55 protein-coding genes and 2 pseudogenes are annotated in these 54,915 nt (G+C 61.7%); 33 read left to right on the forward strand and 24 right to left on the reverse strand.

Annotated features, from left to right (window positions below):
* The 7 genes from BM300_RS03635 to BM300_RS03665 all read left to right on the forward strand — a co-directional run.
* The coding region (locus tag BM300_RS03635) for an OprD family outer membrane porin (protein ID WP_139232331.1) at positions 1-570 on the forward strand (570 nt) is incomplete at its 5' end.
* Between the two features lie 312 nt (positions 571-882).
* Positions 883-1,704 (forward strand): NAD-dependent epimerase/dehydratase family protein, encoded by an 822-nt coding sequence (locus BM300_RS03640; RefSeq protein WP_092462042.1) that lies wholly within the window; start codon positions 883-885, stop codon positions 1,702-1,704.
* Between the two features lie 42 nt (positions 1,705-1,746).
* Entirely contained in the window at positions 1,747-2,652 is a 906-nt protein-coding gene (locus tag BM300_RS03645) for an SMP-30/gluconolactonase/LRE family protein (RefSeq protein ID WP_092144715.1), read from the forward strand.
* Between the two features lie 58 nt (positions 2,653-2,710).
* On the forward strand, positions 2,711-3,679 hold the full coding sequence (locus tag BM300_RS03650) for a TRAP transporter substrate-binding protein (RefSeq protein WP_092144714.1): 969 nt from the start codon (positions 2,711-2,713) through the stop codon (positions 3,677-3,679).
* Between the two features lie 75 nt (positions 3,680-3,754).
* Complete coding sequence (locus BM300_RS03655) at positions 3,755-4,282, forward strand: TRAP transporter small permease (RefSeq protein ID WP_092144712.1); 528 nt, start codon at positions 3,755-3,757, stop codon at positions 4,280-4,282.
* Positions 4,282-5,562: a TRAP transporter large permease gene (locus tag BM300_RS03660; RefSeq protein WP_092144710.1), complete on the forward strand. Its 1,281-nt coding sequence runs from the start codon at positions 4,282-4,284 to the stop codon at positions 5,560-5,562. The genes BM300_RS03655 and BM300_RS03660 overlap by 1 nt, the downstream gene beginning before the upstream one ends.
* A gap of 243 nt (positions 5,563-5,805) precedes the next feature.
* Complete coding sequence (locus tag BM300_RS03665; RefSeq protein ID WP_092346315.1) at positions 5,806-6,675, forward strand: aldose 1-epimerase; 870 nt, start codon at positions 5,806-5,808, stop codon at positions 6,673-6,675.
* Between the two features lie 13 nt (positions 6,676-6,688).
* Here BM300_RS03665 and BM300_RS03670 read toward each other — a convergent pair whose 3' ends face one another.
* Together BM300_RS03670 and BM300_RS03675 are read right to left on the reverse strand one after the other, a co-directional pair.
* Complete coding sequence (locus BM300_RS03670) at positions 6,689-7,981, reverse strand: delta-60 repeat domain-containing protein (protein WP_158265805.1); 1,293 nt, start codon at positions 7,979-7,981, stop codon at positions 6,689-6,691.
* Positions 7,982-8,139: 158 nt separating this feature from the next.
* A pseudogene (locus BM300_RS03675) lies at positions 8,140-8,650 on the reverse strand (TSUP family transporter).
* 137 nt (positions 8,651-8,787) lie between these two features.
* On the opposite strand from BM300_RS03675, the gene BM300_RS03680 reads away from it, so the two are divergent.
* Entirely contained in the window at positions 8,788-9,651 is an 864-nt protein-coding gene (locus tag BM300_RS03680; RefSeq protein ID WP_092462044.1) for an MBL fold metallo-hydrolase, read from the forward strand.
* Between the two features lie 132 nt (positions 9,652-9,783).
* On the opposite strand, the gene bkdR is transcribed toward BM300_RS03680, so the two are convergent.
* Positions 9,784-10,272 (reverse strand): Bkd operon transcriptional regulator BkdR, encoded by a 489-nt coding sequence (gene bkdR / locus BM300_RS03685; protein ID WP_003202929.1) that lies wholly within the window; start codon positions 10,270-10,272, stop codon positions 9,784-9,786.
* 192 nt (positions 10,273-10,464) lie between these two features.
* Here bkdR and BM300_RS03690 point away from each other — a divergent pair, with 192 nt between their 5' ends.
* From BM300_RS03690 to BM300_RS03710, 5 genes are all read left to right on the forward strand, one after another.
* A complete protein-coding gene (locus BM300_RS03690) occupies positions 10,465-11,700 on the forward strand; it encodes a 3-methyl-2-oxobutanoate dehydrogenase (2-methylpropanoyl-transferring) subunit alpha (protein WP_063320650.1) in 1,236 nt (411 codons plus the stop codon).
* 1 nt (position 11,701) lies between these two features.
* Positions 11,702-12,760 carry an alpha-ketoacid dehydrogenase subunit beta gene (locus BM300_RS03695; protein ID WP_014337843.1) on the forward strand — a complete coding sequence of 353 codons (1,059 nt, stop codon included), beginning with the start codon at positions 11,702-11,704 and terminating at the stop codon, positions 12,758-12,760.
* On the forward strand, positions 12,761-14,038 hold the full coding sequence (locus tag BM300_RS03700) for a dihydrolipoamide acetyltransferase family protein (protein ID WP_092462046.1): 1,278 nt from the start codon (positions 12,761-12,763) through the stop codon (positions 14,036-14,038).
* A gap of 3 nt (positions 14,039-14,041) precedes the next feature.
* Positions 14,042-15,427: a dihydrolipoyl dehydrogenase gene (lpdA, locus tag BM300_RS03705; RefSeq protein WP_092346309.1), complete on the forward strand. Its 1,386-nt coding sequence runs from the start codon at positions 14,042-14,044 to the stop codon at positions 15,425-15,427.
* A gap of 310 nt (positions 15,428-15,737) precedes the next feature.
* A complete protein-coding gene (locus BM300_RS03710) occupies positions 15,738-16,757 on the forward strand; it encodes a branched-chain amino acid aminotransferase (protein WP_063320646.1) in 1,020 nt (339 codons plus the stop codon).
* A gap of 176 nt (positions 16,758-16,933) precedes the next feature.
* On the opposite strand, the gene BM300_RS03715 is transcribed toward BM300_RS03710, so the two are convergent.
* Positions 16,934-17,863, reverse strand: a complete 930-nt coding sequence (locus BM300_RS03715; RefSeq protein WP_092144698.1) for a DMT family transporter — start codon at positions 17,861-17,863, stop codon at positions 16,934-16,936.
* A 110-nt stretch (positions 17,864-17,973) separates the two neighbouring features.
* On the opposite strand from BM300_RS03715, the gene BM300_RS03720 reads away from it, so the two are divergent.
* Complete coding sequence (locus BM300_RS03720) at positions 17,974-18,768, forward strand: AraC family transcriptional regulator (RefSeq protein WP_092346305.1); 795 nt, start codon at positions 17,974-17,976, stop codon at positions 18,766-18,768.
* A gap of 76 nt (positions 18,769-18,844) precedes the next feature.
* Here the strand turns inward: BM300_RS03720 and BM300_RS03725 are convergent, their stop codons facing one another.
* Entirely contained in the window at positions 18,845-19,600 is a 756-nt protein-coding gene (locus BM300_RS03725; RefSeq protein WP_092346303.1) for an ArsR/SmtB family transcription factor, read from the reverse strand.
* An 82-nt stretch (positions 19,601-19,682) separates the two neighbouring features.
* Here BM300_RS03725 and BM300_RS03730 point away from each other — a divergent pair, with 82 nt between their 5' ends.
* Positions 19,683-20,819: a cytochrome P450 gene (locus BM300_RS03730; RefSeq protein ID WP_092462048.1), complete on the forward strand. Its 1,137-nt coding sequence runs from the start codon at positions 19,683-19,685 to the stop codon at positions 20,817-20,819.
* 13 nt (positions 20,820-20,832) lie between these two features.
* On the opposite strand, the gene BM300_RS03735 is transcribed toward BM300_RS03730, so the two are convergent.
* Positions 20,833-21,174 carry an FKBP-type peptidyl-prolyl cis-trans isomerase gene (locus BM300_RS03735; protein ID WP_003202944.1) on the reverse strand — a complete coding sequence of 114 codons (342 nt, stop codon included), beginning with the start codon at positions 21,172-21,174 and terminating at the stop codon, positions 20,833-20,835.
* Between the two features lie 288 nt (positions 21,175-21,462).
* On the opposite strand from BM300_RS03735, the gene BM300_RS03740 reads away from it, so the two are divergent.
* Positions 21,463-22,524 (forward strand): M4 family metallopeptidase, encoded by a 1,062-nt coding sequence (locus tag BM300_RS03740; protein WP_063320641.1) that lies wholly within the window; start codon positions 21,463-21,465, stop codon positions 22,522-22,524.
* Complete coding sequence (locus tag BM300_RS03745; protein WP_063320640.1) at positions 22,524-22,847, forward strand: protealysin inhibitor emfourin; 324 nt, start codon at positions 22,524-22,526, stop codon at positions 22,845-22,847. Before BM300_RS03740 ends, BM300_RS03745 begins: the two co-directional genes overlap by 1 nt.
* Here BM300_RS03745 and BM300_RS03750 read toward each other — a convergent pair.
* Complete coding sequence (locus BM300_RS03750; RefSeq protein WP_057451645.1) at positions 22,844-23,152, reverse strand: RcnB family protein; 309 nt, start codon at positions 23,150-23,152, stop codon at positions 22,844-22,846. The genes BM300_RS03745 and BM300_RS03750 overlap by 4 nt on opposite strands.
* A 251-nt stretch (positions 23,153-23,403) precedes the next feature.
* On the opposite strand from BM300_RS03750, the gene BM300_RS03755 reads away from it, so the two are divergent.
* Positions 23,404-24,507 carry a DNA alkylation repair protein gene (locus tag BM300_RS03755; RefSeq protein WP_092144687.1) on the forward strand — a complete coding sequence of 368 codons (1,104 nt, stop codon included), beginning with the start codon at positions 23,404-23,406 and terminating at the stop codon, positions 24,505-24,507.
* A gap of 6 nt (positions 24,508-24,513) precedes the next feature.
* Here the strand turns inward: BM300_RS03755 and BM300_RS03760 are convergent, their stop codons facing one another.
* Entirely contained in the window at positions 24,514-26,592 is a 2,079-nt protein-coding gene (locus BM300_RS03760) for a putative bifunctional diguanylate cyclase/phosphodiesterase (protein WP_063320637.1), read from the reverse strand.
* A gap of 295 nt (positions 26,593-26,887) precedes the next feature.
* Here BM300_RS03760 and pncA point away from each other — a divergent pair, with 295 nt between their 5' ends.
* Positions 26,888-27,541: a bifunctional nicotinamidase/pyrazinamidase gene (gene pncA / locus BM300_RS03765; RefSeq protein WP_063320636.1), complete on the forward strand. Its 654-nt coding sequence runs from the start codon at positions 26,888-26,890 to the stop codon at positions 27,539-27,541.
* A gap of 41 nt (positions 27,542-27,582) precedes the next feature.
* Entirely contained in the window at positions 27,583-28,224 is a 642-nt protein-coding gene (locus BM300_RS03770) for a DUF1345 domain-containing protein (RefSeq protein ID WP_092222795.1), read from the forward strand.
* 68 nt (positions 28,225-28,292) lie between these two features.
* Here the strand turns inward: BM300_RS03770 and BM300_RS03775 are convergent, their stop codons facing one another.
* From BM300_RS03775 to BM300_RS03795, 6 genes and pseudogenes are all read right to left on the reverse strand, one after another.
* Positions 28,293-29,594, reverse strand: a complete 1,302-nt coding sequence (locus tag BM300_RS03775; protein ID WP_092222792.1) for an ATP-binding protein — start codon at positions 29,592-29,594, stop codon at positions 28,293-28,295.
* Positions 29,595-29,598: 4 nt separating this feature from the next.
* Positions 29,599-30,300, reverse strand: coding sequence for a response regulator (locus BM300_RS03780; RefSeq protein ID WP_063320633.1), 702 nt, complete (start codon positions 30,298-30,300; stop codon positions 29,599-29,601).
* 218 nt (positions 30,301-30,518) lie between these two features.
* Positions 30,519-31,703, reverse strand: a complete 1,185-nt coding sequence (locus BM300_RS03785) for a pyridoxal phosphate-dependent aminotransferase (RefSeq protein ID WP_092222790.1) — start codon at positions 31,701-31,703, stop codon at positions 30,519-30,521.
* 41 nt (positions 31,704-31,744) lie between these two features.
* A complete protein-coding gene (locus BM300_RS31625) occupies positions 31,745-32,608 on the reverse strand; it encodes a methyl-accepting chemotaxis protein (RefSeq protein WP_371914650.1) in 864 nt (287 codons plus the stop codon).
* A pseudogene (locus BM300_RS31630) lies at positions 32,600-33,370 on the reverse strand (MCP four helix bundle domain-containing protein); the annotation flags it as partial. The gene BM300_RS31625 and the pseudogene BM300_RS31630, both read right to left, overlap by 9 nt.
* 289 nt (positions 33,371-33,659) lie before the next feature.
* Positions 33,660-34,796 (reverse strand): glycerate kinase, encoded by a 1,137-nt coding sequence (locus BM300_RS03795; protein ID WP_092222788.1) that lies wholly within the window; start codon positions 34,794-34,796, stop codon positions 33,660-33,662.
* Between the two features lie 285 nt (positions 34,797-35,081).
* Here BM300_RS03795 and BM300_RS03800 point away from each other — a divergent pair, with 285 nt between their 5' ends.
* Together BM300_RS03800 and rarD are read left to right on the forward strand one after the other, a co-directional pair.
* Complete coding sequence (locus BM300_RS03800; protein ID WP_092222786.1) at positions 35,082-36,095, forward strand: aldo/keto reductase; 1,014 nt, start codon at positions 35,082-35,084, stop codon at positions 36,093-36,095.
* A gap of 175 nt (positions 36,096-36,270) precedes the next feature.
* Positions 36,271-37,155 (forward strand): EamA family transporter RarD, encoded by an 885-nt coding sequence (gene rarD, locus BM300_RS03805; protein WP_092462053.1) that lies wholly within the window; start codon positions 36,271-36,273, stop codon positions 37,153-37,155.
* 85 nt (positions 37,156-37,240) lie between these two features.
* On the opposite strand, the gene hppD is transcribed toward rarD, so the two are convergent.
* Both hppD and BM300_RS03815 read right to left on the reverse strand, forming a co-directional pair.
* Positions 37,241-38,317: a 4-hydroxyphenylpyruvate dioxygenase gene (gene hppD / locus BM300_RS03810; protein WP_003202983.1), complete on the reverse strand. Its 1,077-nt coding sequence runs from the start codon at positions 38,315-38,317 to the stop codon at positions 37,241-37,243.
* A 250-nt stretch (positions 38,318-38,567) separates the two neighbouring features.
* Positions 38,568-39,512 (reverse strand): DMT family transporter, encoded by a 945-nt coding sequence (locus tag BM300_RS03815; RefSeq protein WP_092144677.1) that lies wholly within the window; start codon positions 39,510-39,512, stop codon positions 38,568-38,570.
* A gap of 241 nt (positions 39,513-39,753) precedes the next feature.
* On the opposite strand from BM300_RS03815, the gene BM300_RS03820 reads away from it, so the two are divergent.
* The 3 genes from BM300_RS03820 (at position 39,754) to BM300_RS03830 (ending at position 42,845) form a co-directional block, all read left to right on the forward strand.
* Complete coding sequence (locus tag BM300_RS03820; RefSeq protein ID WP_092462055.1) at positions 39,754-40,617, forward strand: LysR family transcriptional regulator; 864 nt, start codon at positions 39,754-39,756, stop codon at positions 40,615-40,617.
* A 106-nt stretch (positions 40,618-40,723) separates the two neighbouring features.
* Positions 40,724-42,268, forward strand: a complete 1,545-nt coding sequence (locus BM300_RS03825) for an EAL domain-containing protein (protein WP_092462057.1) — start codon at positions 40,724-40,726, stop codon at positions 42,266-42,268.
* A gap of 211 nt (positions 42,269-42,479) precedes the next feature.
* Positions 42,480-42,845, forward strand: a complete 366-nt coding sequence (locus BM300_RS03830; protein WP_003202992.1) for a histone-like nucleoid-structuring protein, MvaT/MvaU family — start codon at positions 42,480-42,482, stop codon at positions 42,843-42,845.
* Positions 42,846-42,955: 110 nt separating this feature from the next.
* On the opposite strand, the gene BM300_RS03835 is transcribed toward BM300_RS03830, so the two are convergent.
* On the reverse strand, positions 42,956-43,483 hold the full coding sequence (locus tag BM300_RS03835; protein ID WP_063320624.1) for a DUF4946 domain-containing protein: 528 nt from the start codon (positions 43,481-43,483) through the stop codon (positions 42,956-42,958).
* 194 nt (positions 43,484-43,677) lie between these two features.
* On the opposite strand from BM300_RS03835, the gene gloA reads away from it, so the two are divergent.
* Entirely contained in the window at positions 43,678-44,199 is a 522-nt protein-coding gene (gloA, locus tag BM300_RS03840; RefSeq protein WP_063320623.1) for a lactoylglutathione lyase, read from the forward strand.
* 87 nt (positions 44,200-44,286) lie between these two features.
* On the opposite strand, the gene ahpF is transcribed toward gloA, so the two are convergent.
* The 4 genes from ahpF to galU all read right to left on the reverse strand — a co-directional run bounded on the left by ahpF (position 44,287) and on the right by galU (position 49,292).
* Positions 44,287-45,849, reverse strand: a complete 1,563-nt coding sequence (gene ahpF / locus BM300_RS03845) for an alkyl hydroperoxide reductase subunit F (RefSeq protein WP_092462059.1) — start codon at positions 45,847-45,849, stop codon at positions 44,287-44,289.
* Between the two features lie 124 nt (positions 45,850-45,973).
* Positions 45,974-46,537, reverse strand: coding sequence for an alkyl hydroperoxide reductase subunit C (gene ahpC / locus BM300_RS03850; RefSeq protein WP_024617781.1), 564 nt, complete (start codon positions 46,535-46,537; stop codon positions 45,974-45,976).
* 175 nt (positions 46,538-46,712) lie between these two features.
* Complete coding sequence (gorA, locus tag BM300_RS03855; RefSeq protein WP_092462061.1) at positions 46,713-48,071, reverse strand: glutathione-disulfide reductase; 1,359 nt, start codon at positions 48,069-48,071, stop codon at positions 46,713-46,715.
* A gap of 381 nt (positions 48,072-48,452) precedes the next feature.
* Positions 48,453-49,292: a UTP--glucose-1-phosphate uridylyltransferase GalU gene (gene galU, locus BM300_RS03860; RefSeq protein WP_003182953.1), complete on the reverse strand. Its 840-nt coding sequence runs from the start codon at positions 49,290-49,292 to the stop codon at positions 48,453-48,455.
* Between the two features lie 234 nt (positions 49,293-49,526).
* Here galU and BM300_RS03865 point away from each other — a divergent pair, with 234 nt between their 5' ends.
* A complete protein-coding gene (locus BM300_RS03865) occupies positions 49,527-49,742 on the forward strand; it encodes a hypothetical protein (RefSeq protein WP_063320619.1) in 216 nt (71 codons plus the stop codon).
* Positions 49,743-49,868: 126 nt separating this feature from the next.
* Positions 49,869-50,150 carry a hypothetical protein gene (locus BM300_RS03870; RefSeq protein WP_063320618.1) on the forward strand — a complete coding sequence of 94 codons (282 nt, stop codon included), beginning with the start codon at positions 49,869-49,871 and terminating at the stop codon, positions 50,148-50,150.
* Here the strand turns inward: BM300_RS03870 and BM300_RS03875 are convergent, their stop codons facing one another.
* The gene (locus BM300_RS03875) at positions 50,151-50,381 is read right to left on the reverse strand and encodes a hypothetical protein (RefSeq protein ID WP_072348699.1); all 231 of its coding nucleotides are present in this window, start codon (positions 50,379-50,381) and stop codon (positions 50,151-50,153) included.
* 109 nt (positions 50,382-50,490) lie between these two features.
* Positions 50,491-50,841: a hypothetical protein gene (locus BM300_RS03880; protein WP_003203007.1), complete on the reverse strand. Its 351-nt coding sequence runs from the start codon at positions 50,839-50,841 to the stop codon at positions 50,491-50,493.
* 203 nt (positions 50,842-51,044) lie between these two features.
* Here BM300_RS03880 and BM300_RS03885 point away from each other — a divergent pair, with 203 nt between their 5' ends.
* From BM300_RS03885 to ada, 5 genes are all read left to right on the forward strand, one after another.
* A complete protein-coding gene (locus BM300_RS03885) occupies positions 51,045-51,347 on the forward strand; it encodes a DUF1883 domain-containing protein (protein WP_003182962.1) in 303 nt (100 codons plus the stop codon).
* Positions 51,348-51,377: 30 nt separating this feature from the next.
* Positions 51,378-51,548 (forward strand): hypothetical protein, encoded by a 171-nt coding sequence (locus tag BM300_RS30965; protein ID WP_086936548.1) that lies wholly within the window; start codon positions 51,378-51,380, stop codon positions 51,546-51,548.
* 301 nt (positions 51,549-51,849) lie between these two features.
* On the forward strand, positions 51,850-52,578 hold the full coding sequence (locus BM300_RS03895) for a 2OG-Fe(II) oxygenase (protein WP_092462063.1): 729 nt from the start codon (positions 51,850-51,852) through the stop codon (positions 52,576-52,578).
* A complete protein-coding gene (gene alkB, locus BM300_RS03900) occupies positions 52,565-53,245 on the forward strand; it encodes a DNA oxidative demethylase AlkB (protein ID WP_371856945.1) in 681 nt (226 codons plus the stop codon). The genes BM300_RS03895 and alkB overlap by 14 nt, the downstream gene beginning before the upstream one ends.
* 88 nt (positions 53,246-53,333) lie before the next feature.
* Positions 53,334-54,407, forward strand: a complete 1,074-nt coding sequence (gene ada, locus BM300_RS03905) for a bifunctional DNA-binding transcriptional regulator/O6-methylguanine-DNA methyltransferase Ada (RefSeq protein ID WP_092462065.1) — start codon at positions 53,334-53,336, stop codon at positions 54,405-54,407.
* Here the strand turns inward: ada and BM300_RS03910 are convergent.
* Positions 54,371-54,859 carry a GyrI-like domain-containing protein gene (locus BM300_RS03910; protein WP_063320614.1) on the reverse strand — a complete coding sequence of 163 codons (489 nt, stop codon included), beginning with the start codon at positions 54,857-54,859 and terminating at the stop codon, positions 54,371-54,373. The genes ada and BM300_RS03910 overlap by 37 nt on opposite strands.
* Between the last annotated feature and the right edge of the window lie 56 nt (positions 54,860-54,915).

The raw sequence follows: 54,915 nt of genomic DNA on the forward strand, positions 1-54,915 counted from the left end.
GACATCTACCAGCAACAATATTTCAACCTGACCCACAGCCAGCCCATCGGCGACTGGACCCTGGGCGCCAACCTCGGCTACTTCACCGGCAAGGAAAACGGCAGTGCCCTGGCCGGCGACCTGGACAACAAAACCGCGTTCGCCATGCTCTCGGCCAAATACGGCGGCAACACCTTTTATGTCGGCCTGCAGAAAGTCGGCGGCGATGATGCCTGGATGCGCGTCAACGGCACCAGCGGCGGCACCCTGGCCAACGACAGCTACAACTCCAGCTACGACAACGCCAAGGAAAAATCCTGGCAACTGCGCCACGACTTCAACTTCGCCGCCGTCGGCGTGCCGGGCCTGACCCTGATGAACCGCTACATCAGCGGTGACAACGTGCACACCGCCACCGTTGACGACGGCAAGGAATGGGGTCGCGAAACCGAACTGGCCTACACCGTACAGAGCGGTGCGCTGAAGAGCCTCAACGTGAAATGGCGTAACGCATCGATTCGTCGGGACTACAGCACCAACGAATTCGACGAGAACCGTATCTTCATCAGCTACCCGCTGTCGCTGTTGTAAGCAGCAAGCGCGCGCCGTGGGGCGAAGCGCTTTGTTGAGGCTAACCGAATCACCTGTGGCGAGGGAGCTTGCTCCCGCTCGGCTGCGCAGCAGACGCCGTGTTTCGCAATCTTATAGGCCTGCTTCGCAGTCCAGCGGGAGCAAGCTCCCTCGCCACAGGGGCGGTGGAATCCTCGTAGCGCGGCAAGGACGTCGGTTTAGAGCGGTTCGTCGATCAAACGTTGACAAGGTAACGGAAGGATAAGGATATTCCTCTCGGTCGTACGACAACTTATAACAACTGTACCTCTCATAGTTTGCTCAGGTAATGCCATGACCACGACACAGATTCGTCATCCCTTCAATCGCCTCCTATTGACCGGCGCCGCTGGCGGCCTTGGCAAAGTCTTGCGCGAACGCCTCAAGCCTTTCGCCCGTCACATTCGCCTGTCGGACATCGCCAACATGGCCCCGGCCATCGACGAAAGCGAAGAAGTGATGCCGTGCGACCTGTCGGACAAGCAGGCCGTGCACCAACTGGTCGAAGGCGTCGATGCCATCCTGCATTTCGGTGGTGTTTCGGTGGAGCGTCCGTTCGAAGAAATCCTCGGCGCCAACATCAGCGGCGTCTTTCACATTTATGAAGCCGCCCGCAAACACGGCGTCAAGCGAGTGATCTTCGCCAGCTCCAACCACGTCATCGGTTTCTACAAACAGGATGAGACCATCGACGCTCTCTCCCCTCGCCGCCCGGATGGCTACTACGGCCTGTCCAAGTCCTACGGTGAAGACGTTGCCAGTTTCTACTTCGATCGCTACGGCATCGAGACCGTCAGCATCCGCATCGGCTCGTCGTTCCCCGAACCGCAGAACCGCCGGATGATGAGCACCTGGCTGAGTTTCGACGACCTCACCCAACTGATCGAATGTTCGCTCTATACGCCGAAGGTTGGCCACACCGTGGTCTACGGCATGTCCGCCAACCGCGACGTCTGGTGGGACAACAGCCAGGCCGCGCACCTGGGCTACCAGCCCAAGGACACCTCGGAAATCTTCCGCGCCAAGGTCGAAGCGCAGCCGATGCCGGCCGCCGATGACCCGGCCATGGTTTATCAGGGTGGCGCCTTTGTGGCAGCCGGCCCATTCGACGACTGATTCGCTGTTTTTCATGGGATACGCACGCACAAAGGAATCACCATGCAAGCCGAATTGATTGTCGATGCACGCAACGCCGTCGGGGAAAGCCCGGTATGGGTTCCCGACGAAAACGCCCTGTATTGGGTGAACATTCCCAACGGTGGCCTGCAATGCTGGAACGCTAGCAGCGGAAAGCTCCAGGGCTGGGAAGCGCCCGAAATGCTCGCCTGCATTGCCCGTCACCAGGACGGTGGCTGGGTAGCCGGTATGGAAAGCGGTTTCTTTCGCCTGCACCCCAATGATGACGGCAGCCTGGACAGCGAACTGTGCGCAAGCGTCGAACACAGCCGCACCGACATGCGCCTCAACGATGGCCGCTGCGACCGCCAGGGCCGTTTCTGGGCCGGCAGCATGGTGCTGAACATGGGTGCCAACGCAGACGTAGGCCGGATGTATCGTTACGAGGCAGGCCAGCGCAGCCCGGTCGAGGCGCAACTGAGCGGCTTCATTGTGCCCAATGGCCTGGGCTTCAGCCCGGACGGACGCACGATGTACCTCTCCGATTCACACCCGCTGGTGCAGCAGATCTGGGCCTTCGACTACGACATCGACAGCGGCACACCGTCCAACCGGCGGCTGTTCGTCGACATGATGCCGTTGGCCGGTCGCCCGGATGGCGCCGCGGTGGATGCCGACGGTTGCTATTGGATCTGCGCCAACGATGCCGGGCTGATTCACCGTTTCACCCCGGACGGACGTCTGGACCGGTCACTGCAAGTGCCGGTGAAGAAACCGACCATGTGCGCCTTTGGCGGCAGTCGCCTGGACACCCTCTTCGTCACCTCGATCCGTCCCGGTGACGACAACGACCCGCAGTCCCTGGCCGGTGGCGTGTTCGCCCTCAACCCCGGCGTCAAGGGCCTGGCTGAACCTGCTTTCGGAGGACGGGAGCACTCCGCGAACTGATCTGCTTCACCGCTTCACTGGATGAGCCATAAAAAAACAACAAGACTGGAGATTGACCATGAATTTCAAACGTACACTTCTGATCGCAGCCCTTCCCTTGGCCTTTCTGGCCCAGGCGGCGCACGCCCTCGATATCAAGATCGCCGACATCCACCCCAAGGGCTACCCAACCGTGGTCGCCGAGGAATCCATGGGTAAGACCCTGGAAAAAGAGAGCAACGGCGAACTGAAGTTCAAGTATTTCCCGGGCGGCGTACTGGGCTCCGAAAAAGAAGTGATCGAGCAGATGCAAGCCGGCGCGATCCAGATGTCCCGGGTCAGCCTGGGTATCGTCGGCCCCGTCGTGCCGGACGTGAACGTCTTCAACATGCCATTCATCTTCCGCGACCAGGCCCACATGCGCGCCGTCATCGACGGTGAAGTCGGCGATGCGATCCTCGACCGGATCACCAATTCCGAATTCGGCCTGGTGGCCCTGGCCTGGATGGACGGCGGCACCCGCAACCTCTACACCAAGAAGCCGGTGCGCAAGCTCGAAGACATGAAGGGCATGAAGATTCGCGTACAGGGCAACCCGATGTTCATCGAGACCATCAACGCCATGGGCGGCAATGGTATCGCCATGGATACCGGCGAGATCTTCAGCGCGCTGCAGACCGGTGTGATTGACGGCGCGGAAAACAACCCGCCGACCATGCTCGAACACAACCACTACCAGAACGCCAAGTACTACAGCCTGACCGGCCACCTGATCCTGCCTGAGCCGATCGTGATGTCGAAAATCACTTGGAACAAACTCACCCCAGAGCAGCAAGACATGGTGAAAAAAGCCGCCAAGGCCGCCCAGGCTGAAGAGCGCGTGCTGTGGGACAAGAAGTCCGCCGCCAGTGAAGAAAAACTCAAGGCCGCTGGCGTCGAGTTCATCACCGTCGACAAGAAACCTTTCTACGACGCCACAGCGCCGATCCGGGCCAAATACGGCGCGCCGTATGCCGACCTGATCAAGCGTATCGAAGCCGTCCAGTAAAGCCTCTCAATCTGTACTCATGAAAAGGCTGGGCGCGCCTGCGGTTGAAGGTGCGCCCGGTTACGGTGGAACCCGATGAAGAATTTGCTGCTGCGTATCAACGACACGATTTACATGACTTGCATCTGGGTGGCCGGCCTTTCTGTCCTTGCCGTTGCGCTGATGATTCCGTGGGGGGTGTTTGCCCGCTACGTACTCGGTACCGGCTCAAGCTGGCCGGAACCCACCGCCATCTTGCTGATGATCGTATTTACCTTCATCGGTGCCGCCGCCAGCTACCGCTCCGGCTCGCACATGGCCGTGGACATGGTCACCAGCCGCCTGCCCCCGCATTGGCAAACCCTGGCTTCGGTTTTCACCCAGCTCTTGATGGCGGCGGTGTGCATTTTCATGACCATCTGGGGCACCAAGTTGTGCATGACCACCTGGAATCAATTCATGAGCGCCATCCCCACCCTGCGCGTCGGCATCACCTACATGCCGATACCGATCGGTGGCTTCCTGACGTTGATTTTTGTCCTGGAAAAACTCTTGCTGGGCGATCAAAGCCAGCGTCGGGTCGTGCAGTTCGACCTGGTTGAAGAAAACGAAGGTGCCGCTTAATGGACGCGCTGATTCTGCTGGGCAGTTTTTTGTTGTTGATCCTGATCGGCATGCCGGTCGCCTACGCGTTGGGCGCTGCCGCCCTGATCGGGGCATGGTGGATCGATATTCCGTTCCAGGCCATGATGATCCAGGTAACGGGCGGGGTGAATAAGTTCTCGTTGTTGGCCATTCCGTTCTTCGTTCTGGCCGGTGCGATCATGGCCGAAGGCGGCATGTCCCGCCGACTGGTGGCATTCGCCAGTGTGTTGGTAGGCTTCGTGCGCGGAGGCCTGTCATTGGTCAACCTCGTGGCCTCGAGCTTTTTTGGCGCGATCTCCGGTTCCTCGGTAGCCGATACCGCCTCGGTCGGTTCAGTGTTGATCCCGGAAATGACACGCCGGGGCTATCCGCGTGATTACGCCACCGCCGTCACCGTCAGTGGTTCGGTACAAGCGCTGCTGACACCGCCCAGCCACAACGCGGTGCTGTATTCGCTCGCCGCGGGCGGCACCGTCTCCATCGGTTCGCTGTTCATGGCCGGCATCGTCCCCGGCATCATGATGAACCTCTGCCTGATGGCGCTGTGCCTGGTCTTCGCGAAAAAGCGCAACTACCCCAAAGGTGAAGTGATTCCGCTCAAGCAAGCGCTGAAGATCTGCAGGGAAGCCATGTGGGGCATGATGACCCTGTTCATCATCCTTGGCGGCATTCTCTCGGGTGTTTTCACCGCCACCGAATCGGCCGCCATCGCCGTGGTGTGGGCGTTCTTCGTGACCATGTGCATCTATCGCGACTACAAGTGGAGCGAGTTGCCGAAACTGATGCACCGTACGGTACGCACCATCTCCATCGTGATGATCCTGATCGGCTTCGCCGCCAGCTTCGGCTACATCATGACGCTGATGGAGATTCCGGCAAAGATCACCACCGCGTTCCTGACGCTGTCGGACAACCGCTACGTGATCCTGATGTGCATCAACGTGATGTTGCTGCTGCTGGGCACCGTGATGGACATGGCGCCATTGATCCTGATCCTGACGCCGATCCTGATGCCGGTGATCGTGGGCATCGGCGTGGACCCGGTGCAGTTCGGCATGATCATGCTGGTGAACCTGGGTATCGGGTTGATCACGCCACCGGTGGGCGCGGTGCTGTTCGTGGGCTCGGCCATTGGCAAGGTCAGTATCGAAAGCACCGTCAAGGCGCTGCTGCCGTTCTACGCCATGCTGTTCCTGGTGCTGATGCTCGTGACTTATGTGCCCGCCATTTCCCTGTGGTTGCCGCATCTGGTGTTGTAACCATGACAAGTCCCCTGTGATCAGGGGATTTATCTGTGGCAGAGATTATCTGTGGCGAGGGGATTTATCCCCGCTGGGCTGCGTAGCAGCCCCAGAACTGGCAACTGGGATCTGTCTGATGCACCGAGATCCGCGTCTCTGGGGGCTGCTTCGCAGCCCAGCGGGGATAAATCCCCTCGCCACAACAGCGTTCGCACAAAAACCTCTGTAACACCATTTCCAATTCAGCAGACCAACACCACCATGACGCCACCCCTTCTCCACCTCGAAGACGAACTGACTCGTCTCACCCTGGCCCCGCATCTGGGCGCCAGCCTGGTCGACTGGACGTTGCGCAGTAACGGCGCCCCGCTACTGCGCCCGCCAGCGCCCCACGCGTTGGAAAACGGCCTGCCTGGCAAGCTCGGCGGCTTCCCGTTGATTCCCTGGTCGAACCGGATCACCCACGGCGGCTTCGACTGTCCCGGCGGCTGGCTGGCCCTGGACGCCAACAGCCCCAACGATCCGTTTCCGATCCATGGCAGTGCGTGGCAACAACCGTGGCAGGTGATCGAGCACAGTGCCCAGGAAGCGTTGCTGCAACTCGACAGCCAACAGCCGTTCACCTACCGCGCTAGCCTGCGGATCGGTCTGAGCGGCGGCCAGTTGCAGCTCGCAATGCACGTCACCCACATGGCCGAACAGGCCGCGTGGCACGGGCTGGGCTTGCATCCATACTTTCCACGCACCCCCGCCACGCGCCTGCAAACCCGCGCCAGCGAGGTCTGGATGTGCGATGCGACGAAACTGCCCACGGAACTGACCAACACTCCTGAACACTGGGATTTCCAGGCGCTCCGTTTACTGCCGGACACGCTTGTCGACAACGGCTTCGGTGGCTGGGACGGGCAATGCCTGATCCAGCAGCCGGACCTAGGTTATGAGCTGGAGTGCCGGGCCAGCGGCTGCGATTACTTCCTGCTCTACTGCCCCGTGGGCCTGGACTTCTTTTGCATCGAACCGGTCAGCCACCCGGTCAACGCCCATCACCTGCCGGGGCGACCGGGGTTGCGCTTGCTGGAGCAAGGGCAATCGGTGGCGCTGGGATTCTTGATGCAGTGCCGGTTGATATAAAAACCAGGGCGACTCAGCCCTTCAACCGAAATACGAAAGGTATCGCGCTCAGGTCGTCGAAATATCGACCGGCTACGACAACATCATCATTGGAATCCAATGCCAATACGGGGTTGTCTACCTCATCCTTCAACCTGAATTGTGTCCAGCCTTCGTGATCACCGAAGCCAGTATCCAGGCGTCCACTGGGTAGATAGCGCCCAACCAACATCTCTTCAATCTCCGGGCCGGTTTTGCCACAGGTTACGATGCGCCCGTCCGACTGAATTGCACAATCGAACCAGATGGACCCCAGACCTATAGTGGTCACAACGAGTTCGCCATCGTTGAAGTCAGGGTCTTTGCCGCCATCCTTGTCGATACTTTCCAGCGTTGCATGAGCGACAAACCGTTGGTTGGGCGATGAGCCGGCACCCAGGAGTTTCAGGTTGCCATGTAACGCGACCGCATGGAAGTTTCCCGCGCCAACGTGGAAGCCAGGGCCCATATCCGTGATAAATCCTCTCTTGCCAAAATGGGTGTCGAGACGGCCATCCAGTCGCACACGCACCCAAACCTTGTAATTACGAGGGTTACGCTGGATGTACCCCACTAAATATATGTAGTCGTTTGTCACCAGCATGCTTTGCGCATTCAAATGATGCTCGGGATGCTCAATGACCGCGCCGCCTTTGTTTCCGAACGCCTGAACGAGATTGCCGTCCCCGTCCAAGCACATGAGTAACGTAACTGCCTTGCGCGCCCCCACGGTCAGTGCGAGACCCGAGATGTATGTGCGTCCTCCGTAAAGGGACAGATAAGTTTTCCCCGTATAGAGATAGGTTGGCTCGTTGCCGTCGGCATTGAGGTCATTCCTCGAAATGACGACATCGCAGAAATCGAAGACCGGTATCGCGTGGCCATTGACGCCATACGAAAGATCCAGCGTGCCGTTGGGAAGGTAGCGCGCCAGCGCGAATCCAAAATTCGAGCCGCCCAGATCGACGACTCCCAGGATCAGTATTTTACCGTCCGGCAGGACGGCCACCTGCTCCGCCAGGCTATACGCACCCGGCATGAACGTATTTCTGACTGGCTCGCCGCCATTGAAGTCCTCACGGTTCGTCCCGTCATGATTGAGCGCCGAAATAATATATTCGCCATTTACCCATAGCGCCGTTCCACCCACGACGTAGATCCTGTCCTCTGAATCTATCGCAACATCGACGGCATCCGTCCCCGGAAGAAGCAGAATCTGGCCTCCGTTGAATTCCGGATCAAATTCGCCGGCCCGCTTTGGTGTGTCGGTCTTCGAGTCGCTAGCCATTTTCAGATCCTCCATTGTGGGTTGTACTGCCCATCTCAATGGAGGATTTATTGCCTGGATCCTGTTCACCGTCCACTGTCAGAGTTGACAGGTTTAAGCAGGCCCGGACGTACGGTCAGGACTGGGATGAACACAGGGCCCCGATGAACGACAAGGAATCAGGCATGAGGCGGATCGTGATCCTGGCTACGCCCGCACCCACATGAACACCGCCCCCCCAGGCAAACCCCGGCGAACCCCACCTGCAGCACCCGGGCCGGGACCCTGGCCGCCAGGCGCCGCCCCAGCACCATCCCGGCGATGCTTGCCGCGATGAACACCGCGCCGACCCGGTCGATGCTCACCCCGGCATGAAACGCACCCACCACGCCAATCAGTGAAATCAGGCTGATGACCATCAAGGACGTCGCGACGATGCCGCGCATCTGCACGTCGGTCAGTTGCTTGAACGCCGGTACGATCAGGAAACCACCGCCCACGCCCAGCGAGCCCGATACCAGGCCCGTCACCGCCCCCAGTGCCGACAGCGTGGCGGTGCAGCGAGGCGGCCTGGATCATGCTCCAGCCCAACCCGAGCACCAGTGCCGGCACCGCCAGGATGCCACCACCGGCCCCCGTCAGCCCGAGGATCACCCCCATGATCACGCCAAAAAAACCTGCCGGAACCATAAAACTCTCTCAAGCCGCGCACACCTGTTGTCAGGTGCGATCGCATTTGCAGGACACCTCGGCCCTCACTAAGCTGCGGACCCTATGTTGTAAACCTCAAGCGTTGCAACCGCTTCTTCCCGTACAGGTTCGCTGTCATGCCCGCGCAGATCCAAAGCTTTCTCGACCCCGCCTCGAAGACCTATACCTACGTCGTCTATGAAGACGATGGAGGGCAGTGCGCGGTGGTGGACCCGGTGCTGGACTATGACCCGGCCTCGGGCCGCAGCGGCACCGCTCAGGCCGAGCGGGTGATCGCCTTCGTGCGCGAACACCGGTTGACGGTGCAATGGCTGCTGGAAACCCACGCCCACGCCGATCATTTGTCCGCCGCGCCTTACCTGCGCCAAGCGCTGGGCGGCAAGATCGCCATCGGCCAGTCCATTCACCAGGTCCAGAGCGTCTTCAAGGCGTTGTTCAACCTCGAACCGCAATTCGCGGTGGATGGCTCGCAATTCGATCACCTGTTCGCCGACGACGAGTCCTTTTTCATTGGCAACCTCAAGGCCACCGCATTGCATGTGCCCGGCCACACTCCGGCGGACATGGCCTACCTGATCGATGGCGACGTGATCCTGGTAGGCGATACGCTGTTCATGCCGGATGTGGGCACCGCCCGCTGCGACTTTCCCGGCGGCAACGCCCATCAACTCTACGCCTCGATTTGCAAACTGCTGGCCTTCCCCGCCAGCGTGCGGCTCTACGTGTGCCACGACTATCCATCGGATGAGCGCGAGCCCCAGTGCGTGAGCACCGTGGGTGAACAACGCCAGCACAACATTCATGTACGCGATGGGATCGATGAAGCCACGTTCGTGGCCATGCGTACCCAGCGCGACAAGACGCTGGGCATGCCGACGCTGCTGTTGCCGGCGATCCAGGTCAATGTGCGGGCCGGCCACCTGCCGCCGGCCGAGGACAATGGCGTGACCTATCTGAAAATTCCGATCAATCAGCTTTAGAAGCTTGGGGCTGCTGCGCAGCCCAGCGGGAGCAAGCTCCCTCGCCACAGGACGGTGCTTGATGGCTACCGGCTCGCCAGCCCCGCTTGCTCCCGCTGGGCCGCGAAGCGGCCCTCAAAAACCATTTGATCTTCAGGTCCCCAAGGTCAACCCATTGGCCGGCAACGGTAGCGCAGTCTTGTAGCGCACTTGCTTGAGGGCAAAGCTGGAGCGGATGTTCGCCACGCCCGGGACCTTGGTCAGGAAGTCCATCATGAAGCGCTCCAGCGACTGGATGGTCGGCACCAGCACACGGATCAGGTAATCCGGATCGCCTGCCATCAGGTAGCACTCCATCACTTCCGGGCGGTCGGAGATCGCCTCTTCGAAATGCTGTAGCGCCTCTTCCACCTGCTTCTCCAAACTCACATGGATGAACACGTTGACGTGCAGGCCCAGCAGGTCGGCGTCGAGCAAGGTGACCTGCTCGCGGATCACGCCCAACTCCTCCATCGCCCGGACACGGTTGAAGCACGGGGTCGGCGACAGATTGACCGAACGGGCGAGATCGGCGTTGGTGATGCGGGCGTTTTCCTGAAGGCTGTTCAGAATGCCGATATCGGTGCGATCCAATTTACGCATGAGACAAATAATCCTGTTTTTTATCGTTGTGCAGATTTTTTATCTGCAAATGATCTGAACAGCAAGCCAACAGAGAAAAATATTCTTCTGCGTCGAGCCTATGATTGTTGTAGGACAATTTCCCGTACCCGGGGAAATTCGTCAGCTAGCGCGCCCACTACAAGAAATTCACAAGATCGAGCGTAGAAAGCCATGAACCCAGCGTACGAACCGCTACGCCTGCACGTTCCCGAACCCTCGGGCCGTCCCGGCTGCAAGACCGACTTTTCCTACCTGCATCTGTCCGATGCCGGCACGGTGCGTAAACCTTCCATCGACGTCGAACCCGCCGACACCGCCGACCTGGCCCGCAGCCTGATCCGCGTGCTCGATGACCAAGGCAATGCCCACGGCCCATGGGCCGAAGACGTGCCACTCGACATCCTGCGCAAAGGCATGCGCGCCATGCTCAAGACGCGCATCTACGACAACCGCATGGTGGTCGCCCAACGCCAGAAAAAAATGTCGTTCTACATGCAGAGCCTCGGCGAGGAAGCCATCGGCAGCGGCCAGGCCCTGGCGCTGAACATCGATGACATGTGCTTCCCCACCTATCGCCAGCAAAGCATCCTGATGGCTCGCGAAGTGCCGTTGGTGGGCATGATCTGCCAACTGCTGTCCAACGAGCGCGATCCGCTCAAGGGCCGGCAGTTACCGATCATGTACTCGGTCAAGGACGCCGGTTTCTTCACCATCTCCGGCAACCTCGCCACGCAATTCATCCAAGGCGTGGGCTGGGGCATGGCCTCGGCGATCAAGGGCGATACCAAGATCGCTTCGGCCTGGATCGGTGACGGTGCCACCGCCGAATCGGACTTCCACACGGCCCTCACCTTTGCCCACGTCTATCGGGCGCCGGTGATCCTCAACGTGGTCAACAACCAGTGGGCGATCTCCACCTTCCAGGCCATTGCCGGCGGTGAAGCCACGACCTTCGCCGGACGCGGCGTCGGTTGCGGCATCGCCTCCCTTCGCGTGGACGGCAACGACTTCATGGCGGTCTACGCCGCCTCGCGCTGGGCCGCCGAACGTGCCCGCCGCAACCTCGGCCCGGCGCTGATCGAATGGGTCACCTACCGCGCCGGCCCGCACTCCACCTCGGACGATCCTTCGAAATACCGTCCCGCCGACGACTGGAGCCACTTCCCGCTGGGCGATCCGATTGCCCGTCTCAAGCAGCACATGGTGAAGATCGGCCAGTGGTCCGAAGAGGAACATGCCGCCGTTACCGCCGAACTCGAAGCCGAGGTGATCGCCGCGCAGAAGGAAGCCGAGCAGTACGGCACCCTCGCTGGCGGGCAGATTCCAAGCGCCGCGACCATGTTCGAAGACGTCTACAAAGAGATGCCGGAGCACTTGAAGCGCCAGCGTCAGCAGTTGGGGATCTGAGATGAACGATCACAACAACAATATTGCGCTGGATACCGCCATGACCACTACCACCATGACCATGATCCAGGCCCTGCGCTCGGCCATGGACGTGATGCTCGAACGCGACGACAACGTCGTGGTGTTCGGCCAGGACGTGGGTTACTTCGGCGGCGTGTTCCGCTGCACCGAAGGCCTGCAGAACAAGTACGGCACCTCGCGGGTGTTCGACGCACCGATTTCCGAAAGCGGCATCGTCGGCGTGGCGGTGGGCATGGGCGCCTACGGCCTGCGACCCGTCGCCGAGATCCAATTCGCCGACTACGTCTACCCGGCGTCGGACCAGATCATTTCCGAGGCGGCGCGCCTGCGCTATCGCTCGGCCGGCGAGTTCACCGCGCCGATGACCCTGCGCATGCCTTGCGGCGGCGGCATCTATGGCGGCCAGACCCACAGCCAGAGCATCGAAGCGATGTTCACCCAGGTCTGCGGCCTGCGCACCGTCATGCCTTCGAACCCCTACGACGCCAAGGGTCTGTTGATTGCCTCCATCGAAAACGATGACCCGGTGATCTTCCTCGAACCCAAGCGCCTGTATAACGGCCCGTTCGACGGCCACCACGACCGCCCGGTAACGCCGTGGTCGAAACACCCCTCGGCCCAAGTGCCAGACGGTTACTACACCGTGCCGCTGGACGTCGCCGCCATCACCCGTCCGGGCAAGGACGTGACGGTTCTCACCTACGGCACCACGGTCTATGTCTCCCAAGTGGCTGCCGAAGAGACCGGCATCGACGCCGAAGTCATCGATCTGCGCAGCCTCTGGCCGCTGGACCTGGAGACCATCGTCAAATCCGTGAAGAAGACCGGCCGCTGTGTGGTCGTCCACGAAGCCACCCGCACCTGCGGTTTCGGCGCCGAGCTGGTGGCGTTGGTGCAAGAACACTGCTTCCACCACCTGGAAGCGCCTATCGAGCGTGTCACCGGTTGGGACACCCCCTACCCGCACGCGCAGGAATGGGCGTATTTCCCAGGGCCGTCCCGTGTGGGCGCGGCGTTGAAACGGGTCATGGAGGTCTGAATGGGCACGCACGTTATCAAGATGCCGGACATCGGCGAAGGCATCGCGGAAGTTGAACTGTCGGTGTGGCACGTCAAGGTCGGCGACATGGTGGTCGAAGACCAGGTACTGGCCGATGTCATGACCGACAAGGCCATGGTCGACATCCCCTCACCGGTGCATGGCCGGGTCATCGCTCTTGGTGGCGAGCCAGGTGAAGTCATGGCAGTGGGCAGCGAACTGATCCGCATTGAAGTCGAAGGTGCGGGTAACCTGAAAGAATCGGCCCAACAGGCGCCAACGCCAACGCCAGCGCCGGCTGCGCAGGCACCGAAGCCGGCACCCGTGGCGACACCTGAACCGGTACTGGAAAAAACCGCCGCGCCGCGCTGCGCCCCGCAAGCGCCTGTGGCCCGCGATCCCGACGAGCGTCCACTGGCGTCGCCGGCCGTGCGCAAACACGCGCTGGACCTGGGCATTCAATTGCGCCTGGTCCAGGGCAGCGGCCCGGCCGGGCGGGTCCTGCACGAAGACCTCGAGGCCTATCTGGCCCAAGGTCCGTCGGTCCAGGCCAAGGGCGGTTCGGGCTATGCCGAGCGCCACGATGAGCAACAGATCCCGGTGATCGGCATGCGCCGCAAGATCGCCCAGCGCATGCAGGAGGCGACTCAACGCGCCGCGCATTTCAGCTACGTCGAGGAAATCGACGTCACGGCCCTGGAAGAGCTGCGGGTGCATCTGAATGAAAAACACGGCGCCAGTCGCGGCAAGCTGACCTTGCTGCCGTTCCTGGTTCGTGCGTTGGTCGTGGCCCTGCGCGATTTTCCGCAAATGAACGCCCGCTACGACGACGAAGCCCAGGTCATTCACCGCTCAGGCGCGGTGCACGTGGGCGTCGCGACCCAGAGCGACGTTGGCCTGATGGTGCCGGTGGTGCGCCACGCCGAAGCCCGCAGCCTGTGGGACAACGCGGCGGAAATTTCGCGCCTGGCAACGGTGGCCCGCACGGGCAAGGCCAGTCGCGATGAGCTGTCCGGTTCGACCATCACCCTGACCAGCCTTGGGGCATTGGGCGGCATCGTCAGCACGCCGGTGCTGAACCTGCCGGAAGTAGCCATTGTCGGGGTGAACAAAATCGTCGAACGGCCGGTGGTGATCAAGGGGCAGATCGTGATCCGCAAGATGATGAACCTCTCCAGCTCCTTCGATCACCGGGTGGTCGACGGCATGGACGCGGCGCAATTCATCCAGGCCCTGCGCGGCCTGCTCGAACAACCCGCAACGCTGTTTGTGGAGTAAGGCATGCAACAGACTTTGAACACCACGCTGCTGATCATCGGCGGCGGCCCCGGCGGCTATGTGGCGGCGATCCGCGCCGGCCAGTTGGGCATCCCGACCCTCCTGGTGGAAGGCCAGGCGTTGGGCGGGACCTGCCTGAACATCGGCTGCATTCCGTCCAAGGCCTTGATTCACGTGGCCGAACAGTTCCACCAGACGCGGCACCACAGCCAGGGTTCGGCCTTGGGCATCACGGTGTCGGCGCCGAGCCTGGACATCGGCAAGAGTGTGGAATGGAAGGACGGCATCGTCGATCGCCTGACCACCGGCGTCGCGGCGCTGTTGAAGAAGCACAAGGTCCAGGTCATTCATGGCTGGGCCAAGGTGATCGATGGCAAGACGGTCGAGGTCGGTGATACCCGCATCCTGTGCGAACACCTGCTGCTGGCCACTGGTTCGAAAAGCGTCGACCTGCCGATGCTGCCAGTGGGCGGGCCAATCATTTCCTCCACCGAAGCCCTCGCCCCCACCTCGGTGCCCAAGCACCTGGTGGTGGTCGGCGGTGGCTACATCGGCCTGGAACTGGGCATCGCCTACCGCAAGCTCGGCGCCGAGGTCAGTGTGGTCGAGGCCCAGGAACGGATCCTGCCGGCCTACGACGGCGAACTGACCCAACCGGTGCACGAAGCGCTCAAGCAATTGGGCGTGAAGCTCTACCTCAAGCACAGCGTCGAAGGGTTCGACGCCCAGGCCAGCACTTTGCAAGTGCGTGACCCCGCTGGCGACACGCTGAACCTGGACACTGACCGGGTACTGGTGGCCGTGGGTCGCAAACCCAACACCCAGGGCTGGAATCTCGAAGCGTTGAACCTGGCGATGAACGGTGCGGCGGTGAAAATCGACCAGCGCTGCCAGACCAGCATGCGCAACGTCTGGGCCATCGGCGACCTGAGCGGTGAACCGATGCTCGCCCACCGAGCCATGGCCCAAGGTGAAATGGTCGCCGAGCTGATCGCCGGCCAGCACAGGGAATTCAACCCCACGGCCATCGCCGCGGTGTGCTTCACCGATCCGGAACTGGTGGTGGTCGGCAAGACGCCGGACGAAGCCCAGGCGGCCGGGCTCGATTGCATTGTGTCGAGCTTCCCGTTCGCCGCCAACGGTCGGGCCATGACCCTGGAATCGAAAAGCGGTTTCGTCCGGGTCGTGGCGCGACGTGACAATCACCTGGTCGTTGGCTGGCAAGCGGTCGGCGTCGGCGTGTCGGAGCTGTCCACCGCCTTCGGCCAATCCCTGGAGATGGGCGCGCGCCTGGAGGACATCGCCGGCACCATCCACGCCCATCCGACGCTGGGCGAGGCCGTGCAGGAAGCGGCGCTGCGGGCGTTGGGGCATGCGTTGCATCTGTAACCGATCAGTTGTAGATGAATGACCTTGTGGCGAGGGGATTTATCCCCGCTGGGCTGCGAAGCAGCCCCAAAACCTGGCATCGCGGGGCGTCAGATACATCGAGGACTCAGAGCCAAGGGGGCTGCTTCGCAGCCCAACGGGGATAAATCCCCTCGCCACAGGTTTGCGGAGCACCAACCAGCGGTTTTTCATCCACAGGATCAGTGTTACAGGCTGCGAAACAGCCCCGGAATGAAGTATTGTTGTCCCCATCCAAAAAACGTCAGAAGCCTTGAACCGTTTCGACGGTTGTCAAGAAATAGAGGGTGTCATGGGTAACGAGAGCATCAATTGGGACAAACTGGGCTTTGACTACATCAAGACCGACAAGCGCTACCTGTCGCACTGGCGCGATGGTGCCTGGGACGCGGGCACCCTGACCGAAGACAATGTGCTGCACATCAGCGAGGGCTCCACTGCCCTGCACTACGGCCAGCAGTGCTTCGAAGGCCTGAAGGCCTATCGCTGCAAGGACGGCTCCATCAACCTGTTCCGCCCGGACCAGAACGCCGCCCGCATGCAGCGCAGTTGCGCCCGCCTGCTGATGCCGCACGTCGACACCGAGCAGTTCGTCGAGGCCTGCAAGCAAGTGGTCCGCGCCAACGAGCGCTTCATCCCGCCTTACGGCACCGGCGGCGCGCTGTACCTGCGCCCGTTCGTGATCGGCGTGGGTGACAACATCGGCGTGCGCACCGCACCCGAGTTCATCTTCTCGATTTTCTGCATCCCGGTCGGCGCCTACTTCAAGGGCGGCCTGACCCCGCACAACTTCCTGATCTCCAGCTTCGACCGCGCCGCCCCACAAGGCACCGGCGCGGCCAAGGTCGGTGGCAACTACGCCGCCAGCCTGATGCCCGGTTCCCAGGCCAAAAAGGCCAATTTCGCCGACTGCATCTACCTGGACCCAATGACCCACTCGAAAATCGAGGAAGTCGGCTCGGCCAACTTCTTCGGTATCACCCACGACAACAAATTCGTCACGCCCAACTCCCCTTCGGTCCTGCCGGGCATCACTCGCCTGTCGTTGATCGAACTGGCCAAATCGCGCCTGGGCCTGGAAGTGATCGAAGGCGACGTGTTCATCGACAAGCTGTCGGACTTCAAGGAAGCCGGCGCCTGCGGTACCGCTGCGGTGATCACCCCGATTGGCGGCATCAGCTACAAGGACAAGCTGCACGTGTTCCACAGCGAAACCGAAGTCGGCCCGATCACCCAGAAGCTCTACAAAGAGCTGACCGGCGTGCAGACCGGTGACGTGGAAGCGCCAGCGGGTTGGATCGTCAAGGTTTGATCCAAGCCCACCTGTAGCACTCGGGAGCTTTTGTGGCGAGGGAGCTTGCTCCCGCTCGGCTGCGCAGCAGTCGCAACCCGGTAAACGCGATCTGTCTGAATGGCCGGGTTGCCTGGTTTGGGGCTGCTGCGCAGCCCAGCGGGAGCAAGCTCCCTCGCCACATGGATCTGCCCCCACTACTCTCGACGCAAAACCGGCCATCGCCCCCAACGCTGGCGAAACCATCCATAACCGCTGACCAGCAAGATCCCGCCCAGCACCAGAACCGCGCCCACGATAAAGTTCGGCTCCAGCGGCTCATCCAGCAACCAGACGCCAAAACCGATGCCAAACAGCGGCGTCATGAACGACAGCACACCCAGTTGCGAAGCGAGGTAGTGGCGCAGCAGGGAGAACCAGATCAGGAAGCTGGCGAAGGATACCAGCAACACCTGGAACGCCATGCTGGCAATGAGTTGTGGCGTGGGGTTGATCGTCGTTTGCCCCAGGGCTACCGACATTCCGATCAGCAGCATCCCGGCGCCAACCAGTTGGTAAAGCAGCGTCTGGCTGGCCGGCAGATTCGTCAACCGCGAACAGCGTACCGTCACCGTGGTTGCGCCCCACAGCGCACCGGCCAGCAAGCCCATGCCGTCACCGAGCAACGAACTGCCGTTCGCCGCGCCCGAGCCCCCGCTGAAAGCCACCACGATCCCGCCGAAGGCAACGGCGATGCCCAGCCATTGCGCCGGCTTGAGGCGTTCGCTAGGCAGTTTCCAGTGCAAGCCGAGGGCGGCGAACATCGGTGCGGTGTAGAGGAAAATCACCATGTGCGAAGCCGTCGTATGCCGCAGGCCTTCGCCCACCATCACGAACTCCAGGGCAAACAACAATCCCACCAGCATGCCCGGACGCCAACTGCCATCGGCCAGGGACAGGCGTTCACCGCGCACCAGCACCAACAACCAGACCAGTACCGCAGCGATGGCCGAGCGCACGCCCAACTGCAGCATCGGCGCCATGTCGGCGGCGCCGGCCTTGATCGCGACTTGCTGGAAACCCCAAATGGCACAGAGGCCGGTCATCAGGGCGCAAACCTGGCCATCCAGAGCGCGGCGGGTGGTCATGGGAACGGTCCTTGGACAGAAAGAGATGGAAAGGATTGTCTACCTGACACCTTTGCTGGATATAGTGATTACCCGACAAGCCATCCCGGTAATCCGCCATTGCGGTCGATATGCAGCCTCCAGCCCAACATCTGAAGATTCCTCCATTCGAAGCGGTCCTGCCCTCGCCGATTTTCTTTCGCAGCGCCTGCATGCCGGCCCATGCCACTTACCCCCGGCACCGACATGCCTGGGGTGAGTTCGTCTACTCCTACAGTGGCGTGATGGAAATCGAGATCGCCCAACACCATTACCTGGCGCCACCGCAGTACGGCATCTGGTTGCCACCGGACATGGAACACGTTGGCTTCAATCGGCATGAGGCCTGCCATTGTTCGTTGTACCTGGCCGCCGAACTGTGCGACGCGTTGCCGGCCGTACCCTGCGCGCTGACCTTGAGCCCGCTGATCCGTGCCCTGCTGGAAGAGCTGCGCAGCGATCCACCGAGCCAACCGCAGACGCCCGAGCAGCAGCGCTTGCTGCAGGTGTTGGTGGACAAGCTGGCGCAGGCCCCCCATGTCGGCAGCTACCTGCCCTCCTCGGACGATCCACTGCTGGGCCCCGTGCTGCGGGCCTTGGAAGCGAACCCCGGCGACCCGCGCTCCTTGCCGCAACTGGCCCGCGCCGCCAACACCACCGAGCGCACGCTGATGCGCCGGGCCCAGCGGGACCTGGGCATGTCACTGGTGGAATGGCGCCAACGTCTCAAGGTCATCGAGGCCCTGGCCCTGCTCGAACGTGGCCAGAGCGTGGAAACCATCGGCCTGGACCTGGGCTACAGCAGCGCCTCGGCGTTCATCAGCATGTTCCGCAAAATGATGGGCACCACGCCGGAGGAGTATCGGCGCCGGCATATGGCTGGATGATGTGGGTGGTGCTGAAACGGCTATCGCGAGCAAGCTCGCTGCCACCGGGGATCTTGGGTGTCCATGGGTCTTGTGTTCAGCGCAGGCCCACTGTGGGAGCGAGCTTGCTCGCGATGACGGAGGCGGGCTTGACATCGATTTCGGCACTGACCCCAAACCGCCCCGCCATCTCCCGGCGACCACTGGCCGTCACTCCCAGCGCCCGGCTGTCCAGGTCCTGGATCACCCATTTGCGCTTGATCGCCACTTGCAGCAACGCCGCGCCCAAGGCACCGCCCAGGTGGGGGCGGCGCATGCTCCAATCCAGGCAGGGGCAGGCGAATCGACGGCGTTGCGTGGCAAGGTGCAGGACATCGATGCCCAAGCCCGCGAGCACCGCCTCGCCGGAATCACTCAGCCGATAGCCATCGCCTTCCACCTCTATCAGCCATCCAGCCTCAATCATCCGGTCATGCAGGCGCACCGCCAGAGTGCCGGCCATGTGGTCGTAACAGGTGCGGGCAAATTGCAGGCGATCCGGTGTGCGCGGGGTGAAAGTCGGTGCGGCGCTTTGACCGATCACCATCAGTGCCTCCAGTGCCTGGGCGACGCGCGGGTCGGCCAGGCTGTAATAACGATGACGGCCCTGGACATGCAAGCGCACCAAGGCCATTTGCTTGAGTTTCGCCAGATGGGCGCTGGCGGTCGAGGCGCTGACCTCGGCAATGCTCGCCAATTCGGTGCTGGTGCGGGCATGGCCATCCATCAACGCGCACAGCATCCGGGTGCGCGCCGGTTCGGCAATGGCCGCCGCCACTTGGGACACGCCCAGGTCATGGTGCTCTGCGTTCATATTTCGCTCCCCGACGAATCAAGCCATGCATCGACTGGAGATAGTAGCAACACTTTCTCCATCACGAACAAGGCCGCGCTTCATGGACCCGATCACCGCCGCGACACATTCCGACCCCTATCCTTTTTATGCCGCCCTGCGCGCTGCCGGCGGGCTGGCCTTCGACCCCGAACTGAATCAGTGGGTCGCCAGCAGCGCCGAGGCCGTGTGCGCGGTGCTGCACCATCCCGATTGCCATGTGCGTCCGGCCCACGAGCCGGTGCCAAAGGCCATCGCCGAGGGGCCGGCCGGGCGGGTGTTCGGGCATCTGATGCGCATGAACGAAGGAGAACAGCAACGTTGCCCGAGGGCAGCGATTGCGCCGCGGTTGCAGGACATCGCCCCCCGGCAGGTCGAGGCACTGGTCAGGGCCCGCGTTCTCCAAGGGGGCGCCGAAGGCCTGCACCAGGCCCAGTTCATCGGGCCGGCCAGCGTGGTCGCGGCGTTGCTGGGCTTCAGCCCGACGGACTGTCACCGGGTCAGCGAATTGACCGCAGACTTCGTCGCCGGCCTGTCGCCGTTGAGCCAAGCACAGCAGCTGGACGCGGCGCACCAGGCCAGCGAGCAACTGGCCAGTTTATTCCAGGCGCGGATAGAGGCGCAGGACAACGCTGTGTTGCGGGGCATTGACCAAGGCTTCGAAGGCGCTGATCCGGACAGTAAAATCGCCAACCTGATCGGGCTGTTCTCGCAAACCTATGAAGCCACCGCGGGCCTGATTGGCAACGCGTTGCTGGCACTGATCGGCGATCCAGCGTTGCGCCGGACGCTGCGGGACGCCCCCACACAGGTCGACTCATTGCTGGCCGAAGTCCAACGTTTCGACCCGCCGGTGCAAAACACTCGCCGCTTCGTCGCCGCGCCCTGCGAAATCCTCGGCACTGCGCTGAACCCTGGGGAGGTGGTCTTGGTGCTGCTGGCCTCAGCCAACCGCGACCCGCAACTCAACCCCCGACCAGACACCCTGCTGCTCGACCGCCCGAACCGCCGCAGTTTCAGCTTCGGCAGCGGGCGCCATGAATGCCCAGGCCAAACCCTGGCGATGGACATCGCCCGCGCCACACTGGCGGCGATTATCGAGCAGCAACCGCCACTGGATCAGCTGGCCTGGCGCTATCGCCCCTCCGTCAACGGCCGCATCCCGCTGTTCAGCGAACGATCACGTACCGACAGGCCATGACCCGCGCAGCCCATCAGTCGTCGCGGGTCAGGACTTCCAGCAACTCGATTTCAAAGATCAGATTGGCGTTGGGCTTGATGTGGGCACCCATGGACCGCTCACCGTAGGCCAGGTGCGCCGGCACCCACAACTTGCGCTTGCCACCGACTTGCATGCCCATCAGGCCCAGATCCCAGCCCTTGATGACGCGACCGGTGCCGATCACGCATTGGAACGGCTTGCCGCGACTGTAGGACGAATCGAATTCGGTGCCATCTTCGAGGGTGCCGCGGTATTGGGTGGTGATCAGCGCACCTTTGACTACGCTTTTGCCATCGCCCTGTTCCAGGTCGATGATTTGCAGTTCTTCATTCATGGGATCTGTCCGTGTCATTCAAGCGCCGGGTTTTCGCAGAATTCCAGGCATCTGGCAATCTTTTGTGGCGAGGGAGCTTGCTCCCGCTGGGTTGCGCCGCGACCCGACAGGTTGCATGCGGTCTGCCTGACACATTCAGGGGCAAGGTTTTGGGGCTGCTTCGCAGCCCAGCGGGAGCAAGCTCCCTCGCCACATGGGTCGATCACACAAACCCGCCCCCTAGGGAACCGCAGCGGCCTCTTCGGTTCACATGGGTATCGACCCTGCATTTCAGATAAGGATTTTCTGATGTTCGACTCTCGTCCGCTCCACGGTTTCATTCCGCCATACATCCTCAATCGCATCATCGCCCACGGCTCCGAACAGCAACGCTCCAGCGCTCTCGGCACCTTGACCCACGTGCGCAGCCTACGGCACAACCCCGGCCCGCCCGGCAACCTTCCCGCCGCCGCGAAGCTGCCCAAGCCCGGCAAGGCCGGACAGCCGCAACGCAGCGTGCATGACGCCCAGAACAGCATGGAACTGCCCGGCCAGCCGGTCCGCCTGGAAGGCCAGCGGGCCAGTGGCGACCCGGCCGTGGACGAAGCCTACGACGCCCTCGGCGCCACTTATGATTTTTTCTGGAACGTGCTGGGGCGCGACTCCATCGACAACAAAGGCTTCGCCCTGGTGGGCAGCGTGCATTATGGCCAGGGCTATGAAAACGCCTTCTGGAACGGCGCGCAGATGGTGTTCGGCGACGGCGATGGTGAAATCTTCCAGCGCTTCACCCGTTCCCTGGACGTGGTGGCCCACGAGCTGGCCCATGGCGTCACCGAAAGCGAAGCCGGGTTGATCTACGCCAACCAGTCCGGCGCCCTGAACGAATCCATCTCCGATGTGTTCGGTGTGCTGGTCAAGCAGTTCGTACTTGAACAGACCGCCGACCAGGCTGACTGGCTGATCGGCGCCGACCTGCTCACCGACAAGATCAACGGCGACGGCCTGCGCAGCATGTCCAACCCCGGCAGCGCCTACGATGACCCGTTGCTGGGCAAGGACCCGCAACCGGCGCACATGCGCGAATTCGTGATTACCCGTGAAGACAACGGCGGCGTGCACATCAACTCCGGCATTCCCAACCGGGCCTTTTATCTGGTGGCGACCACGCTGGGCGGATTTGCCTGGGAAAAGGCCGGCCGGATCTGGTATGAAACCTTGTGCGACCGAAGATTGGCCAATGACGCGTCCTTCAGCGCCTTCGCCCGCCTGACCGTCGAGCACGCCCGCCAGCGCTTCGGCACGCGGGAAGTGCAAGCGGTACAGAACGGCTGGGCCCAGGTCGGCGTCGACCTGACACAGGAGAGCTGATGAAAACCCTTCCAGACCTCGACGACAAAGCCGTGGTACGGCTGTCGCGCCAGGGTGGCGTGGCCGCCATCCATGCGCTGACCCGGCCACGGGAAATCGAATTCGCCCAGTGCGACCTCGACCAGCGCACGCGCATCTGTTCGGTCCTGGAGGGTTGCCTGCCACTGACGTCCTCCACGCCTGGGCGCGGCGACCAGCGTTTTTTCCAGATCGAGGTGCGCTATCGCGCCAACGACCAGGATGACGAAATGGTGCTGCAGGTGCCTGAGGACCAGGCACCCGGCGAGCTGGTCCACCTGTGGGACAAGGGCGAAGTGCTCTAGCGTGTGGCCGGCACGATCTTGACGATGGCGCCGGATACGGTTTCGATCAGCAGGTACTTGTCGTCGATCTGCACCCATTGCTGCTCGTTTGTCGGTTGCTCGAGTTTCTTCTGTTTCCAGTCTTTCATGGCCCTGTCCGCGCGCTGGTAGTCCGCCGGTACCCGGTCGTTCTCCACCAGCCTGCGGCCATTGCTCGGCGAATGCTCCAGGGCGTCGCCGGTTTTCTCGACCGCTTGCGCAACAGGCCCAAGGGCTCCAAGGCCGGCGATCAGGACCAGGCTGGCGATCAGGGATGGTTTGCGCATAGAAAAAACTCCAGTTATTCGAGGGACTGAATCTGGGACTTCGCGGGCGGCGAATCATTCCTTAATTCCTGGAAACTGTACCCCGTGGCGAGGGAGCTTGCTCCCGCTGGGCTGCGCAGCAGCCCCAATCCAGGCGACGCGGTCATTCAGTGATGCGGCATTCACGGGGGGTACGACTGCTGCGCAGCCGAGCGGGAGCAAGCTCCCTCGCCACGGGATATAGTGACAAGCCCTGCACGACGGACCCTGCCATGACGACTTCGACCACTGCCTCCCCTGCCCTCAAGGAAATCTTCAACAGCGCCCGCCTGGAACACATCGCCAGCGAAATGCGCGCGGTGTATCCGGCATTCGACGCCAAGGCATTCTTGCGCATGGCTAACGACGGGCTGGCCGAGTTGTCGGTGATGCAGCGCATGGCCCGGGTCAGTGAGTGCCTGCATGCCGTACTGCCCCTCGGTTATGAAGCTTCGCTGGAAGTGCTGCGCGCCCTGGCCCCGCGCCTGAACAGCATGTTCGTCAGCATGTTCCTGCCCCACTACGTGGCGTCTTATGGCCGGCATCGCTTCGACGTGTCGCTGGACGCGCTCAAGTATTTCACCCGGTTCGGCTCGTCGGAGTTCGCCGTGCGGCACTTCCTGCGCGATGACCTGGAACGCACCCTCAAGGTCATGCACGACTGGGCGTTGGACGCCAACGAGCACGTACGCCGCCTGGCCAGCGAAGGCAGCCGGCCACGCTTGCCGTGGTCGTTTCACCTGGAGCCGATCCAGGCCAACCCTGACCTCGCCGCCGCGATCCTCGACACGCTCAAGGCCGACGATAGCCTTTATGTGCGCAAATCCGTGGCCAACCACCTCAACGACGTCACCAAGCAGCATCCCGACTGGGTGCTGGACCAGATCGAAGGTTGGCCGCTGCAAGACCGCCACACGGCATGGATCGCCCGGCACGCGCTGCGCAGCCTGATCAAACAAGGCAACCCCAGGGCGTTGGGCGTCATCGGGGTCGGCGGCAAGGCACAGGTCCAAGTGCTGGATTTGCAGGTGACGCCTGCGGTGATTCGCCTGGGGGAACAGGTCACGCTGTCCTTCACGGTGCAATCAACCCTCGGGCAGAGCCAACGCCTGGTGATCGACTATGCCGTCGACTACGTGAAAGCCTCGGGCGGCACCTCGGCCAAAGTCTTCAAGCTCAAGACCTTCGACCTGCCCGCCCAGGGTTGCGTCAACCTCAGCCGCTCCCAGCACATTCGCGAGTTGACCACCCGCAAACACTACGCGGGCCGGCATGCCGTGCACCTGCTGGTCAACGGCGAGCGACTTGGCAGCACGGCGTTCGACATCGTGCCTTGAAGTGGCTCAGCCCACCGCCACCCGTTGTGCCTGGCGAATGTCGTGGATGAACCGCTCAGCCGGCAGTGGATGCCCCAGCAGATAGCCCTGCAGCGAATCGCAGCCCAACTGGGTCAGGAAGTCTTGTTGCACATCGGTCTCCACACCTTCGGCGACGATCCGCAGGCCCAGGGCCTGGCCGAGGGCGACGATGGCCGAGACGATCGCCGCGTCATCGCTGTCGTGCTCCAGGTCACGCACAAAGCCGCGATCGATCTTCAGCTCGTTGGCCGGCAGGCGCTTGAGGTACATCAGGCTCGAATAGCCGGTGCCGAAGTCGTCGATGGACAGGTCCACGCCCATGTCCGAGAGCTGTTGCAGCACCGTCATGCTCGCGTCCGCATCGCTCATCGCGGTGGTTTCGGTGATTTCCAAGGTCAGGCTGTTGGCCGGCAGCTGATGGGTTTCCAGGGCCTTGGCCACGCTCTGCACCAAACCGGTATGGCAGAACTGCAACGCCGACAGGTTCACCGCAATGCGCCAATCGGTATAACCGAGCACGTACCATTCACGCATCTGCCGACAGGCTTCGTTCAACACCCATTCGCCGATGGGGATGATCAACCCGGTCTTTTCCGCCAGGTCGATGAAGGTGTCGGGCATCAACAGGCCCTGGGTCGGATGGCTCCAGCGCAACAAGGCCTCGGCGCCGACTGGCTGGCCGTTGGCGGCATCGAACTTGGGCTGGTAGTACAGGCTGAATTGCCGCTGTTCGACGGCGATACGCAAGTCTTGCAGCAACTGCAATTGCTTGCGGGCGTTGCTGTTCATCGACGCGTCGAAAAAGCTGTAGCCGTTCTTGCCGGCGCCCTTGGCGTGGTACATCGCCGCGTCGGCGTTCATCAACAGTTCGTCGGCGCTCTGGCCGTTGCCAGGGTAAAGGGCGATACCGACGCTGGCGGAGATCTGCAAGTCATGCTCAGCCACCCGGAACGTGCGTGCGATCAGGCCGACCTGACGTGCCGCCAATCGCAAGGCGTCGTCGGGTTCAGCCAGTTGCACCAGCAGCACGAACTCATCACCGCCGATCCGCGCCAGGGTGTCCTGGCTGCGCAGGTCCTCACGCAGGCGCAGGGCCACGTCCCGCAGCAACAAATCGCCCATGTGGTGACCGAAGGCGTCGTTGACCGGCTTGAAACCATCCAGGTCGATGAACATCAGGGCGAAGCAGCCACCCTGCTCTTGCACCCGGTGCATGGCCTGGTCGATACGATCAGCCAGCAATACCCGGTTGGGCAGTCCGGTGAGGGGGTCGTGCAGGGCCAACTGGGTCAGTTCCCGGTTGGCCAGGGTCAGCGATTGGGCCAACTCCGCAGTACGGGCTTCCAGGCGCGCATCGAGAATCGACGTCAACAAGGCGATGGCCAGCACCGCCAGGGTGGTGATCAACACCAGATTGTCCAGGCCCTTGCCGCTCAAGCCGTCCAGGGAGCCACAGAAACTGCCGTCGCTGAACCGCGCCCCGGCCATGCCGGTGTAGTGCATGCCGACGATGGCGACCCCCATGACCACCGCAGCGCCTGCACGAGCCAGACGCACGTGGGGTGTGTTCTGGCGCAGGCGAAAGGCAATCCACAACGCCGCCGCCGAAGCGCCGACAGCAATCACCAACGAAGCCCCGAACAGTGTCGGGTCATAATCGATGCCTGGCTGCATTCGCAGTGCGGCCATGCCGGTGTAGTGCATGGTGCTGATCCCGGCGCCCATGATCAGCGCGCCGAACGCCAGTTGCCACGCCGGCAATCGCGGCTGGCTGACCAGCCATAAGGCAAAACCGCTGGAAAGAATCGCGACCAGCAGCGACAGCGCGGTGATGGATACGTCGTAGCCAAGCTCCACCGGCAAGCTGAACGCGAGCATGCCGATGAAGTGCATGGACCAGATGCCCACCCCCATCGCCAGCGCGCCCCCGGCCATCCACAAATGCGCGGCGCGCCCCTGGGCGGTCGCGATCCGCCCGGCCAGGTCCAGGGCGGTATAGGAAGCCAGCACAGCAACAAACAAGGAAATCGAAACAAGGGCGGGGGAATAACTGCCGATGAGCATGTTTTTTTCTCGTAACTGGAGACCGGACTGCTTCCATGCCCGGTTGAAGGCCGGCGATTGTACTTAATCGTGACAGGGACGCACGAACCAAATATCAAAAAGCCATCAACGCTGGAATATTTTCGACGAAAGACACCACCCCTCGCAGAAGGACTATTTTGTAAACCATCAATCCTGCGTTCACCGCAGATTCGTTGTGGGAGCGAGGCTGCTCGCGATGGCGGTGCGTCAGTCTAAGCACCTGGCCCAAGCCGTTCAGCTACTATCGAAGAACCACTCCAAGGAGGATTCATTCATGGGCGTTCCCGCCAACCGGGCTTTGACCACTGCGCTGGTAGTCATCGATGTACAGAACGACTTCATCCCCGGCGGCCAACTGGCCGTGCCGGGTGGCGATGAGATCGTGCCGCTGATCAACCAGTTGGGGCATTCATTCAGGCACGTCGTCCTTGCCCAGGACTGGCACCCGGCCGGGCACGCCTCGTTTGCGTCCAGCCATCCGGGCAAGCAACCGTTCGACATCGTCCAATTGCCCTACGGCGAGCAGAAGCTCTGGCCCGACCACTGCATACAGGGCAGCAATGGCGCCGCGCTGCACCCGGCACTCGACCTCCCCCATGCCAAGCTGATCATTCGCAAGGGCTGCAACCCGGACATCGACAGCTATTCAGCCTTCATGGAAGCGGATCACCTGACCCCTACCGGCTTGACCGGCTATCTCAAGGAACGCGGCATCGACACCGTGTACCTGGTGGGGCTGGCCCTGGATTTCTGCGTGATGTTCTCGGCGCTGGATGCCCGGTTGGCGGGGTTCAATGCGCTGGTGATACTGGATGCCTGCCGGGGCATCGATATCGACGGCTCGATGGAGGCGGCAATCCGACGGATGCAGGAAGCGGGCGTGCAATTGATCGACTCCAGCGCGATAGATGGCCGCCCCTTCGCTTGACGGCTCATACTAGGCGCCTCCTTTGCGGACAGTGAGTCTCCATGCCCTTCCTCGCCCGTACCCACCCGCGTCTGTCCAGCGCCACGGTCCTTGGCCTGGCGGTGGGTATCCTGGTTCCCGTGGACTCGATCATCAGCAAAATCCTGATCGGCTGGAATGTCGGCGTCTGGACCTACCTGGTGCTGATGTCCTGGCTGACCGTGCGGGCCAAGGCGCCCGACGTCCGGCGCATCGCCGAAATCGAAGATGAAAATGCCGGGCTGGTCCTGCTGGTGGTCTGCATCGCGGCATTGGCCAGCCTGGCAACCATCACCTTCGAACTGGCCGGCAGCCGCGACCTGGACGCCGCCGGCAAACTGCTGCATTACGGTTTCACGGCAATGACCGTGATCGGTTCGTGGTTGCTGATCGGGGTGATCTTCAGCGTGCACTACGCGCGGTTGTATTACACCTGGGAAGGCCAGGAGCCGGCGCTACGGTTTGCCGAAGGGCTGACCACGCCCAACTATTGGGACTTCCTGTATTTCTCTTTCACCATCGGGGTCGCGGTGCAGACGTCCGACGTGGGGGTCGCCACCCGGCAGTTGCGCAAGATCGTCCTGGCTCAATCGTTGATCGGGTTTGTGTTCAACACGGCGATCCTGGGGTTTTCGATCAATATTGCGGCGGGGTTGTTTGGGTAAGGGGCCATTGGGACCGCTTCGCGGTCCAGCGGGAGCAAGCTCCCTCGCCACAGAGATCGGACCGAGGCTCAAACGGGTGTTGGCAGCCACAGCCTGAAGCGCGCCCCGCCCAGCGGCGAGGCTTCGACGGTCAGCGTGCCGCCCTGGGCTTCCAGGGCTCGGCGGCTGATGGCCAGGCCAAGGCCGAAACCGCCGGTGGCGCGGTCGCGGCTGCGATCCAAACGGTAGAACGGCTCGAACACGCGCTCGCGTTCGCTGTCGGGAATGCCAATGCCATCGTCGTCGACCCAGATCTCACAGCCTTGATCACTGACCAGCACGCCCACCTGGATGCGCTTTTCGCAATAACGCATGGCATTGCGCAGCAGGTTCTGCAAGGCCCGTGCGGTCAGGCGTGGGTCCAGTACGAAACGCTCCAGCGCGCCGTGCAGCAGCACGTCGATCACCACATCCGGTGCCGCCAGGTCCTCGTCGACGCTGCCCAGGATGCTGTCGATGAACTCGTCCAATGCCACCTCGACCCGTTCGGGCAGGCGTTGCGGGTTCTGCAGACGGCTGTAGGACAGCAGTTCCAGCACCAGTTCATCCAGCTCACGAATGTGCGCGACCAACCCTTGCAGGCGCTCGCGACTGGCCGGCGGCAGGTCATCGGACAGCGCCAGGGCCAGGCCGAAGTCGAGCCGTGTCAGTGGCGTGCGCAGTTCGTGGGACACGGCGTTGAGCAGGTCCCGCTGTTGGTTGAGCAGGTTCTCGATGTCACCCGCCATTGTGTCGAACACATGGGCCAGGCTGCCGATGTTCGAACTGGAGGCAATGTGCGTACGCTCACCCAGATGACCTTTGCCGAAGCGTTCGGCGGTGCGCCTGAGACGTTCCAGGTCGCGCCAGTGAGGCCGCAACCAGAGCAACAGGCAGGCCAGCATGGTCGCGCCGATCAACACGTTGATGCTCCAGTACAACCAGCTGACGTCGGCCGGGTCCGGCGGCACGACCATTTTCACCGCTGTGCGCCCGTCCAGCGGTGCTGCCGCCAAGGTGCGCCAGGCCCAGTCACCGATGCGCACCACGTTCTCGCCGCGCTTGAGACGCGCCTGCTCATCGGCACTGAAGCCGCCGTCATCGATCGCCGCCAGCTCGATGCGCAGCGGCTCGAACTCCTTGTCCATCTGCGCCGCCAGCGCCGGCCACTGCTCGCTGGGCACGGCGCGGAACTGCTTGACCATCAAGGTTTGCAGGCCACGGGAATAATCGAGGTTGTAGGTCATGAAACGGTCTTGGAACAGGCGGATCACCAGTTCGGGCATCAGGTAGATCGCCGCGCTGTAGGACACGATGGTGACCAGGTAAAGGCGAATCAGCAGCTTCCACATCGGCTCAACATTCCCACTCGGAACGACTGAACAGATAACCCTTGCCCCACACGGTCTTGATCTTGCGGGCTTCGTCGGCGTTGTCGTCGAACTTGCGCCGCAACTTGGAAATCGCCACGTCCACCGAACGGTCGGTGCCGTTGAACTCGATGCCGCGCAGGCGCTGCAGGATCTGGTCTCGGCTCAGTACTTCGCCGGAATGCCGGGCCAGCACCACCAGCAGGTTGTATTCGCCGCTGGACAGCTCCACCGCTTGTCCGCGCCAGGTTACGGTGCGTTCGGACAGGTCGATGCAGAGGTTGCCCATGAGGATGCGGTCGTTGACCGTCTGCGGCTCGGTCAGGCTGCTGCGGCGCAACAAGGTACGCACTCGCGCCAGCAGCACCCGGGGCTCGCAAGGCTTGGTGACGTAGTCATCGGCGCCCATCTCCAGGCCCAGGACCTGGTCGTGGCTGTCGTCCCGGGCAGTGAGCATCAAGATCGGCAAGGTCGCCGAGTCGGCCCGCAGCAGGCGGCAGACTTGCAAACCGTCCAGCCCCGGCAGCATCAGGTCGAGAATCACTAGGTCCGGCGGATCGACGCGTGCCCGCTCACGCACATGATCGCCACGGCTGAGCACGCTGACCTGATAGCCGTTGCGCTCCAGGTAACTGGCGATCAGTTCGGAGAGTGCGCAGTCGTCTTCGACCAGGAGGATGTTGGGCATGGGTGTTTCCAGAAAGTGCTGTGGCGCCGGAAATGACGCTATCGCGAGCAGGCTCGCTCCCACAGGGGCCTGAGTTGCACTAAAGACTCAATGTGGGAGCGAGCCTGCTCGCGATGAGGGCCTGCCAGGCGCAGAAGATTTCAAGCTGCCAAGGATATACGCCCCCGCTCATCCACGAGCAAAACCCTTACACAATTTCACACAGCCACTACAAAACGTTACCGCTGGGCCCGCAGCAGATCCGCCGCACACGAGGTGATCCGCTGGCACGCATCCGCCAGCTTCACCTGATCGACCACCAGCCCGAGGCGGATATGCCCTGCCGCACTGGGCCCGAACGCCTCGCCGGCCAGCACCGACACGCCATAGTCGTCCAACAACCGTTCGGCAAATGCCTGGGCGTCGAGACCGGTCCGGCGCACATCGACCATCACGAACATGCCGCCATCGGGCCGCACCGGCTTGAGGCCTGGGCAGTCGTCGAGCATGGCGCACACCAGGTCCCGGCGCTGGCGATACTCGTCGTGCATCTGCGCCACTTCCGGCAACGCCTGCTCCAGGGCAACCTGGGCTGCGCGTTGCACGAAATCCGGCAGGCCAAACAACATACACAAGGACAGGTTTGCCAAATGGTCGGCGAGGGATTCAGGGCCGATGACCCAGCCGATGCGCCAGCCGGTCATGGCGTGGGATTTGGACAGGCTGTTGATCGTCGCGGTGCGCTCGGCCATGCCCGGCAGGCTGGCGGGGCTGATGTGCTCGCCGTCATAGAGCAAGTCGCTGTAGACCTCGTCACTGATCAGCCACAGGTCATGTTCGATGCACAACCGGGCCAATGCCTGCCAGGTGGGCATCGGCAGGCTGGCGCCGGACGGGTTGTTCGGGCTGTTGAGCAGCATCGCCCGGGTACGCGGGGTCACAAGGGGGGCAACGTCCGCAGGTTCGACCCGAAAACCGTTCTCCGGGCGGACCGCCACCGGCACCACTGTCGCCCCGCAGGCACCGAACACCGCTTCATAGGTGACATACATCGGCTCGGCGACGATGACTTCGTCGCCAGGGTTGAGCAGGCATTGCGCGACCGCATACACCGCGCACTGCGCCCCCGGCAGTACGACAACCTGTTCGGCCCCCGCAGGCTGGCCGCAACGCAGGCGATGACGCCGGGCAATACTGGTGCGCAAGGTGTGCAAGCCGCGGATGTCCGAATAATGGGTCTCACCGGCCCGCAGGCTGCCCACGGCAGCATCGACAATGGCGCGCGGGGTGTCGAAGTCCGGATCGCCCACTGACAGCAACAACACATCCATGCCCTGTTCGCGCATGGCCAGCGCCCGGTCGTGAATCTGCCAGGCGGCGGCACCATCGCCGGTGATGCGTTGGGTCAAGACTGAAAAGCGCATGTATCTCTCCTGATTGCGCGATATCCAGCCTCAACCCTATCTCAAATCACAAACCGCGCCACCATCGCATTCAACCCCACCGCCAGGCGCGACAGTTCGTGGCTCGCATCGCTGGTCTGTTTGGCGCCGCTGGCCGACTGGGTGGCCAGGTCGCGAATGTTCACCAGGTTGCGGTCCACTTCACGGGAAACCTGGGCCTGTTCCTCCGATGCACTGGCGATGACCAGATTGCGCTCGTTGATCTGGTGGATCGACTGAGTGATCTGCTCCAGGGCCACGCCGGCGGCGCGGGCCATTTCCAGAGTGCTTTGGGTACGCTGGTTGCTTTGTTGCATCGACTGCACGGCCTGGCCGGTGCCGTTCTGGATACCGGCGACCATTTTTTCGATTTCCTGGGTCGATTGCGCAGTGCGATGGGCCAGGGCCCGGACTTCGTCGGCCACCACCGCAAAACCGCGTCCAGCCTCCCCGGCGCGAGCGGCTTCGATGGCGGCGTTGAGGGCCAGCAGGTTGGTCTGTTCGGCAATGGCGCGGATCACGTCCAGCACCTTGCCGATGTCGTGGCCCTGGACCGCCAGGCCTTCGATCATCGAGGCGGTGGCCTGCACGTCGTGGGTCATGGTCTGGATCGCGTCGACGGTTTCGACCACACGTGTGCGGCCTTCCTGGGCGGCCTGGGTCGATTGGTTCGACGCCTCGGAGGTGGACACCGCGTTACGGGCTACCTCTTCGACCGCGGCGGTCATTTCGTTGACCGCCGTGGCCGCCTGTTCGATTTCGTTGTGCTGCTGTTGCAGGCCGCGGGAGGATTCCTGGGTCACGGCGCTCAGCTCTTGCGCCGCAGCGCCCAGTTGAGTGGCCGAACCGGCAATCTGCTCGATGGTCTGGCGCAGGCTGACTTGCATGGCGGCCAAGGCCTGGAGCAAGCGCCCAGGCTCATCCTTGCCATCGTCCGCGATGACCTGGACCAGGTTGCCACTGGCAATGGTCCGCGCAGCCTCCAATGCCCGGTTGAGCGGCGCGACGATGCTGCGGGTCAGCAGCAAGGCCAGCACCACGGTGGCCAGGGCGGCGGAGATCGAGACAATAATGATGCCGGTGATCGCGCTGTCGTAGTGCTCACCGGCCTTGGCCGAGGCTTCGCCGACTCCGGCCACGTTGATCGCGATGAGCTTGTTGAGCTGCTCGCCCATCAGGTCGGTGCCTTCCTTGATTCGCGTATTGATGTGGGTGCGCAGCTCATCGGCCTTGTTCTGCCGCGACAGGTCGAGCATTTCCTTCTGGGCTTGCAGGTATTTTTCCAGGGTCGCGGAAAAGACCTTGTACAGTTCGGCCTCCTGCGGCGTGCTCGGCAGCGCGGCGTAGCTGCTATTGGCCTTGTTCAGTTTTTCCACCAGCACGCCGATGCGGCTCTCGGCCTCGGTCAGGCTGGCCGGATCCCGGTTGACCAGAATGCGGAACGAGAGGATGCGCATGCGCAGCACGTTCTCCAGCACATTGGCCAGATAACCGACGCTGGGCACCTGGGTCTGTTCCATCTCCAGCGAGGCCTGGCGAATGACAGACATGCGGTTGGCGGCGAATACGCCGAGGATAACGACGAGCAACGCGATGACGGCGAAGCCGAGAAAGGCTCGTGGCGCGATATTCAGGCTGCGTAGGGACATGGAAAGACCTCGAAATGTTGGGTCGAGCGTCCATGCTGGCAAGCGCACTGATTGGAGTTATGGGGATATACGCTTAATCCGTTATCGGCTGGGCTTTAGGATTTGTGCAGGGTGTGTAAAAAAATATTTCCCAATGCTTTTTTGTGGCGAGGGAGCTTGCTCCCGCTGGGTTGCGCAGCAGCCCAAATCGAACGTGGTCAACCTTGCACATTGCGGTGGATGGTTTCGGCGCCGCTTCGCGGCCCAACGGGAGCAAGCTCCCTCGCCACGGGTACAGTGTTCGACCACTTTATCGATGCGCCACCCGCCAAAGCCGTGCAATGTCCCGGGCACGCTCGCTCAGCAGGCGCGGGGCGTCGGTGCAGGCTTGCTGCAAGGTCATCGGTCCGCTGGCCAGGGCGAAGGCGGCGTCGATGCCGTGTTCATACAGCGCCTGGTAACCCTCCCCCAGCGTGCCGGCAATGACCACCACCGGTACACCGTGCTGGCGGGCGATGCGGGCCACGCCGAAGGGGGTCTTGCCGCGCAGGGTCTGGGCGTCGAAACGGCCTTCGCCGGTCATCACCAGATCGGCGCCGTTGACCGCCTCGGCCAGCCCGGTCAACTGGGCGACAACGTCCACGCCGGTACGAAACTGCGCACCCAGGAACGCCTTGGCCGCGAACCCCAGGCCACCGGCGGCGCCGCTGCCCGGCTCGTCGCGCACATCCTTGTTCAGCGCCCGCGCGCAGCGTTCGGCGAAATGCCCCAGGGCCCGGTCCAGTGCCTGCACTTGAGACGCCGAGGCGCCCTTCTGCGGACCGAAAACCACGGACGCGCCATGGGGGCCGCACAGCGGGTTATCGACATCGGCAGCGATCTCGAAGCTGACCCGGGCCAGGCGTGGGTCGAGTTCACTCAGGTCGATGTGCGACAGGTTCACCAAGGCCAGGCCACCGGGAGGAAGGGGTTGGCCCTGGTCATCCAGCAACACCACGCCCAGGGCCTGCATCGCACCCGCCCCGGCGTCGTTGGTGGCACTGCCGCCGATCGCCAGGATGACCCGGCCAGCGCCCTCATCGAGGGCCGCGCGAATCAGCTCGCCGGTGCCGTAGGTGCTGCTGGAGCAGGCGTCGCGTTGCCCCGGCGGCACCAGTTGCAAGCCACTGGCTTCGGCCATTTCGATGATCGCGGTGCGGCTCTCGGCCAACCAGCCCCAGCGCGCCTCGACAGCGACACCCAACGGACCGCGGACCCGGGTGTGGCGCCACTCACCATGACAGGCCGCCAACACCGACTCCACCGTGCCCTCCCCGCCGTCCGCCATCGGACATTTGATCAACTGCGCATCCGGCCAGACCTCGGCCAGCCCCTGGGCGATGGCATCGGCGACGCCCTGGGCACTGAGGCTGTCCTTGAACGAGTCGGGGGCGATGACTATTTTCATATTATTCTCCGGTTCCGATGCACAGCATGCTGCCAGTTGACCGCCGCCATGATGCCGGTCCGCTGCACAAAAGGCAGCGGGCATTATTGTTCAAATTCACAAATACCGGTTTTCCAGGAAGATTCAGGTTGAAGCTGCCGGCCTCATCGCGAGCAGGCTCGCTCCCACAGAGGTAGTTCCGCAGCTCCCACAGCTGATTTGGAGGGTGTTTGAGAATTCTGTTTGATCCGTGCGGTGGTTCTGGGGTTTGATTGGGCCTTTCCCCATGGATGAAAGGATCTTGTCATGAGCTACCGCACGCTAGGCCATTCCGGGTTGCAAGTCTCGACGCTGACCCTGGGCACGATGATGTTCGGCGAACAGACCAGCACCGAGGATTCGCTGCGGATCATCGACAAGGCCTGGGACCAGGGCATCAATTTCATCGACACCGCGGACGTCTACACCAATGGTCGCTCCGAGGAAATCGTCGGCGAGGCGATCGCCCGTCATCGCCAGGAATGGGTGCTGGCCACCAAGGTCGGCTTCGGCCCGCCGGACGGCATGCCCAACCGCAGCGGCCTGAGCCGCAAGCACCTGTTCAATGGCATTGAGGCCAGCCTGACGCGCCTGGGCACCGATTACCTGGACATCTATTACCTGCACCGCGAAGACCACAACACGCCGCTGCACGTCACCGTGTCGGCCATCGGCGACTTGATTCGCCAAGGCAAGATTCGCTACTGGGGCCTGTCGAACTACCGTGGCTGGCGCATCGCCGAAGTGATCCGGATCGCCGACAGCCTGGGCATCGACCGGCCGGTGATCAGCCAACCGCTGTACAACATCGTCAACCGCCAGGCCGAAACCGAACAGATCACTGCGGCGCAGAACTACGGCCTCGGCGTGGTGCCGTTCAGCCCCCTGGCCCGAGGCGTGCTCAGCGGCAAGTACGCGCCGGACGTGGCGCCGGACGCCAACAGCCGTGCGGGCCGCCAAGACAAACGCATCCTGGAAACCGAGTGGCGGGTCGAGTCCCTGCGCATTGCCCAGCAGATCCTGCAATACACCCAAGGCCGCGGCGTGGGCATCGTCGAGTTCGCCATCGCCTGGGTGCTGAACAACAACGCCGTGACCTCGGCCATCGTCGGGCCGCGCACCGAGGAGCAGTGGGATTCGTACACCAAGGCGCAATCGGTGAAGATCAGCGCGGAAGATGAAGCGTTCATCGATTCGCTGGTGACGCCGGGGCATGCGTCGACGCCGGGGTTCAACGATGTGAGCCATTTCGTGCCGGGGCGAGTACCGCGTACGTCATAAGATCGTTGAAGTGCACCCTCTGTGGCGAGGGGATTTATCCCCGCTGGGCTGCGAAGCAGCCCCCTGGGCCTGGCACCACGAAATCTCAGGTTTCACGAACGGGGGGCTTCGCCCCCAGCGGGGATAAATCCCCTCGCCACAAAGAGTGCTAGTTGCTCCCCTCAAGAGAATAAAAGTGTCCAAAGGCATCGCTCTATCGGTCTCGGCCTCCGCGCTGTTCGCCGTCATGTACTACTACACCTCGTTGCTCTCACCGCTGACTGGCGTGGAAATCTTCGGCTGGCGCATGCTGCTGACGATGCCGTGCATGACCGCGTTCATGCTGGTGACGCGGGAATGGAAACTGGTCACGGCGCTGATCCAACGCCTGATCGCCAAGCCACGGCTGTTGATCGCAGCAATAGCCTCGTCGGCACTGATGGGCGCGCAACTGTGGCTGTTCATGTGGGCGCCGCTCAATGGCTACAGCCTGGACGTGTCGCTGGGGTACTTCCTGTTGCCGCTGTCGATGGTCCTGACCGGACGCATCGTCTATGGCGAACGCCTTTCCTACCTGCAGAAAGTCGCCGTGTTCTTCGCCACCCTGGGCGTGTTCAACGAGTTGTACCAGGTGGGTGGTTTTTCCTGGGCAACCTTGCTGGTGGTGATTGGCTACCCGATCTATTTCATCCTGCGCAAACGCATCAAGACCGACAACCTGGGTGGACTCTGGCTGGACATGACCCTGATGCTCCCCGTTGCACTGTGGTTCGTGCAAAGCGGTGAACAGGGCCTCGACGTTTTCGATCAATACCCATGGCTGTCGCTTCTGATCCCGGTGCTCGGGGTGATCAGCGCCAGCGCGCTGGTGTCCTACATCGTCGCCAGTCGATTGCTGCCGTTCAGCCTGTTCGGGCTGTTGAGTTATGTTGAGCCGGTGTTGCTGCTGGGCGTTGCGCTGCTGTTGGGTGAAAGCATCAAGGCCGGTGAATGGCTGACCTATATCCCGATCTGGATGGCGGTGGCGGTGCTGGTGTTCGAAGGGTTCAAGCACTTGGTGCGGCAGCAGCGCAGGGGCTGAAGCCCGCTCCCACCCTGGGTCTGCGTCGCGTCAATAAAAAGCCCGCCTGGCATCACTGCCAGGCGGGCTTTTTTGCACTCAGGTGTTACTCGGTCGCCAGCACCCCACGGCGCACCTGGTCGCGCTCGATGGATTCGAACAGCGCCTTGAAGTTGCCTTCGCCGAAACCATCATCGCCCTTGCGCTGGATGAACTCGAAGAACACCGGCCCCATCAGGGTTTCCGAGAAGATCTGCAACAACAGGCGCTTGTCGCCCTGCTCGGAAGCACCGTCCAGCAGAATGCCCCGCGATTGCAGTTCATCCACCGGTTCGCCGTGGTTCGGCAGGCGGCCTTCGAGCATTTCGTAGTAAGTGTCCGGCGGCGCGGTCATGAAGCGCATGCCGATGCTTTTCAGGTGATCCCAGGTCTTGACCAGGTCATCGGTGAGGAAAGCCACGTGCTGGATACCTTCGCCATTGAACTGCATCAGGAACTCTTCGATCTGTCCGGCGCCCTTGGACGATTCTTCGTTCAACGGGATACGGATCATGCCATCCGGGGCGGTCATGGCCTTGGAGGTCAGGCCGGTGTATTCGCCCTTGATGTCGAAGTAACGGATCTCGCGGAAGTTGAACAGCTTCTCGTAGAAACCGGCCCAGTAGGCCATGCGCCCGCGATACACGTTATGGGTCAGGTGGTCGATGATTTTCAGGCCCGCGCCCACCGGGTTGCGGTCAACGCCCTCGATGAACACAAAGTCGATGTCATAGATCGAGCTGCCTTCGCCAAAACGGTCGATCAGGTACAGCGGCGCACCGCCGATGCCTTTGATCGCCGGCAGGTTCAGCTCCATCGGGCCGGTCTCGATGTGGATCGGCTGGGCGCCGAGTTCCAGGGCACGTTTGTAGGCCTTTTGCGAATCCTTGACCCGGAACGCCATGCCGCACACCGACGGACCATGCTCGGCGGCAAAGTATGACGCCACGCTGTGGGGTTCGTTGTTGAGGATCAGGTTGATCGCGCCCTGGCGATACAGGTGCACGTCCTTGGAGCGGTGGGTGGCCACTTTGGTGAAGCCCATGATCTCGAAGATCGGCTCCAGGGTATTGGGGGTCGGGGATGCGAATTCGATAAATTCGAAGCCCATCAGGCCCATGGGGTTTTCGTATAGATCTGCCATGTCGGCGCCTCATCAGTCGGGTCAATTAACAAAAAACGTTAGTTGCTGGCGATGCTGAGGACACGGGGCGGCGCGCAGGAAATGCCACGAACGCTGCGGGCGAGGAAATCGCCATAGATCAGTTGAAACCCAAGTATCTTCATTGTCGACCCAAGGCTCTTGCGGGCGAGGCTTCTGCTGCCAGAAGACGTTATTCTTATATGCGTAACTCTATTCTACACAGCGTAACCTGGTTTGTCCGCCTTCTGTATCAAATCGCCTTTTCCTTCGCCCGCGCAAGGGGTTTGTTGCACAGGAAAATGCCCACCAGAATCACGCCCCCGCCGACACACATCAAGGCCGTGAGCCGTTCGTCCAGCAGCAGCGCCCCCAACAGCACCGCCGTCAACGGATTGAGCGCGATGAACACCCCGGAACGGGTCGCACCGATCCGGCGAATGCCGTCATACCAGGCGATATAGGCCAAGGCCGAGCCCAGCACGCCGAGGTACAACAGGCTCAGCCATTGCTCCAAATCCAGCGCGCGCAGGGCTTCGACACGAATCTCGCCCGCCGCCGCGCAGGCCAGCCACAACATCAGCGTGCCCAGCAGAATCGACCAGGTCACGGTCTGCAAGGGGCCGAGGCTGTCATTCAAGCGCCTGGAAAACAGCGAATAGATGCCCCAGCCCAGCACGCAACCAAAAATCAGCAGGTCGCCGATCCAACCCTGCGCGGCGCCTTGCAACAAGGACGGATCACGACTGACGATTACCAGCCCCGCCCCACCGATGCAGAGCACGATGCCCGCCACTTTCAAGCGGCTCAACCGCTCCTTGAACAACCACCAGGACGCCAGCCCGATCACCGCTGGGTTCAAGGCCACGATCAGCGAAGCCCGCGACGCGTTGATGTACTGCAAGCCATAGAAGAAGCACAGGTTGTAGAAAAAGATGCCGAAGAACCCCAGCGCGGCCAAGTGCAGCCCCTGCTTCACACTGGGCCTGGCCAGCGGGATCCCGGCCAGGGCGAGAAATGCCAGCAGCGCGATACTCGCCAACAGGAAACGCAGGCTGGCGGCAAACATCGGCGCCAAGGCATCGGAAAGGATCCGGCCGGCGACGAAGGTCCCGCCCCAGATCATGGTGACCATGGCGAGCTTCAGGTAGACCGGCAGGTCTGACGGGGTTGGGAGGGTTTGTTCGAGGGTTTTCATGGTGCACCGAAACCTGTAAGTGAAGTCACTCACAAAACCTGTGGCGAGGGGATTTATCCCCGCTGGGCTGCGCAGCGGCCCCAAACCTGACGACTCGGTGTGTCTGGAGTTCGAGGGGGTCGCTTCGCGCCCCAACGGGGATAAATCCCCTCGCCACAAAAGTTCTGTATTGCTTTCTGATTCGAATCAGATGCCTCATCATCACGCTCATGCTTAATCATCGTAAAATGAGCAAACCCTCATGACCCTCACCCAACTCGAAATCTTCTCCCTGGTCGCCGAGCTGCGGGGGTTCACGGCGGCGGCAACGCGTCTGGGCATCGGCCAGTCAGCGGTGTCCCACGCCATCAAGTCCCTGGAACAAGAATTGGGCGTGGAATTGCTCAGGCGTCATCAATCCCAGGTGGAACTCAGCGACATTGGTCAGCAATTGCTGCTGCGGGCCCGGGCCATGCTCGGGCTGGCCAACACCTTGCGCCAGGAAGCCGCCGATGCCCGAGGCATGCGCCGAGGCACCTTGCGCATCGGCTCGTTCGGGCCGACGTCATCGATGAAACTGTTGCCCGGTATCCTGCGGCGCTATCGAGACTTGCACCCGGGCATCGAAGTGCACATCGATGAAGGGCCCGACAGGCAGGTCCTCCAATGGCTGGACGAACGGCGGATAGACGTCGGCTTCGTGGTGCTGCCCGAGGAGCGTTTCGATACGTTCATGCTGATGGAAGATCAGATGGTCGCCCTGCTGCCCACAAACCATCCCCTCACCGCCCAGGCCAGCCTGAGCCTCAAGGACCTGTGCAACGACCCCTTCGTGCACACCGAGGCCGGATCGGCGGAACTGGTTTCGCGCCTGTTCAATGCCGCCCGGCTGACCCCGAATGTGCGTTTTCGTTGTTCGCAACTGCTCAGCACCCTGGATATAGTCAGGCGCGGTGAGGCGGTGAGCGTGGTGTCCGAGGGGTCGTTGCCGGACGATGGAAATCCCGGTTACGTTGCCCGCCCCTTGTCCCCACGAGTGCCGCGTCAGATTGGCCTGGCAGTCCTGGACAGCCGCCAGGTCTCGCCCGCCACCCTGGCGTTCATCGAGCTGGCCCGACAGTCATGAGCCCGCTCCCACAGTCACGCTGCGGTCAGCAAGCGCTCGGCAAGCCATCTATCATGGACGGCATCCGACGATTCCCCCTCATCCCTTTTCTTCTCAGGTTGTGCCGATGCCCTTGACCGCCACACGCTCGCACACCCGGCCCCGTCGCGCGCTCGTCACCCTGCTTTGCGGCCTGGTACCGATGCTGTCAGGGCTGGCCATTTTGTACATGCAGGCCGAACGGACGCTGGCGCAACACACCCGGCAGACTGCCGAGGAACTGGTCAGGCAGATCGAACTGATGCTCGACAACACGGCCTTGGCGGCCCATGAACTATTACCCCTGGCCGGCCAGCCCTGCGAAGCGGTGAAGCTGGCATTACGCGAACAAGTGACGCGCCGGCCCTTTGTCCGTTCGACCAACCTTGTCTGGGACAACAACCTGTATTGCAGCTCGCTGTTCGGTGCCTTCGAGGAACGCGTCAACCCGAGCGACTACCATCAAGGCAGCTTGTGGCTCATGGACGGCAACCCGGTCACGCCGAACACCGCGCTGCTGATTTACCGGCTCAACGAGGGCCATCAAGGCGCCTTGGCCACGCTTGACGGGTACCACCTGACGAACGTCTTGCGCTTGATCGGCCGCCAGACCCGGCTACGGCTGCAAGTCGGGCCGAACTGGCTGGCGGCGGACGGCAAGGTCCGGCCAGCGCCCATGCCCGGGCTGCCGGTCGCCCAGCATGAGCTGGGGTCATCGCGCTACGCCTTCAATGTAGAAGCCGGCTTCGACGAGGGTGAAACCTGGCGCTACATGGCCAGGGAATATCCGCCGCTGTTCAGCTTGCTGATCTTCTTCGGCGTCGTGGCCGGGACCCTCGGACACTGGCTGCAAAAACGCGCCTCCTCGCCCAGTCGTGAACTGCAACGGGCCCTGGAAGCCGGCGAGTTCGTGCCCTATCTGCAACCGGTCGTACACAGCGACAGCAAACGCTGGGCCGGCGTCGAAGTGCTGATGCGCTGGAACCACCCCAAGGAAGGCCTGGTTCGCCCGGACCTGTTCATTCCCTTCGCCGAACACAGCGGCCTGATCGTACCGATGACCCGGGCGCTGATGCAGCAGACCATGCGCCTGCTGGAACCGCTGGCGCCTCAACTGGAAGCGCCGTTTCATGTTGGCATCAACATCACCGCCCGCCACTGCCAGGATCTGGCGCTGGTGGACGATTGTCGCGAATTTCTCGCCGCCTTCGCGCCGGGTACGATTGCCCTGGTGCTGGAGTTGACCGAGCGCGAGTTGATCGAACCTACGCCCGTTACCCGGCAACTGTTCGACCAACTGCGGGAGCTGGGCGTCAAGATCGCCCTCGACGATTTCGGTACGGGTCATTCCAGCCTGGCGTACTTGCGTCAATTCAATGTGGACTTCTTGAAGATCGACCAGAGTTTTGTCGCGATGATCGGTGCCGATACTCTGTCACGGCACCTGCTCGACAGCATCATCGAACTGTCGGGCAAGCTGGGCCTGGACATGGTGGCCGAGGGGGTCGAAACCGTCGAGCAAAGCGACTACCTGAGCGCCCATGGGGTGAACTTTCTACAGGGTTATCTATTTGGTCGACCGATTAGCGGACAGGCGTTCATTGAGACCTTGACCGGGCTTAATGGCAGTTAACCGCCGCCGATCTATTGACGACGATGCCCAACTGATAAAAGCTTTTGCTGTTGTTACATAACGAAAAAGTTACGATTTACACTTTACGGATTAACTACTACAATTTTTCTACCTGTGCCAGATAGCAGGAGAGTCATTAACACCAAGGCGCTCGGCTTATAGCTTTGTTTGCGGTTGGTATCAGCCAAATATTTTGATTGGAGTAACGATTTTGTCCAGACTCGCTGAATTTCGTGCAGCCGAAAAGGCCCTTCAAGAACAGCTCAAGCAGTTGGAATCGCTGAAGAACGATGCCGGGCTCAAGAAGGAAATCGAATTCGAGGAAAAGCTCCAGGGACTGATGAAAACCTACGGCAAGAGCCTGCGCGACATCGTCGCGATCCTCGACCCGAACCCGTCCAAGGCAAGCCTGCAATCGACCAAACCCATCAAGACCCGCCGTGCGCGAGTGGTAAAGGTTTACCAGAACCCGCACACCGGTGAGTTGATCGAGACCAAGGGCGGCAATCACCGCGGCCTGAAAGCCTGGAAAGAACAGTACGGTGCAGCTACCGTCGACTCTTGGTTGCGTGGTTGACACGGGCGCGGTTGACAGCGTCCATGATGCAAAAAAGCCCTGAATACACTCAGGGCTTTTTTATGGGCTAAACTTTTGGATTAAATTCCGAGCGTACTACGCTGACGGCGTTATAGTTTCAAACTGTTTCGCACCGACTGTATTTCATCCTGGCTTTCAACAAACACCTGCGCCTGCCCTGCATAGGACAGCACATAAGCCTTGCCCTCATTTAGTGCCGCGACGAGTGCCTGAGACAATACATGTCGTCCGTTTTGCGTGATCGTACAAGTGGTTTCCAACGCAGTTACGCCGCCCAACATGGAAGCATGGATTTTATTGCACACACTTTGGTAACCGCCCTGGAAGAAATCCTTCTGGATCGATTTGCGCATTTCCAGCAACACGCCTTGCAAGTTGACCTGGTGATCGGGTTCGATGGTAGTCGTGGTCAATTCCATGACCATCACGGCATTGCCTGCCGAATCGCTCTTGGTTGCACGTTGTCGCAAGGGGCCCGGTGCCGCGGCGTCGGCGGGCAGAGGCTCGACAACCCAGCCTTGGGGCCAGGCGATCTGCGGTTCGTCCGCCTGGACGCCGCCGACACTCGCAATGCAGGCAAACAGCAGGACAAACAGCGAAAGGAACGGTCGAATCATTGCGTTGGCACTCAAGGGCGAATCGTAAAGTCTGAAGCCCGAGACAGAAGCAGGCAATAGCCACACACGGTTTGGCGACACCGCTTCCCTTGCGTATCATGCTCGCACCTGCAAGGAAGCCGTCTGACGCAAGCCCAGGAACCGTCGCAACCAAGCGTGCGACGCCGTTTGCCCCACTTATATCCGGAGGGCCCATGAGCCTGCACGAACTCAACACTTTCCCTGGCGTCACCGCCCAACCCGACGCTGCCACGGCCAAGTTCGTCTTCAACCACACCATGTTGCGCGTCAAGGACATCACCAAGTCCCTGGATTTCTACACCCGCGTGCTGGGTTTCTCGCTGGTGGAAAAACGCGACTTCCCGGAAGCCGAATTCAGCCTGTATTTCCTGGCGCTGGTGGACAAGAACCAGATCCCGGCGGACGCAGCGGCGCGGACCGAATGGATGAAGTCGATCCCTGGCATCCTGGAACTGACCCACAACCATGGCACCGAAAGCGACCCGGCTTTCGCCTACCATAACGGCAACACCGACCCACGCGGCTTCGGCCACATCTGCATCTCGGTACCGGACGTCGCCGCCGCCTGCGAGCGCTTCGAAGCATTGGGCTGCGATTTCCAGAAACGCCTGAACGACGGTCGCATGAAAAGCCTGGCGTTCATCAAGGACCCGGATGGCTACTGGGTGGAAATCATCCAGCCTGCACCGCTGTAAACCTCACCACCGCTCCCGCAAAATAAGGGCCGATAAAAAACCCCATGAGCCAGGCCCATGGGGTTTTGTCTTGCCGCTTTCGGCTGCTTATGCCGGCGCGGAGGTGCGGATCAGGTGGTCGAAGGCACTCAGCGAAGCCTTGGCGCCCTCGCCTACGGCAATCACGATCTGCTTGTACGGCACGGTGGTCACGTCACCGGCGGCGAACACGCCAGGGATCGAGGTTTCACCCCGGGCATCGACGATAATCTCACCCCGTGGCGACAGCTCGACGGTGCCTTTGAGCCAATCGGTGTTGGGCAGCAAGCCGATCTGCACGAAGATCCCCTCCAACTCCACATCCCGCACGTCACCGCTCGGACGGTCCTTGTAGCGCAAGCCATTGACCTTCTGACCGTCTCCAGTCACTTCGGTGGTCTGGGCATTGGTAATCACCGTCACGTTCGGCAGGCTGTGCAGCTTGCGCTGCAATACCGCGTCGGCACGCAATTGCACATCGAACTCCAGCAAGGTGACGTGGGCGACGATACCGGCCAGGTCGATGGCCGCCTCGACACCGGAGTTACCACCGCCGATCACCACCACGCGCTTGCCTTTGAACAGCGGACCGTCGCAGTGCGGGCAGTACGCCACGCCCTTGTTGCGATACTGCTGCTCGCCCGGCACGTTCATTTCACGCCAGCGGGCACCAGTCGCCAGGATCACGGTCTTGGCCTTGAGGCTCGCACCGCTGGCGAACTTGATTTCATGCAACCCGCCGGCCTTGCCTGGCACCAAGGCGTCGGCACGTTGCAGGTTCATGATGTCCACGTCGTACTGCTTGACGTGTTCTTCCAGGGCGACGGCCAGTTTCGGCCCTTCGGTTTCCTGGACCGAGATGAAGTTCTCGATGGCCATGGTGTCGAGCACCTGCCCGCCGAAACGCTCGGCCGCCACACCGGTGCGGATGCCTTTACGGGCCGCATAGATCGCCGCCGAAGCACCGGCCGGGCCACCGCCCACCACCAGCACATCGAACGCATCCTTGGCGCTGATCTTCTCGGCCTGGCGCTCGATACCGCTGGTGTCGATCTTGGCAAGAATCTCTTCCAGGCCCATGCGGCCCTGGCCAAAGTTCACGCCGTTCAGGTAGATGCTGGGCACGGCCATGATCTGCCGTTCATCGACTTCGGCCTGGAACAGCGCGCCGTCGATGGCGACGTGGCGAATGTTCGGGTTCAGCACCGCCATCAGGTTCAGTGCCTGGACCACGTCCGGGCAGTTCTGGCACGACAGCGAGAAATAGGTCTCGAAGTTGAACTCGCCCTTGAGGGAGCGGATCTGTTCGATAACCTCGACACTGGCCTTCGATGGGTGACCGCCGACTTGCAGCAAGGCCAGCACCAGCGAAGTGAATTCGTGGCCCATGGGGATGCCGGCAAAACGCAGGCTGATATCGGCACCCGGGCGATTCAACGAAAACGAAGGCTTGCGCGCATCGGTGCCGTTGTCGAGCAAAGTAATCTGGTCGCAAAGACTGGCGACGTCTTTGAGTAACGCAAGCATTTCCTGGGATTTCGCACCGTCATCGAGGGAAGCGACGATCTCGATCGGCTGGGTGACCCGTTCCAGGTATGACTTCAACTGAGCTTTAAGATTGGCGTCCAACATACGGGCGATTTCCATTTTTTGAATTTCAGAAAAAACAACGCCCGAGCGAATCTCGCCCGGGCGTTTTTTGTGGGCGGTGCAGCTTGCTTAGGTGCGGATGACCGCCCTCAAGGGACTCACGGTCTTAGATCTTGCCGACCAGGTCCAGGGACGGAGCCAGGGTGGCCTCGCCTTCTTTCCACTTGGCTGGGCAGACTTCGCCCGGGTGAGCGGCGACGTACTGGGCGGCCTTGACCTTGCGCAGCAGCTCGGAAGCGTCACGGCCGACACCACCGTCGTTGATCTCGACGATCTTGATCTGGCCTTCTGGGTTGATCACGAAAGTACCGCGGTCAGCCAGGCCGACTTCTTCGATCAGCACGTCGAAGTTGCGGGAGATGACGTGGGTCGGGTCGCCGATCATGGTGTACTGGATCTTGCCGATGGCTGGCGAAGTGTTGTGCCAGGCGGCGTGGGCGAAGTGAGTGTCGGTGGAAACGCTGTAGATTTCGACGCCCAGCTTCTTGAATTCGGCGTAGTTGTCGGCCAGGTCTTCCAGCTCGGTTGGGCAAACGAAGGTGAAGTCGGCTGGGTAGAAGAACACGACAGACCACTTGCCTTTCAGATCGGCGTCCGATACCGGAACGAATTCGCCGTTTTTGAAAGCGGTAGCGTTGAACGGTTTAACTTGGCTGTTGATGATAGGCATCGATGTTTCTCCATCAGGGTTGAAAAGTTGATGGAGGGAATCTTAACCACTCGTCCCCGGGCTGGCTCATTGGCAAACCTCATGCGAATGATTGGTTTTGGCTATGAGCAGTTAAATAGATAGAAGAAAACCTAATAGGGCGAGCAACCTCGCTCGCCCTATGTTCGCCTGGCGATCAGGAGGCTACGGGCGTGCGCATGGTGACGAACTCCTCGGCCGCAGTCGGATGTACGCCGATGGTTTCATCGAAATCGCGCTTGGTGGCGCCAGCCTTGAGCGCAATGGCCAGGCCCTGGACGATTTCCCCGGCATCCGGCCCGACCATGTGGCAACCCAGCACCTTGTCAGTCCGGGCATCCACCACCAGTTTCATCAGCGTGCGCTCCTGGCAGTCGGTCAAGCTCAGTTTCATCGGCCGGAAGCGGCTTTCGAAAATCTGCACCTCATGGCCTTCTTCCCGGGCCTGCTCTTCCGTCAGGCCAACCGTGCCGATATTCGGCAGGCTGAACACGGCGGTGGGGATCATCCGGTAATCCACCAGGCGATATTGCTCGGGCTTGAACAGACGTCGCGCAACCGCCATGCCCTCGGCCAGGGCCACGGGTGTGAGCTGGACACGACCGATCACATCGCCAATGGCCAGGATCGACGGCTCGGTGGTCTCGTATTTTTCGTTGACCTGGATAAAGCCCTTCTCGTCCAGCGTGACACCGGTGGTTTCCAGGCCCAGGTTGTCGAGCATCGGCCGCCGACCGGTGGCGTAGAACACGCAATCGGTGAGCAACGTCTTGCCATCCTTGAGCTCGACCCTGAGGCTGCCATCGTCCAGTTTTTCGATGGACTTGATGTCAGCGTTGAATTGCAGGTCCAGGCCACGGCGGGTCAGCTCGTCTGCCAGGTGCTTGCGCACCGCACCGTCAAAGCCGCGCAGGAACAGCTCACCGCGATAGAGCAAGGACGTCTGCGCCCCCATGCCGTGGAAAATCCCGGCGAACTCCACCGCGATGTAGCCGCCGCCCACGACGATGACGCGCTTGGGCAGTTCCTTGAGAAAGAACGCTTCGTTGGAGCTGATGGCATGCTCGCGCCCCGGAATGTCCGGGATCACCGGCCACCCACCCGTGGCGACCAGGATGTGTTTGGCGGTGTAGCGCTGGCCGTTGATCTCGACCTCATGGGGCCCGGTGATCCTGGCGTGGCCTTCGTGCAGTACGACGCCGCTGTTAACCAGCAGGTTGCGATAAATCCCGTTGAGGCGATTGATTTCCCGGTCCTTGTTGGCGATCAGCGTGGCCCAGTCGAAACTCGCCTCGCCCGCCGTCCAGCCGTAGGCCGACGCCTGTTCGAAGTCCTCGGCGTAGTGCGCGCCGTAGACCAGCAGTTTTTTCGGCACACAGCCCACGTTCACGCAGGTCCCACCCAGGTAGCGGCTTTCCGCCACAGCCACCTTGGCGCCGAAACCGGCGGCAAACCGTGCAGCCCGCACACCGCCGGAACCGGCGCCAATCACATACAAGTCAAAATCGTAGGCCATTTCTATCTCCTTCGGCAGGTCATCAGCATACCTGCTGTTTTCGCCTGAGGCAGCGTTGCGATGGTTATGGGGGCGGAAAGTGAAAAAGCCAGCCGGACTTCGCGACCACCTTCTTGTGGCTGAGCGACGAACCAAGGCCTGCCTCACCCACTTGTGGCGAGGGGATTTATCCCCGTTGGGCTGCGCAGCAGTCCTAAAGCCTGCAACGGCGGTGTATCAGGCTGATCGCATCCGGATGTTGGGGCTGCTGCGCAGCCCAACGGGGATAAATCCCCTCGCCACAGGGTTCTGTGTGCCTATCGGGCTTGAACTGCCTGGTGATTTTCCAAAAAAAAACGCCCCGAACCAGTCGGGGCGTTTTTCAAGGCGCGGCGCAGGCTATCAGTAAGCCTTGCCGGTCTTGTAGAAGTTCTCGAAGCAGAAGTTGGTCGCGTCGATGTAGCCTTCGGCGCCACCGCAGTCGAAACGCTTGCCTTTGAACTTGTAGGCCATGACGCAGCCGTTCTGGGCCTGTTTCATCAGGGCGTCGGTGATCTGGATTTCGCCGCCCTTGCCTGGCTCGGTCTGTTCGATCAGGTCGAAGATGTCCGGGGTCAGGATGTAGCGACCGATGATCGCCAGGTTCGACGGTGCGTCTTCAGGTTTTGGTTTTTCAACCATGCTGTGAACGCGGTAGATGTCGTCACGGATCATTTCGCCAGCAATCACGCCGTACTTGTTGGTTTCCTGCGGATCGACTTCCTGGATTGCCACGATGGAACAGCGGAACTGCTTGTACAACTTGACCATCTGCGTCAGTACGCCGTCGCCTTCGAGGTTGACGCACAGGTCGTCCGCCAGGACCACGGCAAACGGTTCGTCACCGATCAGTGGGCGGCCGGTCAGGATCGCGTGACCCAGGCCTTTCATTTCAGTCTGGCGGGTGTAGGAGAACGAGCACTCATCCAGCAGTTTGCGGATACCGACCAGGTATTTTTCCTTGTCGGTGCCCTTGATCTGATTCTCCAGCTCGTAGCTGATGTCGAAATGGTCTTCCAGGGCGCGTTTGCCGCGGCCGGTGACGATGGAAATTTCCGTCAGGCCCGCATCGAGGGCTTCTTCGACGCCGTACTGGATCAGTGGCTTGTTCACCACCGGCAGCATTTCTTTGGGCATGGCTTTAGTCGCTGGCAGGAAGCGAGTACCGTAACCGGCTGCTGGGAACAAGCATTTCTTGATCATATAAGTCCTTGAAAAGGCGGTGTGTACGAGTTTCGGCGCAGTCTAATCAGGCGACGGGCACCTTACAATGCCCGCACTGGCCAACCGGTGCCATCATAGAGAAATAAAAAACGGCGGATAGTTCAATCGCCTTTCGTTTCGATGGCTGCAGCGGACCCACTGTACGCCAGTAGGCGCTGTTTGCGAGCATTTGACGTATCATGGCGCCCTTGATCACGCCAATGAGGCAGCTAGATGTCGGTAACAAGAAACGCAAACGGCTATTCGGTCAGCCAGGGCAAGGACGGCCAGTGGTGGATTATCAACTACCACGGCGAGCAGGTCGCCGGTCCCTTGCCCAGCAAGGCCATGGCGGTGGAAGTGGCCGCGGTATTCCAGGATGAGCGCGCTGCCCCGGCGGCGAAAGAACGCGACACCGCTCCCGCACGCAGCCCCCGCCGCAAGAAATAACCAGACGAGCCTCTAGTAGATGCCACCCGGGCATTGAACGAGGCTGGTTCAGCTGTACTTTAGCTGTACCGCAATGGCCATTCGCTATAATCTCGCCGTTGCCCTTCCCTTCTCGATGACGATCCCATGAAGACACTTCTGGCACTGTTTACAGTCCTGGCCCTGGCGGGCTGTGCCTCGGCCGAAAAAACCTATCTCGATAACGGCGAGCAAGGCTTGGCCATCGACTGCTCGGGCGAGGCCAACTCCTGGGCGACGTGCTACGAAAAGGCTGACGCGTCCTGTGCCGGCACCGGCTACCGCATCGTCGGCACCGACGGCACACCCCAGGCCAAGGAAAGCGAGAAGACCCTGGGCGTCGACGTCGGTAACTTCACCAGCCGCAGTGTCGTGGTGGTCTGCAAGTAATCAAATGTGGATCTCGGCAAACTTGATGCCCAGCCCGCGCAAGGTTTCGATCAGTTCATCAAGACGGCTGAAGGACTCCACTTCGTCCTGGTCATCCACCAGGAAAAAACTGCGCCCGGCGCTTTTCTTGAAGAACACGATCCATTCGCCCGGGCTCGCCGGGTTCTGAATCACGTGGGTGGCACAGATAAGACCTTCTGCATGGCGCTCGCGCACCTGCTCGCGTTTCATCGACTGGCTCCATAAATGACAATGCCGCCAACGTGAACCGTGGCGGCATCTTTTGTCGAGGGCAGTAGTTTATCCGATGCCCGGTCCGCTCGTCAGGCGCGGAATGTGATCAGCCGGAAATGCAGGCGTTGGCCGCATCCTGCACGTCGCCCGGACGCACCGGTACATTGGACATGCTTTCGTGCAGCTTGATGCTGCTGCCGCTGGAGCGCTCGTCAATATCGAACACCGCCGCCGGCAGGGTCGACAGTTTGCCCGGGACGATCAGTCGAACACCATTCTTGTGTGGCTCCACTTGCAGCGGACCACGGCTTTTGGCCAGTTTGTCGGAAACACACTTGGCATATTCGTGAGGTTTCTTTCCGGAGATGACGCTCATGGTGGGGGGCGTCTGGTTGATGTCCGATACCGATGCACATCCACTCATGGCCAATGCCAACACCCACACGCTGCGCTTCATATGATTCCTCCGATAAAGATCCTCCGACAGTGCAGGCCCCGTTTTTCTCCGGCGCCGCACAGCTTTATTTTTCCCGCAACCTGCAATAAATGAACAAAGCCTGGAGCGCGGGCCGGATATTAACACTCGGGGCTGATAAACTGCGCGTCATTGCCCCTTGCTATCGTTTTGATTTTGTAGAAAAAGCCCTTCTGGAGGCGCCCATGAAATTCATCCACCAGCGCGAGCACCTGAACGAAGACGACATTGTCGTCATCGAATGCTCCCAAATGTGCAACATCCGTTTGATGAACGACGCCAACTTCCGTAGCTTCAAGAACGGCGGTCGGCACACGTATCACGGCGGCGCGTTCGACACCTTCCCGGCCCGGATCACTGCCCCTAGCACCGGTTTCTGGAACATCACCATCGACACCGTCAACCGCCGTGCAATCAGCGTCACGCGCAAGCCGACCCTGACCCACAAGATCAAAATCATCCGGCGTTCCAGCTCGAAGCTGAGCTGAGCCTCGCCCACTTTCAAGACAGGCAAAACCGTGGCCCAGACGACCAAATACGTCATCAAGTACAAGCTCAACGACGAACGCCGCTTCGAATTCGCGCAACTGGAAACCGGCACCGAGGAAGAAGCCCGAGCCGCGTTGCAAAAGCTGCATGGCGAAACCGACGATGTGATTAGCAACGTCAGTGTCAGCAAGGCGCTGTAAAGACTCACCCTGATAAATGTTTGTGGCACCAGGGCGGGCACGATGCTTTTGTGGCGAGGGAGCTTGCTCCCGCTGGGCGGCGAAGCCGCCCCAATTGCCTGGTGCATTCTTGCAGGCAGACCGCGCTGGCAGGTTTTACGACTGCTGCGCAGTCGAGCGGGAGCAAGCTCCCTCGCCACAGGGGATTTGTCGTGCCTGCTGACGGGAGTGACTCAGGACATTGATGCATCGCAAGAACCGGAGTGCTGACCAACGAAACACCCTCCAGACTGACCAATCCTTTGCACCAAGGATTGTCATCATGCCCACTCCCCCGCATCTGCCCTCACTGACCCAACGAATAAATCAACTGGATTGGTCGGCCCTGGAACACGGTCTCGAGCAGGACGGCAGCGCGCTCATCCGCAACCTGCTGCCCGCCACGCAATGTCGAATGCTCAGTGGTCTGTACGCAGAGAGCGGGCTTTTTCGTTCGCGGGTGATCATGGCCCGCCATGGATTCGGGCGCGGCGAGTATCAGTATTTTCGTTACCCGCTGCCTGACCTCGTCCAGCAACTGCGTCAGTCGTTGTATCCGCTGCTGGTACCGCTGGCCAACCGCTGGAACGCGTGCATGGGCCTAGAGGTGCGCTATCCCGACCGGCATGCCGATTTCATCCAGCGCTGCCATGCCGCCGGGCAGCAACGCCCGACGCCATTGTTGCTGCAATACGGCCCCCAGGACTACAACTGCCTGCACCAGGATCTGTACGGCGAGCAGGTGTTCCCGCTGCAGGTCGCGATCCTGCTGTCGGCACCGGGCCAGGACTTTACCGGGGGCGAGTTCGTGCTGACCGAACAACGTCCGCGCATGCAGTCGCGGCCGCAGGTCATCGATCTGAAACAGGGTGACGCAGTGGTGTTCGCGGTGCATCAGCGGCCCGTCAAAGGCGTTCGCGGTTATTATCGAGTGAACATGCGCCATGGCGTCAGCCGCGTGCACGACGGTAGGCGGCACACCTTGGGAATCATTTTTCATGATGCGCAATGACGACAACCCGATCACCCTGGACCTGTTCGCCGACGAGACGCCGACAACGCCCGGCCAGGTCGAACAGATTGGCCCGCAATCGTTCGTGTTGCGTGGCTTTGCCCTGCCCTGGCTCGACCGTTTGCTGCCGGCCCTGGAAACCGTGTTGCAGGCCGCGCCGTTCCGGCAGATGGTCACACCTGGCGGCTTTACCATGTCGGTGGCCTTGAGCAGTTGTGGCACGCTGGGCTGGACCACCGACCGCAGCGGCTATCGCTATAGCGCCGTTGATCCTCAGACCGGCCACCCCTGGCCCGCCATGCCGGCGGTGTTTCGCGAACTGGCCCAGGCCGCCGCCCGGCAGGCACGGTTCGAGCATTTCGAGCCGGACTCCTGCCTGATCAACCGCTACGTGCCCGGCGCACGGATGTCGTTGCATCAAGATAAAAACGAACGCCAACTCAGCGCCCCTATCGTCTCGATGTCCCTGGGCCTGCCGGCAATGTTTCAGTTCGGCGGGTTCGAGCGCAGCGACAAAAGCCTGCGTGTGCCACTGTTCCATGGTGACATCGTGGTTTGGGGTGGCACGGACCGGTTGCGTTACCACGGCGTGCTGCCGCTCAAGGCGGGAGAGCATCCGCGCCTGGGCGCCCAGCGCATCAACCTGACGTTTCGCACCGCCGGATGAAGGTGCAGAATTCAACCGCAAGACCCGGAGTGTCGCCGCTCCCCAGGCTCGCTACTGTAGCCAAAACGGGCCAATGGACATAACGACCATGAACAGCACTTCGAATCATCTCGCCCCTGAACTGGATCCGCGCTGGGCCGCCGTGCTCGCCCGGGATCCACGCGCCGACGGCACCTTCGTCTATGGCGTGAAAACCACCGGCATCTATTGCCACCCCAGCAGCCTGTCGCGCCTGCCCAACCCGCGCAACGTCGAGTTCTTCGACACGCCGGAACAGGCCCAGGCCGCCGGTTATCGGCCCAGCAAGCGCGTAGCCCGGGACCAGACCCAGATCGCCGCCCAACAAGCGGCACGGGTTGCCGCCGCTTGCCGGCAAATCGAGGCGGCCGAGCAACTGCCTGGCCTGAATCAGCTGGCAGAAAGCGCGGGGTTGAGCCCGTTCCATTTTCATCGGGTCTTCAAGGCTGTCACCGGCCTGACCCCCAAGGGTTATGCCGCCGCCCACCGCTCACGCAAGGTGCGCGAACGCCTGGCCGATGGCGGCAGCATCACCGAGGCGCTGTACGACGCCGGTTTCAACTCCAACAGCCGCTTTTATGAGGCTGCCGACAAGGTGTTGGGCATGAAACCCGCCGACTATCGCGCCGCCGGGCAGAACACCGACATTCGTTTCGCCGTCGGCCAATGCTCCCTCGGGGCAATCCTGGTGGCGCAAAGCGAGCGTGGCGTGTGCGCGATCCTGCTGGGGGACGACCCGGACGCGTTGGTGCGCGACCTGCAAGACAAGTTCCGCCGGGCCAACCTGATCGGCGCCGACCGCGAGTTCGAGCAGTTGATCGCCCAGGTGGTTGGCTTCATCGAAGCACCGGCCCTAGGCTTGGACCTGCCCTTGGACCTGCGCGGCACCGCCTTCCAGGAGCGGGTCTGGCAAGCCTTGCGGGACATTCCCGCAGGCAGCACCGCCAGCTATGCCGAGATCGCCCAGCGCATCGGCATGCCCAAGGCCGTGCGCGCCGTGGCCCAGGCCTGCGGCGCCAACAGCCTGGCGGTGGCGATCCCTTGCCATCGGGTGGTACGCAGCGACGGCAACCTGTCGGGCTATCGCTGGGGCGTGGAACGCAAGCGTCAGTTGCTGGCGCTGGAGCGCTCATCCGGGGATTGAATGCCGATGTAGATCGCCACCGAGTCGGGGCCGCTGTAGACCTCGAAATCGGTGGTGAAACGGCGCAATGTCTGCGGGTTATCCGCGAAGTATGCCCAGATCAGGCCCCAGGTCTGGATCACGCAATCGGGCATCGGCCCCTTGGCCGAAAACACCAGGTAGTCGCCGCCCTCGATGTCCACGGCGGGATAGCCTGCGCTGGTCGCATCCACCTGCACCCCGGCCGTCACATCGAAGTGGCCGGTGGCGTCGGACTCGTAGTTGGAATACACCCCGTAGACGAACGACTCCGACTGCCGGGCCGGAATCGTGTCGAACAGCCCTTCGTTGAAGAACTGCTGCCACATCGGGCCGATTCGGGCGGTGCCGGGCTGCTGCTCGTCGGTGTTGCGGGTGCGCACCTGCAGGCCGGCCACGGTGAAGGGTTCGACGGTCTTGAGTTTCACGTCCATGGATCGGGCTCCTTGATGTATGAAGCCCGCATGGTAACCCTCCCACCGTCGGGATC

The organism is Pseudomonas sp. NFACC46-3, from assembly GCF_900114515.1.
GTDB lineage: Bacteria > Pseudomonadota > Gammaproteobacteria > Pseudomonadales > Pseudomonadaceae > Aquipseudomonas > Aquipseudomonas fluorescens_Q.

What these genes read in the sequence shown, in the direction of transcription:
- pncA (WP_063320636.1), top strand. Translation starts at nt 26,888, where the DNA reads ATGGGCGTTCCCGCCAACCGGGCTTTGACCACTGCGCTGGTAGTCATC.
- gloA (WP_063320623.1), top strand. Translation starts at nt 43,678, where the DNA reads ATGAGCCTGCACGAACTCAACACTTTCCCTGGCGTCACCGCCCAACCC.
- BM300_RS03875 (WP_072348699.1), bottom strand. Translation starts at nt 50,381, where the DNA reads ATGAAACGCGAGCAGGTGCGCGAGCGCCATGCAGAAGGTCTTATCTGT.
- BM300_RS03910 (WP_063320614.1), bottom strand. Translation starts at nt 54,859, where the DNA reads ATGGACGTGAAACTCAAGACCGTCGAACCCTTCACCGTGGCCGGCCTG.
- BM300_RS03710 (WP_063320646.1), top strand. Translation starts at nt 15,738, where the DNA reads ATGGGTAACGAGAGCATCAATTGGGACAAACTGGGCTTTGACTACATC.
- BM300_RS03720 (WP_092346305.1), top strand. Translation starts at nt 17,974, where the DNA reads ATGCAGCCTCCAGCCCAACATCTGAAGATTCCTCCATTCGAAGCGGTC.
- BM300_RS03770 (WP_092222795.1), top strand. Translation starts at nt 27,583, where the DNA reads ATGCCCTTCCTCGCCCGTACCCACCCGCGTCTGTCCAGCGCCACGGTC.
- alkB (WP_371856945.1), top strand. Translation starts at nt 52,565, where the DNA reads ATGATGCGCAATGACGACAACCCGATCACCCTGGACCTGTTCGCCGAC.
- BM300_RS03665 (WP_092346315.1), top strand. Translation starts at nt 5,806, where the DNA reads ATGACGCCACCCCTTCTCCACCTCGAAGACGAACTGACTCGTCTCACC.
- BM300_RS03750 (WP_057451645.1), bottom strand. Translation starts at nt 23,152, where the DNA reads ATGCGCAAACCATCCCTGATCGCCAGCCTGGTCCTGATCGCCGGCCTT.
- BM300_RS03795 (WP_092222788.1), bottom strand. Translation starts at nt 34,796, where the DNA reads ATGAAAATAGTCATCGCCCCCGACTCGTTCAAGGACAGCCTCAGTGCC.
- BM300_RS03835 (WP_063320624.1), bottom strand. Translation starts at nt 43,483, where the DNA reads ATGATTCGACCGTTCCTTTCGCTGTTTGTCCTGCTGTTTGCCTGCATT.
- BM300_RS03740 (WP_063320641.1), top strand. Translation starts at nt 21,463, where the DNA reads ATGTTCGACTCTCGTCCGCTCCACGGTTTCATTCCGCCATACATCCTC.
- BM300_RS03865 (WP_063320619.1), top strand. Translation starts at nt 49,527, where the DNA reads ATGTCGGTAACAAGAAACGCAAACGGCTATTCGGTCAGCCAGGGCAAG.
- BM300_RS03680 (WP_092462044.1), top strand. Translation starts at nt 8,788, where the DNA reads ATGCCCGCGCAGATCCAAAGCTTTCTCGACCCCGCCTCGAAGACCTAT.
- bkdR (WP_003202929.1), bottom strand. Translation starts at nt 10,272, where the DNA reads ATGCGTAAATTGGATCGCACCGATATCGGCATTCTGAACAGCCTTCAG.
- BM300_RS03880 (WP_003203007.1), bottom strand. Translation starts at nt 50,841, where the DNA reads ATGAAGCGCAGCGTGTGGGTGTTGGCATTGGCCATGAGTGGATGTGCA.
- BM300_RS03825 (WP_092462057.1), top strand. Translation starts at nt 40,724, where the DNA reads ATGCCCTTGACCGCCACACGCTCGCACACCCGGCCCCGTCGCGCGCTC.
- BM300_RS03695 (WP_014337843.1), top strand. Translation starts at nt 11,702, where the DNA reads ATGAACGATCACAACAACAATATTGCGCTGGATACCGCCATGACCACT.
- BM300_RS31625 (WP_371914650.1), bottom strand. Translation starts at nt 32,608, where the DNA reads ATGCAAGTCAGCCTGCGCCAGACCATCGAGCAGATTGCCGGTTCGGCC.
- ahpF (WP_092462059.1), bottom strand. Translation starts at nt 45,849, where the DNA reads ATGTTGGACGCCAATCTTAAAGCTCAGTTGAAGTCATACCTGGAACGG.
- lpdA (WP_092346309.1), top strand. Translation starts at nt 14,042, where the DNA reads ATGCAACAGACTTTGAACACCACGCTGCTGATCATCGGCGGCGGCCCC.
- gorA (WP_092462061.1), bottom strand. Translation starts at nt 48,071, where the DNA reads ATGGCCTACGATTTTGACTTGTATGTGATTGGCGCCGGTTCCGGCGGT.
- BM300_RS03690 (WP_063320650.1), top strand. Translation starts at nt 10,465, where the DNA reads ATGAACCCAGCGTACGAACCGCTACGCCTGCACGTTCCCGAACCCTCG.
- ada (WP_092462065.1), top strand. Translation starts at nt 53,334, where the DNA reads ATGAACAGCACTTCGAATCATCTCGCCCCTGAACTGGATCCGCGCTGG.
- BM300_RS03800 (WP_092222786.1), top strand. Translation starts at nt 35,082, where the DNA reads ATGAGCTACCGCACGCTAGGCCATTCCGGGTTGCAAGTCTCGACGCTG.
- BM300_RS03650 (WP_092144714.1), top strand. Translation starts at nt 2,711, where the DNA reads ATGAATTTCAAACGTACACTTCTGATCGCAGCCCTTCCCTTGGCCTTT.
- BM300_RS03895 (WP_092462063.1), top strand. Translation starts at nt 51,850, where the DNA reads ATGCCCACTCCCCCGCATCTGCCCTCACTGACCCAACGAATAAATCAA.
- BM300_RS03815 (WP_092144677.1), bottom strand. Translation starts at nt 39,512, where the DNA reads ATGAAAACCCTCGAACAAACCCTCCCAACCCCGTCAGACCTGCCGGTC.
- BM300_RS03730 (WP_092462048.1), top strand. Translation starts at nt 19,683, where the DNA reads ATGGACCCGATCACCGCCGCGACACATTCCGACCCCTATCCTTTTTAT.
- BM300_RS03870 (WP_063320618.1), top strand. Translation starts at nt 49,869, where the DNA reads ATGAAGACACTTCTGGCACTGTTTACAGTCCTGGCCCTGGCGGGCTGT.
- BM300_RS03660 (WP_092144710.1), top strand. Translation starts at nt 4,282, where the DNA reads ATGGACGCGCTGATTCTGCTGGGCAGTTTTTTGTTGTTGATCCTGATC.
- BM300_RS03820 (WP_092462055.1), top strand. Translation starts at nt 39,754, where the DNA reads ATGACCCTCACCCAACTCGAAATCTTCTCCCTGGTCGCCGAGCTGCGG.
- BM300_RS03760 (WP_063320637.1), bottom strand. Translation starts at nt 26,592, where the DNA reads ATGCTCATCGGCAGTTATTCCCCCGCCCTTGTTTCGATTTCCTTGTTT.
- BM300_RS03715 (WP_092144698.1), bottom strand. Translation starts at nt 17,863, where the DNA reads ATGACCACCCGCCGCGCTCTGGATGGCCAGGTTTGCGCCCTGATGACC.
- BM300_RS03745 (WP_063320640.1), top strand. Translation starts at nt 22,524, where the DNA reads ATGAAAACCCTTCCAGACCTCGACGACAAAGCCGTGGTACGGCTGTCG.
- BM300_RS03775 (WP_092222792.1), bottom strand. Translation starts at nt 29,594, where the DNA reads ATGTGGAAGCTGCTGATTCGCCTTTACCTGGTCACCATCGTGTCCTAC.
- BM300_RS03885 (WP_003182962.1), top strand. Translation starts at nt 51,045, where the DNA reads ATGAAATTCATCCACCAGCGCGAGCACCTGAACGAAGACGACATTGTC.
- BM300_RS03735 (WP_003202944.1), bottom strand. Translation starts at nt 21,174, where the DNA reads ATGAATGAAGAACTGCAAATCATCGACCTGGAACAGGGCGATGGCAAA.
- BM300_RS03645 (WP_092144715.1), top strand. Translation starts at nt 1,747, where the DNA reads ATGCAAGCCGAATTGATTGTCGATGCACGCAACGCCGTCGGGGAAAGC.
- BM300_RS03655 (WP_092144712.1), top strand. Translation starts at nt 3,755, where the DNA reads ATGAAGAATTTGCTGCTGCGTATCAACGACACGATTTACATGACTTGC.
- BM300_RS03780 (WP_063320633.1), bottom strand. Translation starts at nt 30,300, where the DNA reads ATGCCCAACATCCTCCTGGTCGAAGACGACTGCGCACTCTCCGAACTG.
- BM300_RS03670 (WP_158265805.1), bottom strand. Translation starts at nt 7,981, where the DNA reads ATGGCTAGCGACTCGAAGACCGACACACCAAAGCGGGCCGGCGAATTT.
- ahpC (WP_024617781.1), bottom strand. Translation starts at nt 46,537, where the DNA reads ATGCCTATCATCAACAGCCAAGTTAAACCGTTCAACGCTACCGCTTTC.
- BM300_RS03700 (WP_092462046.1), top strand. Translation starts at nt 12,761, where the DNA reads ATGGGCACGCACGTTATCAAGATGCCGGACATCGGCGAAGGCATCGCG.
- galU (WP_003182953.1), bottom strand. Translation starts at nt 49,292, where the DNA reads ATGATCAAGAAATGCTTGTTCCCAGCAGCCGGTTACGGTACTCGCTTC.
- hppD (WP_003202983.1), bottom strand. Translation starts at nt 38,317, where the DNA reads ATGGCAGATCTATACGAAAACCCCATGGGCCTGATGGGCTTCGAATTT.
- BM300_RS03725 (WP_092346303.1), bottom strand. Translation starts at nt 19,600, where the DNA reads ATGAACGCAGAGCACCATGACCTGGGCGTGTCCCAAGTGGCGGCGGCC.
- BM300_RS03755 (WP_092144687.1), top strand. Translation starts at nt 23,404, where the DNA reads ATGACGACTTCGACCACTGCCTCCCCTGCCCTCAAGGAAATCTTCAAC.
- BM300_RS03785 (WP_092222790.1), bottom strand. Translation starts at nt 31,703, where the DNA reads ATGCGCTTTTCAGTCTTGACCCAACGCATCACCGGCGATGGTGCCGCC.
- BM300_RS03640 (WP_092462042.1), top strand. Translation starts at nt 883, where the DNA reads ATGACCACGACACAGATTCGTCATCCCTTCAATCGCCTCCTATTGACC.